This window comes from Marcopretia estuarina LEGE 06307 (assembly GCF_056633115.1).
The window spans coordinates 224354-279709 of record NZ_JBSJOY010000002.1; the positions used below are offsets into that span (position 1 = coordinate 224354).

A 55356-nucleotide genomic window follows, 5' to 3' on the forward strand; every position below is an offset into this window, starting at 1 on the left:
CCGGTGAATTCAAACAACAGGCTGTTCATCGGCCGCCGTTCACGGTGCCAGCGCCGCAGCAGGGCGATGGGAGAGCAGCATGGCGGTGGCCTCGGCCGGCGTGAGCTCTCCCTGCACCGTGCGCTGCAGCACGAAATCAATCGCCCGGCCGGCCGCCATGGTCTGATCCGGGTTGCTGAAGTTCAGCATGTGGGAGTTCTCCAGGCTCGTGGCCAGGGCCGCCAGGCGATGGGAACTCTTGGTGGGAACCAGCACATCGGGGTTCACCGGCAGCGTGCCGGGGGCGGAGAGCATCATCTCCCGCTGGTTCACCTTGTTGAGGCTGAACAACACAAAGGCCTCTGCCAATTTCCGTTGACGGCCCGTGGAATGGCGCCCGAAACTCCACACCCGCAGGGCGGTGATCGGTTTCGCCGGACGGCCCTCCGCCCCCGGCAGCACCGACATGCCCAGGTTCTGGCCCAGCTTGCGGCTGAGCGGCTCCAGCCAGTTGCCGTTGCAGCTGATCCAGTCCCGGTCGCCTCGCTCCAGCTGGCCCACCAGATCGGCGTCGTCTTCCGAGAAGGACACATTGCTCTGCAGGTTGGTGGCGGCCAGCCAGGTCAGCCACTCCTCCAGTTGCCTGCGGTCGTCTGCAGACACCAGCACAGGGGTGGATGTCGTCTTGCTCGGCGGGTGCTCCACCAGTTGCAACAGGGTGTCGTCAGCCTCGAAGCTGCTGGCGGTCCACAGCAGGTCGGCGAGCTGCAGCGGCAGGCCCACCTGCAGACCCTTGGCGCTGAGTTCCAGCAGCTCTGTGAGCGTGGTGGGTGGATCGCTCACGCGGCGGCGATCGAAGCAGGCCACCTGCGGCTTGGCCAGCAGCGGGATGGCCAGGTAGCGGGTGCCGATGCGGAAGTCGTTGCGGAAGCGGGGCGCCAGGCGATTGAACTGCACGGGGTTCAACGCCACTGCTTCGGTGAGCCCCCTCTCGTGCAGCCGCAGCGCCGTGACCACCGGGCTCACCACCAGATCGGGCCCCAGGCCGCGCGACTGGCGAAAGGCCATGGCCTCCACGATCCGATCGGCCGCAAAGTGGTTGACGTGGATGTCGACGTTGGGGTTGAGCTTGCGGAAGCCGTCGATCAGCTCTTGCGACTGGCTGGTGGTGCCGTCGTTCTGGGCGGGGTTGCCGATGGAGCCCCCGGCCTTCTCCACGTAGACGTAGAGCGGCTCACGGCCCAGCAGGTTCGCCATGCTTCCCTGACAGCCGCTCAGCGCCAGTAGCACCGCCACTGCGGCGCCGATCCGCCCCCAGCGCCGCTGGCCAGGTTTCCCTGCAAGCGGCAGGCGCTGCCTCATCGGCCGATTCCCGTGAGCGTTTCGCTCACCTCCCACAGCTGCCGCCGCTGGGCAGCATCAAGGGCCGCCGGCGCGATCCGCACCTGGGTGGGCCAGCCGCGCATGCCGCCCCATTGATTCGGTCCGTAGTGCTCACCGCCCTTGGCGCCGGGGGCCGTGGCGGCATGCAACTGGGGCAGGGCGCCCATGGCGGCGCTCTGGAACAGCGGATCCATCAGCCGGTAGCTGAGCGCTTCCAGCTTCGAGCCGTTGGCGGCCACCGAGGCGGGCTGCAGGTTGGTGCGCGCCAGGCCGGGATGGGCGGCCAGTGAGGCCACGCCGCTGCCGTCGGCGGCCAGACGCTCCTGCAGTTCGAGCGCGAACATCACATTGGCCAGCTTGCTCTGGCTGTAGGCCGCCCAGCGGTCGTAGCGCTGCTCCGCCGCCAGGTCGTCGAAAGCGATGCGGCCGAAATACTGCGCGCCGGAGGTGACCGTCACCACCCGCGCGTCGCTGCGGCCCCGCATCAGCGGCAGCAGCAGCAGGGTGAGGGCGAAGTGGCCCAGGTGGTTGGTGCCGAACTGCAGCTCGAAGCCATCGCGGGTGAGCGTGCGCGGCGGCGCCATCACGCCGGCGTTGTTGAGCAGCAGATCCAGCCGGCCGTACTGGTCGGCCAGCCAGTGGCTGGCGCGGCGGATGCTCTGCAGATCAGCCAGATCCAGCTCCAGCACCTCCAGCCCGCCGCCGCCCCGCACGCTGGCGATCAGCTCGCTGCGGGCCGCCTCGCCCTTCCGCCGGCTGCGGCAGGCCAGCACCACGGTGGCGCCATGGGCCGCCAACGCCCGGGCCGATTCCAGCCCCAGGCCACTGTTGGCTCCGGTGATCAAAGCGATCCGACCGCTCTGGTCGGGGATGGCGTCAGCGGTCCAGGGCATGGGGGGAGCTGCTGGGCGGCGGGCATTCACGCGTTCCACTGTGTCGCCTGGAGCTCCAGCACGGTGGGCGCCACCCACAGCGCGCCACTCTGCCGGTGGGCGGCATTGATCTCGGCGGCCACCAGCGCCTCCTCCTCGGTGCTCCAGCGGCCCTGGCGGATCAGCTCCTGCCCGTAGATGACCACGAAGCGCTCCAGCCAGCGCGCCACCGCATCGCCTGGCCGCCCCACCAGGGCCAGCGGTTGCAAGGCGTCGATCTGAAAGCCGCGCGCCGCCAGCAGTGCCGGCAGCCGCCGGTTCACATCCGGATCACCGCCGGCCGCCTCGAAGCTGGCGTAGGCGGCCTCGGCGAAACGGGCCACGGCCGCTCCGTTCGGGTACAGCCCGAAGCTGCGCCAGTGCACGTATTCATGCAGTACCACCCGTCCGCCAGCGGCCATGCAGCGGGACAGCCCGTCCAGCAGCGGCTCCAGCGTGGGCAGGAACATCGCCACCCAGCGGCACCAGGCCAGCTGGAAGCCCTCCGCCGGCAGTGGATCACAGCTGAGGTTGTGGGCGTGCAGCTCAAGTTGCGGCAGCCCGGCGGCCTGGGCCGCGGCGCGGGCCACCTCCAGATACGTGGGGCTCAGCTCCAGGCCGAGCACCCGCCCGCCGGGCCCCACCAGCCGCGCCAGCTCCAGGCTGGAGAAGCCTGGCCCGGCGCCCAGATCCAGCACCGCCTGACCCGGCTGCAGCCCGGCGCGCTGCCAGGCGGCACGGGCGGAAGGCAGCCACAGCGTGTGCTGCAGCCGCAACCGCTCGATCTCCGCGTCGGAGCTGCCGAGCACGTAGCGGTCGGGGGCCATCGCCGCGGCTCAGTCCTCCGGGAACAGCAGGCTGGCCAGTTCGTCGGGGTCCACGTCGTAGACGCGGGCGAGGCTGGTTTCGATCGCGGAGGTCACCTCGCCGGAGAGAAAGCGCATGGCGTTGAGGGCGTCCTCGGCGATGTCGTCGGTGAGCAGGGTTTCTTCGCCGCCCAGCTTTTCGTCGTTGATCACCGCCATCACCCAGCTCTGGTAGGCGTACACGAGGTCGGAGAACTCAAGCTCCGGGTCATTGAGATCCAGGGCCATGGAGGTGTCGGGCGCAGTCGTGAGCAGTTTGGCCCCCGGCGGTGACGCCTCGCCCGATTCGCTGGTCGGCGTCGCGACCCGGCTCAGTAGCCGGAGGAGCCCGGCGGCGGTGCGCTGGCCGGCTGGCGCCGCAGGTGAGCCGCCACCGCGACCGGCTGGTTCTGGGCATAGCCCACCGGCAGCCACAGGTCGCCAGCGGCGGCGGCGTAGTGGATTTCCCAGTGGTAGAGGCCGATCAGGGCGCGGGGGTCCTCCTGGATCAACGACGCGTAGGCCAGCACGGCGCGGCCGTAGTTGTCGCTGTTGTTGTAGCCCCACAGGCCCTTGCGGATGTCCTTGAGGCCACCGCGTCGCACCAGGTAGCGGGCGGCGGCCTGGATGGCGTCGTGGGGATCGCGGATGTTGCCCTTGCCCACACCGGGCTGGGCCCAGGTGGTGGGCAGGAACTGCATCGGCCCCTGGGCGTTCGCCACCGACACACCATCGATGCGCCCCATGCCGCTCTCCACCAGGTTCACGGCCGCCAGCACCTCCCAGTCGATGCCGGTGGCCTGCTCGGCCTGCTTGTAGGAGCGCACCAGCTGCTCCAGCGGCGGTGGCGGCAGGATGCGCCAGCTGGGCAGGCTGGTGGGCCGCCGGTCGCTGCGGTGCATGGCCAGGAAGGAGCGCCGCGCCAGCAGGTGCCGGTCGTAGACACTGAGCCAGCGGGGCGGCAGCGAACGGCGCACCTCGGCGGCGAGCGGTTGCCGGTGCGCCAGCACCCGGTAGATCACCTGCTGCTGATGGCCGAGGGCCGGCAGCGCCTCTGCGGGGGTGGCTTCGGCGCGCAGGGCCTCCTCCACCGCCGCAAGCAGCGCGGCCAGCTGCCGCGGATCCGCCGGCACCAATGGGTAGTGGCGCCCGTCGGCGTGGGTGGGCAGGGCCGGATCGGTGGGCAGCTGCGGCAGGCGCGGCCCCACCGCCAGGCTGTCTGCCGCTGCGGGGTCCGGCGGGGTGGCTGGCGTGCTGGCCGGTTCGGTGCCGGCGGCGCGCGAGGCCTCCAGGGCAGGGCGCAGCAGCAGGCCGCCGCCCAGCAGCGCCGCCGCGACGCCCATGCCAATCAGCAGCTGAGGCGGGGAAAGCCTGGGCACGGCGGGGCAGCGGCAGGGTTTTCGGCGCCAACGCTAGGGGTGAACGCCACCGGCTCGTACGGGGCGCAGCACCAGCAGGGCGGTGAGCAGCAGGGCGCCGCCGCCCGCGAGGAACACCGCCGTGAGCGACACATCCAGCAGCAGGCCCGCCAAGGCCTGGGAGAGCGGATCGAAGGCCACCCCGGCCACCATCGCCAGCGCCATCACGCGGCCCTGCAGCGCTGCCGGGGTTTCCCGCTGCAGCCACACCGTGGCCATCACGCCCACCAGGCCCCCGCCCACCCCCATCGCCGCCAGCACGGCAGCGGCCACCCAGGCGTCGCCGGCGGCGGCCAGCCCCAGCAGGCCCAGCCCCAGGGCGGCGGAGAGCCAGCCCAGCGCCGACGAGGGCTGATCCAGCCGGAAGCGGTCGAGCCGGCCGGCCAGCGCCACCCCCACCAGGGCACCCACGCCGTAGGCGGCCTGCAGCGCGCCGAAGGTGGCGGCTCCTCCCCCGTAACGCAGGCTCACCAGCTCCACCACGCCGATCACCACCGGGCCGAGCACGGCCAGGTTGATCATCGCGATCAGCCCCAGACCGGTGCGGATCGCCCCGTGGCGCCAGGCGAACACACAGCCTTCGCGCAGTCCCCGCAGCAGCCCGCCCGCGCCGTCCCGGTGCCAGAGGGCCGGTCGGGGTCGCAGCTGGACGAAGCAGCAGGCGGCCAGCAGCAGCACGCCGGCATCGAGGGCGAGCGCGGCTGTGGCGCCGCCGATGGCCAGCGCCACCCCCGCCAGGGCCGGACCCACCACATTGCTGATCTGCTCGCTGCCCTGCAGCCAGGCATGCGCCCGGTTCAGCAGCCGTGGCTGCACCAGCTGGGGCAGCAGGGCCATCGCGGCGGGGTAGACGCAGGCCTCGGCGGCGCCGAACAGGGCCGCCAGCGTCATCACCGGCGCCAGTGCCAGTGCCCCGTGGGCGGCCAGCAGGGTGAGCACGGCGGTGCAGAGCACCAGCACCGCGCTGGCCCGCACCGCCAGGGCACGGGGCGGATGGTGATCGCTGAGGGCACCCCCCACCAGCATCAGCAGCCCCCGCGGCAGCGCTGCCGCCATCAGCACCAGCGCCACGGCGCTGCCCGAGCCGGTGCGCTGCAGCATCAGCCAGGTGATGGCCACGAACCAGAACTGCACGCCGCAGAACAGCACCGTCTGGCCCAGCCAGAGCCAGCGGAAACGCTGATGCCGCAGCAGGAGGGAGGTCATGGCTGCCCGGCCCCCAGCGGCAGGGGGGCGGTGGTGCTGCCGGCGCTGGGCGGCGCGGCGGCGGCCCACTCCTGCACGGGCGTGAGGTTCAGCTCCTGGCGCCACTGCTGCAGGGGCTTCGCCCAGCCCTCCTCCCAGCGCTGGGCGAACAGGGGCCGGGCCTGCTGGCCCATCTGCAGCCCGGTGTGGATGGCCAGCACCAGTGCCGGCAGCTGTTCGGGGTCGAACAGCGTGATCGACTGCAGCGCCTGGGCCGTGAGCATGGCGCCCAGGGGATAGGGGAACTGGCCGAGGTGAAAGGCCTGCAGGCCGATCTCGCCAAGCAGCGAGGTGTCGAAGCCGGTGAGCACATGCCAGAGGTCGTGGGTCTGGCTGAGCCGCACCTCCACGTAGGTCGCCTCGCTGCCGGCCTCCATGCCGGCGTGCAGGTCGGGGTCGTAGCCGAGCCGGGTGAGGCTGGCGGCGTACGCATGGCCGAGGGAGCCCACCGGCAGGGCCGCCAGCCGATCGAGGTCATGCGGACCCGGCACCCAGCGGGCGTCGATGAGGGCGGCGCAGCCGGGATCGTGGCGCAGGTGCTGCGCCGCCAGTGCGTAGGAGGGGGTGTCGAGCAGCCCGTCGGTGAGCACGCCCACCAGCTCCAGGCTGGTGTCACCGCCGCTCATCGCGAGCATGGTGCCGAGGATGCGGAAGAGCGGGTCGGGGGCGACCGGGGCCGGGACGGCGGGGCCGTCCGCGAGTGTTGCGGGGCTGGTGGCGCCCGTGTCCGGGGCAGCAGCGGCGTGAGCGGTGGACTGCCAGAGGGTGGTGGCCATGGAAGGGCGAGCGGAGGGTCAGTGCGGGCAGTGAGCTCTGAACATGAGGAGTGCTCACATCAGTGAAAATATGAGTGTCCCTCGCCTTTGTCAAGGAGAATGCGAGGATTGCTCGTCTTGCCTGCCTGCGCCTGTGCCCCAGCTCGCGCCTCTGCCTGAGCCCTCTTCTGCATCCCTGTCTGAGTTCCCGCTCGTGCCCCTCTTTGTGCCGGCCTGCTCCTGGCTGCGGCCATGACGCAGCGCTCCACCCCCGCGCCGGTCTCCACCACCGGCCTGCGCCGCCAGCCCCGCCAGGCCCGCAGCCAGGAGCGGGTGCGGCGGATCCTGGAGGCGGCCGAGGCCTTGTTCGTGGCCGAGGGCGTGGCCAGCACCACCACCAACGCGATCGCGGCGCATGCCGGCGTGCCGATCGGCTCCCTCTATCAGTTTTTCCCCGACAAGGCGGCGATCCTGCGCAGCCTGGCCCGCAGCTACGGCGAGCAGCTGCACAGGGAGCTGGCCGCCTTTGAGGAGAGCAAAGCCTCTGCGCTGCCGCTCGACGCCTACATCGAAGCGATGGTGTCGCTCACCGATCGCTTCTTCACCAGCCACCCCGGCTATCAGGCGATCTTCAATGAGGCGCAGAGCGCCACCGCCGATCTGCTGGCGATCGAGGAGGAGGCTGATGTGCGCCTGGTGGCGGATTGGTCGGCGGCCCTGATCGCCCGCGTGGGCGCTGAAGGCTGCCTGCTCAGTGACGACGACGCCCGCACGATGGCCTACGTGCTGGTGAAGACGGTGGGCAATCTGCTGTGGCTGTCGCTGGCGAAGGCGCCCCCCTTCCGCGCCCAGTTGCTGCAGGAAACGGTGCAGTTGGCGGTGGCTTACCTGCGCCGCCGCATGACCACCGGCCGCGGCCCAGGTGAGGCGGCCTCAGGCTGAACCCGCAGCGGCGGGTTGCGCGCCGGTGGGCCCCATGTCGCCAGGCAGCGCCTGCACCTGGAGTTCCAGGTAGCCGGTGGCGGCATCGTGAAGGCGGCGCAGCTGCCAGCCTTCGGGGCGGACCGTCAGGATTTCGGCTGTGGTGCGCACGCGGCTGCCGTAGCAGAGGTGGCCGCCGATCACCTGCCCCTGGCCATCGGCCACGGCGATGTGCAGATGGGCGCCTTCTGCGGTGATCGACCCTGAGAGCGACAGGATTTCGAACGCCCCTTCGAGCTGGGTTTCCGCTTCAGCGGCGGCGAAGCGGAGCCTGGGATGCCAGAGGCTGCCGATGCCGGAAACAACGAATGAACCGCTGCCTGGTGCCGTGGCTGTGGCTTCCAGGGCATGGCGAAGATCCTCACCGGGAGGCAGCCGCAGCGGCAGGTAGGACACGGTTGATTGGGGGATGGGTCGGATTCAGCCTGGTTTTCCATCGTTGTAGGAAACGGTGCAATCTCTGCCTTGTCGTTTGGCCAGGTAAAGAAGATCATCGGCTCGCTTGAGAATCTCCTCAAGGCTGATCTCGGCAGAGGGCACCATGGAAACCAGGCCGATGCTCGCTGAATAGCGAATGGAGGATTGTTCATAGGCCACCAGAGACTCCCGGATCGCCTGATGCAGCCGCTCTGAGAGTGCGAGCGCAGCCTCCTCTGAGGTATTGGGAAGAAAGATGATGAATTCTTCGCCGCCGATGCGGCCGAGATAGTCGCTCTTGCGCAGAACCGCTTTCACCGTGATGGCAAAGCTCTTGAGCACTTCATCGCCGCCAGCATGGCCGTGGGTGTCGTTGATGTCCTTGAAACGATCGAGATCCAACGCAAGCAAGGAAACATGGCGCTGCTCGCGCTCGGCCAGGTGCATCACTTGCTGGATCTGATCAAAGATGGCCTGCCGCGTCAGCAATCCCGTCAGCTGGTCGAAGGTGGCCATCGCGCGCATTTCCTTCTCGAGGCTATCGATCTGCATCACCAGGTCCACCAGCGGCCAGGTAGCCAGCGGCGCGACCATCGCAGGAATGGCGATGGCAGTGGCAACGGCGATCCGCGGGGCCTCACATTGCTCGAAGAAGCAGAGAGTTGAGGTGAGCGCTACGGAGCAAACAACCGAAAAGGTGGTGACGATCAGCACCGTGGGAAAGGTGCCGAGGCTCTGGATCAGCTGCCTCATGGACACCTTCATGCCCCAACGCCCGTGGCGGAAGAAGGCCCAGCCTTTTGCTGTGTGGGGCCATGCCATTGCGTGCCCGGGAGGCCGCTCACGCAACGTGTGACTTGGAAAGGGCCAACGACGTTGGCGTGGACAGGGCCACTTGCGGGAAAATCAACGGCACGTATAGGTCTCCCCTTTTGCATCCGTTGAAAAACGATGGGGGAAACGCAAGAGTCAGTGCGCTGCATTTTGTATTGGCTGTCACTGTTTTCGCGCTCGGAGGGCGGTGGCTCCATTCGCCACCTCCAGCTAGCTCGCCGCCATCGTAAGACTCTGCTCTCCATCATCGAGTGGATGAACCTGAGGCCACAGCCATGACAAGTCCGTATGGAAAGCAATACCTTCATTTAAGGATAGCAATTGCGGGCGTCAATCAACGGGAGCGCGTTTACATCTGTACAAGACAGCACCACTGCTGTTCCCTCTGGTGCTCGGTGGCCACCCGCAGGCGCACCGCTGCTCCCAGCCCAGGCCTCCGGCACGGGTTGACGCGTTTCTTCCCTGTGGTCATGGTGAAGGCATCGCCCCTGTTGCCGTGACACTGCTGCCATGACATTGCTCTCATTCACGGCCCGCCGGGTGAAAACGGCCCTGCTGGCACCCTTGGCCGTGTCTGCCCTGCTCGCCGCCAGCTCCTCCGCCTCCCTGGCCCAGTGGCGCGTGCCGATCGAGGAGGTGCGGGCCATCAACTTCGCCCGCACCTATGCGGTGGAACTCAACGGCGGCCTGCAGGCCTACCGGCCGGCGCCGTGCATGTTCGTCACCGCCTCCACCGACAACCCCTGCCTGGTGAAGCGCAGCCCCGATGGCTTCCTGTTCCGCTTCCTCGGCGGCCCCCCCGCCTGGGTGGAACGCCAGCAGCCCGCCACCCTCGAAACCGAGGTGCTGATCTCGCCGGACGGCCGCAACCTGGTGAAGCTGATCTTCAACGGCCCGCCCCGCTGAGCTGACCACCGGCGCCTGCACCGGCCCGCTGAGGCGGCGCCTGCAGGCCCATAGCCTTGGCGGGCAGCTGAGGCTTCGGTGCATCCATGGACCTGACCCTTTACCAGGCATCCGTGCCGCCGCTGCGGCGCGCCCTCTCCAACCTGGTCCACCTGCTGGAGAAGGCCCTGGCCCATGCCCGGGTGCAGGGGTTCGACTCCGCCGTGCTGCTCACCAGCCGTCTCTACCCCGACATGTTCCCCCTGGCGCGCCAGGTGCAGATCGCCAGCGACGTGGCCCGCCGCGGCGTGGCCCGGCTGGCCGGCCTGGAGGCGCCGCCGATGGCGGACAATGAGGAGAGCCTGGAGGCGCTGATCGAACGCCTGCGGGAATCGATCGCCTATCTCGACGGCTTCAGCGCCGAGCAGATCGATGGGGGCGAAGAGCGCCCGATCACCGTGCCGATCGGCAAGGGTGAAACGATCACGATGGCGGGCTGGCCGTTCCTTTCAGCCTTTGTTCTGCCCAACGTCTACTTCCACACCACCACCACGTACGCGATCCTGCGCCACAACGGCGTGGTGATCGGCAAGCGCGATTTCCTCGGGGCCCCCTGAGCGCCGGCCGCCCCCTTCCATCCTTCCGCCATGACGAGCACCTCGCCCACCATCGTCAGCACCCACTTCGGCCAGCAGCCCTGGTGGGTGGAGCAGTGGATGGAACTGATCAACTCCTACCGCTACAAGAAACGGCTGGAGCGTGCCTGGGCCTACGCCCGCTCCGGCAACGTGCTGTCGATCCTGTTTGAGGGGAAGCGGGTGAAGGCCCTGGTGCAGGGCACCGAAGCCGAGCCCTACAAGGTGAAGCTCTGGCTCGACACCCTCTCCGATGAAGACTGGGGCTATGTGCTGGAGGCGCTCGGCCAGAAGGCGCGCTGGTCGGCGCAGCTGCTGGCTGGGGTGATGCCGCAGGACATCGAGCGGGCCTTCGCCGCCAGCGGCAAGCGGCTGTTCCCCTTCAAGCTGCAGGAGGTGCGCTGCGACTGCAGCTGTCCCGACAAGGCCGCCCCCTGCAAACACGTCAGCGCCGTCTACTACCTGATGGGGGATCGCTTCAGCGAAGACCCCTTCGTGCTGTTCCAGATGCGCGGCCGCAGCCGCAGCCAGCTGCTTGCCGACCTGGCCACTCAACGCCGCCGGCAGCTGGCGGCGGCCGCCACGGAAGCGGCGCCTGCTGCCGCCCCCCATCCGGTCCACCCGGCCGTGCTCGAGCCCACGCGCTGGTGGAGCTACACCGCCGCCCTCGACCCCGACCTGGTGGTGATCACCCCGGCGATGGAGGGGGACATGGGCCTCGATGAGGCCGGTGAACTGCCGCTGGCCGCCGAGCCCCGCTTCCCCGACTCCAACCGCCTGTTCACCGAGCGGCTGCGCAGCCAGGGCATCGCCATCGGCCAGCAGGCCATGGCCCGCGCCATGAGTGCCGGGGCCGGCGATGGCGCCAGCAGCGGTGCCTGAGGCCGAGCGGCCTGCAGAGGCCCCCTGGCTGACGCCGGCGTGCCAGGCCCGCGCCGCCCTGCTGCTCGCTTCCCATCAGCTGGCCTTCGGTCGTCCGCTGCTGGCGCTGGTGGCCGGCCCCACCCAGCTGGCGGCGGCCGGTGATGCACGCCATCAGGCGCAGGAACTGTTCGCTGCCCCCCTGGTGGTGCTCGCCCACGACGATGGCCTGGCTGGTGGCACCACGGCGCCGGCCGATCCCCGCCTGATCTATGCCAATGCCGCCGCGTTGCGGCTGTGGCGCCGGCCCTGGGCGGCGATGGTGGGTCTGCCGTCGCGGCTCACTGCCGAACCGTCCGAGCGTGAGGGGCGGGAGCGGTTGCTGGCGCTGGCGCGGCACCGCCAGGCGATCAGCGGCTACCGCGGCGTGCGCATCGACAGCCGCGGCCGCCGCTTCGTGATCGATGGCGCCCGCCTCTGGACCCTGCGGGATGCCGATGGCCGCGACCACGGCCAGGCGGCGGCCTTCAGCCACTGGTGGTGGCTCTGAGCAGCGCTGTTGGCGCCTTGATCGGTTCTCACCACCGCGCGGTGGGGCCCACCGAATCAGGGGAGGAGCGCCGTACCAAATGGGCCGGTTCTTTCGTCTCACCGTTTCATTCGAGTTGGCGAAAGTAGCTGCACGGGCGAAGCGATTCCCCGTTCTTCACCATCACAGGTGCCTGCGAATCGCAGAACCTGAATGCCATCACCTCAGCCAACCTGTGGAGGACATCCCCATGCTGACCCTGCGCCAATCCCCCTTTGATCTGTTCGAGCGGCTGGAGCAGCAAGTGCTTCAGGCTGAGCGCGTGCCTGCCGCCGAAGTGCACGAGAACGATCAGGCTTACACCATCGTTCTTGAGCTGCCCGGTGTCGACAAAGGCTCGATCGATGTCAAAGCCACCGACCGCACCCTGCTGGTCAGCGCCGAACGCCGCAGCGATCGCCACCCCCCCGCGCGGGCTCAGGCCGATGCCAACAGCCCTGCCTCGGACACGGCGGCCGCCCCTGCAGCAGCGACGCCCCCAGCCGCCAAGGCGTCCGCCCGCCTGGCTCCGCTGCACAGCGAGTTCCGCTACGGCACCTGGAGCCGCAGCTTCACCTTCCCCGGCGGCCTGCAACGGGAAGGCCTCGAAGCCCACTACCGCGATGGTCTGCTCTCGATCACCGCGCCGAAGGCCCAGACGGTCACCACGGTGAACGTCAAGGTGGAAGGCTGATCCCGCCCCTGCTGATGCCGCATTGTGTCCCCGCGCCCCGGCCAAGGCCGGGGCTTTTTCATGGCGGCGCCGTGACCAATCGGGCCCCGAGCTGTTCACTCCGTGTCGTCGTGGGCGAAGCGGCTGTAGAGGAAATCGAGCGCCTGATTGCGCAGGTCGTAATAGAGAGGATCCTCCATGATTTCCTCACGGTTGCGGGGCCTTGGAAAGTTGATCTCCATGATTTCGCCAATCTTGGCGGCCGGGCCGTTGGTCATCATCACGAGGCGATCGGCGAGGAACAGGGCTTCGTCGATGTCGTGGGTGATCATCAGCACCGTGCACTTCTGGGTGTTCCAGATCGTGAGCAGCTCCTCCTGCAACTCTTCTTTGGTGATGGCATCGAGAGCCCCGAACGGTTCATCGAGAATCAGCACTTCCGGCCGGATCGACAGGGCGCGCGCGATTGCCACCCGCTGCTTCATGCCGCCCGAGAGCTGGGTGATCTTCTTCTCGGCCGCCTCGCTGAGCCCCACCATGGCCAGGTGCTCGCGGGTGATCTCGCGCTTCTCGCGCTCCGGCAGTTCCGGCTTCACCGACTCCACCGCCAGGTAGACATTGTCATAGGCCGTCATCCAGGGCAGCAAGGCATAACCCTGGAACACCACCATCCGATCCGGGCCAGGTCTGGTGATCGTGTTGCCGTGCAGCACCACGCGGCCATCACTGGGGGTGGCGAAGCCCGACACCATGTTGAGCAGGGTGGACTTGCCGCAACCGGAGTGGCCGATCACGCACATGAACTCGCCCTGATTGATGCTCAGGTCGATGCCATCGAGCACCGGGTAGGGCCCCTTGGCGGTGGGGTACACCTTGCTGACATTCTCGAAGCGCAGGAAGGCTTCAGCTGGTGGGCTGGCAACCCCCGGCAGGGGCGGCTGGATCAGGGTGGACATGAGAAATCTCGCGAAGGACGGTGTGACGAGTGATCAACGGGAGCCAAGGGGAACTGGCTTTGAATGAGAACCGGCAGTGAATGGGAACCGCAGCCAATGACCTGCGGAAGGCCATACCTCAGCTCTGGAGATGGCGCCACAGCTGAGCTGGAGCCCGACCTCAGCTGCGCCGCGGCGGCGCGAGAGGGATTTCGGCGATACTGAAATCGCGCTTGATCGTCTGAGCGTTGAGGTAGCCGATCGGGTCGTCGGCGTTGAAGGGCTGGCCGTCGAACAGCCCGATGTCATGCCGCTGGTAGCTGATCGCTTCGAGGCCCAGCTCGCGGGCGGCGGTGCTGAACACCCCCACCTGGCAGACCCGCTCGAGGATCTCCACCCAGTTGCGCGGCAGCGGGATGTCCCCCCAACGGGCCATCTGGGTCATCATCCAGAGGTGCTCGGTGCGGCTCGGCCGGTTCACCCCTTCCCCGGAGAACAGGTGGTGCGGCGTGGCCTCCTGGCACTCGGGCCCTGAGCGATCGACCCCCTCGCTGGCTTCACTGAAGCGGATCAGCTCCGGCTTGATGCCCAGGTAGCGGCGATCACTCAGCAGCTCGCTGAGCTCACTCCAGTGGGCCGGATCGGCGCAGTACTGGCAGGCCTCCAGCAGCGCCTTGACAAGAGCGATGTGGGTGTTCGGATAGGCCGTAGCCCAGTCTTCGCGAACTCCCAGCACCTTGCCGGGATGGCCGGGCCAGATCGCCAGGTCGCCCGCCACCTGGAAGCCGTGGCCGCCCTGGATCGCCCGGTCCAGCCAGGGAGCCCCCACGCAGTAGCCATCGAGGCTGCCGTCCTTGAGGTCGGCCAGCATCTGGGCCGGCGGCAGGGCCTGCAGGTGCACGTCCTTGTCGGGGTCGATGCCGTTGGCCGCCAACCAGTAGCGCAGCAGCAGGTTGTGCATCGAGGCGGGATGCACGATCCCCAGGGTGTGGGGTTCGCGTTCGTGGCTCTTGAGGTAGGCGCGATAGTCCTCCACCGTCTGCACCCCCTGCTCCGCCAGACGGCTGGCCAGGGTGATGCCGTTGCCGTTGCGGCTGAGGGTGAGGGAGGTCACGATCGGAAGCGGCGATCCGCCATGGCCCCCGGCTGTCATCCAGGTGGGCATGCCGGCGGGCATCAGCGAGGCATCGAGCGTGCCGTCCACCAAACCATCCACGATGCCGCGCCAGCTGGTTTCACGAATCAGGCTCACCTCGTCGAGGCCGTGCTTGGTGAACAGGCCATGGGCCTCGGCCACCGCCAGGGGCGCACTGGCCGCCAGGGGCAGAAAGCCCAGATCCAGGTTCACCTTCTCGAGGCCGTGGCGGGCCACCACCTGGTGAGGCCGGGCACGCCACTGCTTCACCCGCTTCTGGCGGTTGAGGAAGTAGATGATCTCGGACCGCAGCCCGTAGTAGCTGGGGTGGTGCACCACTTCCAGCCGTGCCCGGGGCCGGGGGATGTCCACCTCGAGGATGCCGCCGATGTTGGAGCCAGGGCCGTTGGTGAGCATCACGATGCGGTCGGAGAGCAGCACCGCCTCGTCCACGTCGTGGGTGACCATCACCGCCGTGAGCGCGTGCTCGTTGCAGATCTGCATCAGCTTCTCCTGCAGATTGCCCCGCGTGAGTGCATCGAGGGCGCCGAAGGGTTCATCCAGCAGCAGCAGTTTGGGGCGGATCGCCAGGGCGCGGGCAATCGATACCCGCTGGCGCATGCCGCCGGAGAGTTGCTGGGGAAACTTGTCGACTGCAGGGCCCAGCCCCACCATTTCGATGTGCACTTGCACCACGGCGTCGCGTTCGGCCCTGGGTAGATCACCCATCACCTCATCGACAGCCAGAGCAATGTTCTGCCGCACTGTGAGCCAGGGGAGCAACGAATAGTTCTGGAACACCACCATCTTGTCGGGGCCGGGGCGCTTCACCGCCTCCCCCTCCAGCAGCACTACGCCTTCGCTGGGCAGATCCAGGCCGGCGATCATGTTGAGCAGGGTGGATTTGCCGCAGCCGGAGTGGCCGATCAGCGAGATGAATTCCCCCTTGCGGATCTCCAGGTCGATGCCCTGCAGAGCCAGGTAGGTGCCCCCGCCTTTGAGGGCGAAGCTCTTGTCGATGGTGCGCACATCCACCAGGGAGGGCGCCGCTTGGGTGGTCATGGTTGGGGTCTCCTGAGGAAGGGCCAGAACAGAGGGAGCCACGAAGGGCGGATTCGATGCAGCCGAACAGGGCGGATTCGATGAATCCCAGCAGGGCTGAATTGATGCAGCCGCAAAGGGCTGACGAGGGGGTGGAGCGAAGAGCTGAGTGGAGAGTTGAACGCCTGATGGTTGAGCAGCAGAGTGAGCGACTGATCGGCGTTCACTGGCCGGCCGAAATACGGGTCTGCAGCCAGGCCATCAGTCGATCGAGAACCAGGCCGATCGCGCCGATCCAGATCACGCCGAGCACGATCTCGCCCACGTAGTTCTGTTGGTAGGCATCCCAGATGAAGAAGCCGATGCCCACGGTGCCGGGCATCACGATCTCGGCGGCGATGATTGCCAGCCAGGCCAGGCCGATCGAGATGCGCAGGCCGGTGAAGATGTAGGGGAGAGCCGAAGGAATCAGCACCTTGGTGAAGAAGCGCCGGCTGGACATCTGCAGCACCAGGGCCACGTTGCGGTAGTCCTGCGGGATCTGGCGCACCCCTTCGGCGGTGTTGATCAGGATCGGCCACACCGCCGTGATGAAGATCACGAAGATGGCGGCCGGTTGGTTCTTCTGAAACAGCACCAGGGCGATCGGCACCCAGGCCAGCGGTGCCACCATGCGCAGAAACTGGAACAGGGGATCGAAGGCGCGGTTGATGCCGGGCTTCAGGCCGATCGTGATGCCCACGCCGATGCCGATGATGGCCGCCAGGGTGTAACCCTGGGCCACCCGGCCGAGGCTGGCCAAGGTCTGCCAGAACAGGCCTTTGTCGAGGCCACCGCGGTCGTAGAAGGGATAGAGGATCAGGTTGCGGGTGCGTTCCTCGGTGAACAGGCTGGTGGGAGCCGGCAAAGCGATCAGGCCGGTCATTGAGAGGATCTGCCACACCAGCAGGAAACTGCCGACGCCCAGAAAGGGGGGCAGCCAGTTGCCGGTGCTGCGTAGCAGCTTGCTGAAGGGGCTGGCGCCAGTCCGCTGTCGATTGGGAGTGATCGAAACCATGAATCTTCTCGGGAAGTGAGGTGGTGAAAAGGCGTCGTGCAGCGGGAGAGGTAAAGGGCAGCAGGGAGAGCTGTGCGCCAGCTGACCCAGGCGTTTGCCTCTTGCATAGGGGCGCACGGGCCCTGTGCAGAGGGGTGGAGGTCGAAGAGCTGATGCCTCCGGCCTCCACCCCTGGTGGATCAATGGTGAGGGAGGCCTACTTCTTGATCTTCAGGCTGTCGAGATAGGCCTGTGGATTCTCCGGGTCGTAGATGGTCCCGTCGAAGAAGGTTTCCTTGCCGCGGCTGGAGCTGGTGGGGATCTCGGCGGCGGGCAGGCCCAGCTCTGTGGCGGCCTGGCGCCAGAGGTCTTCGCGAACAACCTTGTCGTTGATCGCCTTGGCCTGATCCACCGTATCGACCACGCCGGGATAGAACTTCCAGCGCATCGATTCGAGCAGGAACCAGAGGGTGAGGCTCTTGTAGGGATAGGAGATCACACCGCGATCACTGGCCCAGTAGAGCGGCCCTAGCGCCGGATCGTTTACCGGTTTCATGTCGGCCCCAAGTTTGTACTGGCCCATGAGCGCCTCCTCCAGCACCGGCGCGGGAATGTTGTACCACTTGCGGGAGCTCAGGATCGTGGCCACCTCGGCGCGGTTCTCGGGCTTGTCCATCCATTGCTGGGCCTCGATCAACCCTTTGATCAGAGCAATGGTGGCCTTGGGATGTTTATCCACCCAGTCGGCGCGAACGGCCAGGTACTCCTCAGGGTGGGTTTTCCAGATCTGGGCCATGTTTGCAGCCAGATAGCCCTTGCCATCGGTCACGATCCGCGATGGCCAGGGATCGCCGGTAGAGAAGGCCTCCATGGTGCCGTTGGTCATCCCCTGCAGGGTTTCGGTGGTCGGCACGGTCAGCAGTTCCACCTCGGTGTCGGGGTTGACGCCACCGGCGGCCAGCCAGTAACGGATCCAGATCTCCTGGTTGGCTTTCGGGAAAGTATACGAGGCGCGGAATTTGCGGCCTTCCTTCTTTGCGAAGTCCTGGAAGAAGGATCCCGATTGCCTGAGGTCATAGGTGAGCTTCGCGTCCTTGACGCTGTTGGAGGCTGCAATGCTGTTCCCCTGGCTCATCAACATCGCCAGCACATACATCGGTACCTTCTTGCCACCGGTGATCGCGCCTTCGCTGATCATCTGGGGCATGGGCATTTGCCACTGACCGCCATCGATACCGCCTCCAGCGGAACCGAGCACCGCGTTGTCGCGGGCTGAAGACCAGCTGGCCTGCTTGGTGAGGTTCACATCAAGGCCATGCTTGGCGAAGTAACCCTTCTCAACGGCCACCACCAGAGGCGCGGCCTCAAGGATGGGGATGAAGCCCAGGTTGATGGTTTTGGTCTCAAGCCCCTTGTCGGCGACGGCAGTTGCCGGTGCGCTGGCGGTGCCGCCGGGCTCCGTTGGGTTGCCCATGCAGCCGGCGAGCAGGGCGCTGCCCAGCACGGCACTGCCCATCAGGGCGAGAAAACGGCGTCGTCTCGTCATCGGAATTTGGATAGGGAGAAAGGGTTTAACGGCTGGACGTCAGGTCCAGAAATGAAAGGTTTGATCGAGGCCACGTTCACCAAAGAAACCGGTGATGCGGTGAACGGCGAATGGCCGAATGGGCGGCCCTAGGGATGGGGCATGGGTCACCGTTGCGGCGGTCGAGAGAAGTTAATGCCTAGCTGAATCGGCTGGGTGCTTTGGTGCTGAAGGATTGCCAATCGCACCGATTAGCCTGGCCTATGCATCGAAATCTGGTCGATGGAGCAAAGGTTGCCTGGCCCAGTCTTTGGCTGGGTCTTTGCTCAACGTTCCTCTTCCCAGGAGACCCGCCCCTTCCAGGTTGCATCAACGCAATGGTGCGATTCCAGTGGCCCCTTCGCCTGGGCCAACGCGTGCCATGTCCCGATGCAAAGTCACTCCGCCCTGCACGATCGTGTTGCCCATCGCGGTGTGCCGGCATCAACGCGCCTTCCCCTGCTCTTTCCCCACGACCTGCCCACAACTCCCACGCCATTCGCTCACTGCTCCTCCGGGAGTGCAGGCACACGCGCAGACGCGTCTGCAGCTGCCGCTGTCAGTACAGCGTCCGATGGGGATGTGGCAGCAGCAGGTCAACCTCTCCTTGCGTCCCGATCATTCCTGCGGCCTTGTAGTGGCTCAGGGCTTTGGTGATGCTCACACGCGTCGTGCCGCAGATCTCGGCCAGCACGCGATGCGTCAGGTTCATCTCCTGCAGCGACAGCAGGGTTCCCCTGCTGTTCACTATGCCGAAACGCTCGCCGATCCAGCGCAGTAGATGCAGAAGCCGAGCGTCGACCGGACGCAACCGACCGATTCTCAGCAGGGTGGTCATCTGGGCGATCTGGCTGTGGAGCGAGGCTGTCAATTCCTCCGGCGAAGGTGTCACCTCCACCAGCAGGGCTCTCGTCAGGCAGGCCCTTTCGGTGGGCTGCCACTCGGGCCTCGGGGGTGGCAAAAGGTCGCCAGGGCCCGCTAATCCGATAGTGACCACCTCTCCCTCCGGCGACCAGGTGTTGGTGCGAACGTACCCATCATTTACTCTCCAGCAGTGCACCGAAGGCACCAGGCTCCTGGATTCCAGAGTGAGCTTGAGCGTCCGTATGGGTGGCTGGATCGTCATGGTGGGTGGCCGGCAGAGGCAAGGAGAGAGTGAAACCATTCGTGCAAGCCCGCTGCATCAACCCGACGCGCAAGCCCGCCGCATAGGCCCGACGTGCCAGTCCGACTGGCAGGGATGACGCACAAGCGGCACATGTTCACCTGGTTGATGGCAGCCCAGCTGTGGCCGTGCGTTACCCACACGGTTCCTCCCGTGGAGGACTCCGCCATCTGCTTCTCAGGCTGGCTGACTGCCAGAGAAGCTGAAACGTCCGGCCCGGCTTGCTGCTCTGAGACGATCAGCTCAGGGCCTTGGTGCGTGGGCGTGGACCGCAGGATCAGGAGAGAGCAACCATCGAAACAGGTCCAATCGTCTCCGTAGCTGTAGCGGCAGGGGCGGTTGAATCGAGGCTGGCTGGAGCAGGGTCAGCGCCCCGGTGTGCGTGATGAAGGGTGAGGCGATCTGCTGGAGACCGGGAAAGACTAGGGATCGTGTTCAGGTTTGGGCGGTGCCGAACCACAGGATTCGAAATGCAGGCGATCAGTGCGGTTGATGAAAGCCGCACGGGCCATCCCTACACCTGCGTCTGGCGTGCCCCTGGCCGCTTTCGCTGCAGCGGCGTAGTTTGCCCGTGCTGTTGGTTGCAGGAGCGTGAGAGCGGTCACGGGCGCCACTTCAGCCATTGCCACCTGGAGCGCGTGCGGGCGACGGGTCAGCCTGGCCACCATCCATGGCAAGGAACGGGTGATGGCCCGGCCGCTGCGCCGGGCCCTCGGCGTGGAGCTGGTGCTCGCCGACGCCTTTGACACCGACAGCCTCGGCACCTTCTGCGGCGAACGGCCCCGCCCGGCGGATGCTGCCACCACCTGTCGCCTCAAAGCGGAAGCGGGCATGGCGGCCACCGGGCTCGACCTCGGCCTGGCCAGCGAAGGCAGCTTCGGGCCCCATCCTGCGCTCCCTTTCCTTCCCCTGGCCACCGAGTGGATGACCTGGGTGGACCGCCGCCACGACCTGGTGATCACCGAGCGGCTGAGCGGCTGCCGCACGAACTTCGACCATTGCACCGCGGCCCCCGGCACCTCGCTTGAGGCCTGGCTGACCCGCATCGGCTTCCCGCGCCATGCCGTGATCGTGCGTCCCCATCAGCCCGATGCGGAGCCGTTTCTGCGCAAGGGGGTCGGCAGCGCCGCGGAGCTGACGCAGGCGATCGAGCAGGCCAGCGCCGCGTCCGCCGATGGCCTGGCGCTGGTGGAAACGGACATGCGGGCCCACTGCAACCCCACCCGCATGGCCTCGATCCGCGCCCTCACCTTCCGGCTGGTGCGGCGCATTGCCACCCCCTGCCCCGCCTGTGGGGCACCCGGCTGGGGGCCGGTGGAGTCCCTGCCGGGACTGCCCTGCGGCTGGTGCGGCAGTCCCACCTCGCTGCTGCGGGCGGAGCGTTTCGGCTGTGTTCGCTGCGAGGCCAGCGAGGAGCATCCGCGCCGGGATGGGCTGTTGCAGGCCGATCCGCAGCACTGCCCTTACTGCAACCCCTGAGGGCGGGGCCCGCCCGGCGTTGATCGTCCTGGCCTGTGGCGGGCATTAGGAGCTCCAATCGAACACACGACCTGCTTCCCCGCCGCTGTTCTTAGGTTGAGCGCCACCGACCCGTTCTCTCCCGAGGCACCAGGCATGACACCCGTCGCCACGGCCGCTGCGCCCCCCGCCCCGCCCCGCCTTTCGTTGCAGTGCGAGCCGATCGGGCCCGACACCACCACGCTCCGCTCGCTCGACTGGGACCGCAGCCGCTTCGACATCGAGTTCGGCCTTCGCAACGGCACCACCTACAACGCCTTTCTGGTGCGGGGGGAACGCACCGCCCTGATCGACACCAGCCACGCCAAGTTCGAGGACACCTGGCTGCCGCTGCTGGAGCAGCAGATCGATCCAGCCGCGATCGATTTCCTGATCGTGTCCCACACCGAACCCGACCACTCCGGCCTGATCGGCGCCCTGCTCGACCGCAACCCGGAGATCGAGATCGTGGCCTCCAAGGTGGCGATCGCCTACCTGGCCGACCAGGTGCACCGCCCCTTCCGCAGCCGCGCGGTGAAAAGCGGGGAGGAGCTCGATCTGGGCACGAACCCCGAGAGCGGTGTGGCGCACCGCTTCGAATTCCTCAGTGCCCCCAACCTGCACTGGCCCGACACGATCTTTTCGTTCGATCACGGCACCCGCATCCTCTACACCTGCGATGCCTTCGGCCTTCATTACTGCGGCAACGACGTCTTCGATAGCGATCCCGGCGCTATCGCTCCCGACTTCCGCTTCTATTACGACTGCCTGATGGGCCCCAACGCCCGCAGCGTGCTGCAGGCGCTCAAGCGCATGGACGCTCTGCCCGAGATCGCCATGATCGCCACCGGCCACGGGCCACTGCTGCGTGAGCACCTGCGCCTCTGGATCGGCGACTACCGCGACTGGAGCAGCCAGCGCAGCGCCGGCGAAACCTATGCGGCGGTCTGTTATGTGAGCCAGTACGGCTTCTGTGACCGGCTCAGCCAGGCGATCGCCCGCGGCATCGGCAAGGCGGAGGCCCAGGTGCAGCTGGTGGATCTGCGCGCCTCCGATCCTCAGGAATTGGCCGCCCTGGTGGGGGAGGCCAGTGCTGTGGTGGTGCCCACCTGGCCCGCCAACCCCGATGGGGATCTGCAGCAATCGATCGGCACGCTGCTGGCGGCGCTCAAGCCCAAGCAGTGGGTGGCCTGCTACGACGCCTTCGGCGGCAATGATCAACCGATCGACAGCGTGGCCAGCCAGCTGCGTGGCCTGGGCCAGAAGGAGGCCTTTGCGCCGCTGCGCATCCGCCAGGCCCCCGATGGCAACGATTACCAGCGGTGCGAAGAGGCCGGCACCGACCTGGGCCAGCTGCTCACCAAGGCGAAAACGATCGCTGCCATGAAGGCGATCGACGCCGATGTGGACAAGGCGCTGGGGCGGCTCAGCGGTGGGCTTTACATCGTGACCGCCCGCCAGGAGGAACGCAGCAGCGCCATGGTGGCCAGCTGGGTGAGCCAGGCCAGCTTCGATCCACCGGGCCTCTCGATCGCCGTGGCCAAAGATCGCGCCATCGAGGCGCTGATGCAGGTGGACGACCGCTTCGTTCTCAACATCCTGCGCGAAGACAACTACCAGTCCCTGCTGCGCCATTTCCTCAAGCGCTTCCCCCCCGGCGCCGACCGCTTCGCCGGGGTGCCCACCCTTGAGGGCGCTGCCGCCGGTGGTCCGGTGCTGAGCGATGCCCTCGCCTTCCTGGGCTGCCGGGTGGTGCAGCGTATGGAAACCCCCGACCACTGGATCATCTACGCCGCAGTGGAGGAGGGCACGGTGTCCGACACCGAAGCCGCCACGGCCGTGCATCACCGCAAGGTGGGGAACCATTACTGATGGCTGATCTCGTTCTTGATCCCACCATTCCGGCCGCGGAGGTGATCGACCGCAGCGTCATCGCCATTCCGCTGGAAGACGGCCTGACCTGCCTGCGCTGCCTCAGCCCCAAGCGGCTGCGCTTCGAGGTGGAGTACGGCCTGGAGCGCGGCACCAGCGCCAATGCCTTCCTGTTTGCCGGTGGCCTCAACAGTGCCCAGCGGGAGATCCCGCCGGTGCTGGTGCACCCCCCGGGCGCTTCCTTCACTGCGCCGTTCCTGGCCCAGCTGGCCGCCCTGGTGCCGGCGCAGGCACCGCTCAAGGTGGTGGTCGGTCACGTCAACCCCAACCGGGTGGCGCTGCTGCGCGAGCTGGCGGCCGCCTGGCCCGCCCTGATGCTGGTGGCCTCCAATACCGGCGCCCGGCTGGTGGAGGAGCTGTGGCAGCAGCGCCGGCCTCCTGCTCCGGGCAGCGAGGCGGAAGAGCCGCCACTGCCTGCCCTGCCGCCGATCGATGTGGTGAAGCACGAGGTGAGCCGCGATCTGGCTGGCGGCTTCCGCCTCACCCTGCTGCCCGCCCCCACGCCCCGCTGGCCCGGAGCCCTGATCGCCTTCGAGGAGCGCACTGGCCTGCTGATGAGCGGCAAGTTCTTCGCCGCCCACCTCTGCAGCGAGGCCTATGCGGAAGCCAACCGCGACAGCACCGAGGAAGACCGACGCCACTTCTACGACTGCCTGATGGCGCCGATGGCCCGCCAGGTGGAAACGGTGGTCGACCGGCTCGATGAGCTGGAGATCCGCACCATCGCGCCCGGCCATGGCCCGGCGATCACCGAAAGCTGGCGCAGCCTGCTGGCCGATTACCGGCGCTGGGGCGAGAACCTCGAGAAAACCCGCCTGTCGGTGGCGCTGCTCTATGCCAGCGCCTACGGCAACACCGCCGCCCTCGCCGATGCCATCGCCCAGGGCGTGGCGCGCACGGGCGTGCGGGTGGAGAGCATCAACTGCGAGTTCGCCCCCCCCGACCAGCTGCTCGAAGCGATCCGCAGCTGCGATGCGGTGCTGATCGGCTCCCCCACCCTGGGCGGCCACGCCCCCACGCCGATCGTTTCGGCGCTCGGCACCCTGCTGGCTGAAGGCGATCGCGCCCGGCCTGTGGGGGTGTTCGGCAGCTTCGGCTGGAGCGGTGAAGCCATTGATCTTCTGGAAACCAAGCTGCGGGATGGCGGCTTCCGCTTCGCCTTCGAGCCGATCCGGGTGAAGTTCAGCCCCGATCCCCCCACGCTCAAGCGCATGGAGGAAACGGGCACGGCCCTGGGGCGGCAGCTGCTCAACCAGCAGAAGCGTCAACGGCGCGTGGTGGCCGGTGGCCTCAGCGAAAGCCGCAGCAACCCGGCGGTGCTGGCCCTTGGGCGCGTGGTGGGCTCGCTCTGCGTGCTCACCTGCGTGAAGGGAGAAGGGGCGGCGGCCCTGAGCGGCGGCATGGTGGCCAGCTGGGTGAGCCAGGCCAGCTTCACGCCCCCCGGCTTCACGGTGGCGGTGGCCCGGGATCGCGCCGTGGAGAGCCTGCTGCACGTGGGCGACCGCTTCGTGCTCAACGTGCTGGCTGAAGGCCGCGAGACCGGCCCGATGAAGCGCTTCCTTCAGCCCTACCCCCCCGGCGCCGACCGGCTGGCGGGTCTGGAACTGGAGCACAGTCCGGCGGGTCAGCCCGTGCTGCCCGACGCACTGGCCTGGCTGGAGGCCAGCGTGAGCCAGCGGATGGAATGCGGCGATCACTGGCTGGTGTACGCCCAGGTGAGCCATGGCGGACTGCTGGACGGCAGCGGCGTCACCGCCGTGCACCAGCGCCGTAGCGGCGCCACCTACTGAGCCACTGACTGAGGCAGCGGCACGTTCGGCAGGGGCGAACGTGCCTCGCGGAAACAGGGCGCCTCGAACAGCCGGCGCTGGCTCAGGCTTTGCACCCGAGGGGGAACGCCCGGCTTGGAGTAGCGCAGCACGAAGATCTGGTCGAACTCCATCGCACCGATGGCGGGCATCGTCGCCCAGCCCAGCCCCCGGGCCAGTTCCGGCATGTGGCGGTGCTCCCAGAACAGCACCACGTTGCCGCCCTTGTAGGCCGGCTGGCTGAGGATCTCCTGCCCATCCATGAAGGAATCCTCCAGTGACGACTGGGCAATCGAAATGTTGATGCCGGTGGCCACCCCCAGCGGCACGGCGCTCTGGTAGCTGCGGGCGTTCTTGCTGGATTCGGGGTTGAGGAAGAAGGTGCGGATGTGGGTCGGAGCCCCGAAGCAGGCGGGAAGGAGCCGGCCCAGGTTGATCGAGCGCAGGAAGCCGCGGGCCGAGAGGTTGTAGTTGCCATCGCCGGAGGCCACCTTGTCGCCGTGGCGCAGCAGGATCACCTGCCGGGGCAGCGCCCCCACAGGCGCGGCACCAAGGACGACGGCGGCCACAGCAACAGCGGCGGCCGCAGTGGCGCGGAGCCGCGGTCCGATGGTGGCCGCGGCACGGCGGCGGTGTGAACCTGGGAAGGCCATGGGCTGTGGGCTGTGAGCTGTGGGCGGTGGGTCCGGCCGGAACAGACGTCTGCGGGCGCAGGGTCCCATGGTGGCAGTGCAGCAGGCTCGACCCGCGAGGGTGGCCGTTCCACCACAGCCTCCGAAGCGGCCTCATCCCAGCCTCCCCACAGGCCCGGGGCACCGCGCTGCGCCACCGTCGCCCTGCAACGGCCCACCTCCCATCCCACTGCACGCCGTCTCCATGGACATCGCCAAACCCGGCACCCTCGCCAACCTCGAAGCGGCCTTCGGCGGCGAGAGCATGGCCAACCGCAAGTACCTTTTCTTCGCTGATGTGGCCAAGCAGCTCGGCAACAGCGAGCTGGCCCGCCTCTTCCGCGACACCGCCGCCCAGGAAACCGAGCACGCCTTCGCGCACTTCCGCCTGCTCCACCCCGAGCTGGTGGTGGCCGATCCCGCCGCGCTCTCAGAAGAAGCCAGACAAGAGGTGCTGAGCCGCTGCCTGGAGCTGGCGATCGAGGGTGAAACCTACGAGTACACCACCATGTATCCGGAGTTCGCCGCCCAGGCCCGCGCCGATCGCGATGACGGTGCCGTGGCCGAATTCACCGAGCAGATCGCCGAATCCGAGCAGCATGCCGGCCTCTTCCGTCAGGCGGCCAGCAACTTCGGCCGGCTCACCCCGATCGAGCACCACCACGCCGACCGCTACAGCGTGGCCCTCGAAGCCCTTCAGGGCCAGGGCGCGGCCGGAGAAAGCGAGCCCGTGGCCGGCCTGTGGATCTGCAAGGTGTGTTCGGTGATCTACGACCCGGCCCTGGGCGATCCGGACTCAGGCATCGTCGCCGGCACGCCGTTCGAGGCCATCCCCGACAGCTGGGTCTGCCCGCTCTGCGGCACCCGCAAGGCCAATTTCATCCCCTACCGGGAGCCGGTGCTGCTGCCGGCCTGAGCCGCCGCAACCGCTGGAGCGCGCCGCCGCGTCCATCACGACTCCGGTGGCGCCGCCCCCCAGGCGTGCAGGCTCTCCAGCACGGGAATCAGCGACCGGCCGCGCGGGGTGAGGCGGTATTCCACCCGCGGCGGCACCTCGGCAAACACCTCGCGCTCCACCACCCCTGCGGCCTCCAGATCCCGCAGCTGGCTGGTGAGCACCTTGTGGCTCACGCCCACCAGGGCCCGCTGCAAGCCGGAAAACCGCTGCGTGCCCTCCGCCAGCTCCCGCAGCACGTGCACCTTCCAGCGCCCCCGCATGACGCTCAGCGCCAGCTCGGCAGGGCAAAGGGTGTGGTCGTGGGCGTCCAGGAATCCATCCGCTTGCTCCATGCGCTTGCACCATCCACTGGCACCAGGGTTACTGACAGGTGAGTGACGCACATGGCGGTGCGTTCTTGTCAGGCAGGCCCCAAGCGATCCACTCTGATTCAAGGGGGAGAGCTGCCGCCCGCTTGATGGGCTGATCCCCATCGCTTCCGCCTGGCCGACCGGTGACCTTGCACACCTGCCAAGCCAGTGGAGCGGGGCCATCCTGTGGCGGCAGCCCGTCCCGGTCATCCGTCGTTTCCGCCATGACCATCGACCTGTTCACGCCCCTGGCCGTAGGGCCCCTGGAGCTGCCCAACCGGGTGCTGATGGCCCCGCTCACCCGATCCCGCGCTGAAGAGGGTCACATCCCCGGCCCGCTGATGGCGGAGTACTACGGCCAGCGGGCCTCCGCCGGGTTGATCATTGCCGAGGCCACCATGGCGATGGAGGGCCACTCCGCCTTCATCCGCGAACCCGGCATCCATTCGGCGGCCCAGGTGGAGGGCTGGACACGCACCACCGAGGCGGTGCACGCCCGCGGCGGCCGGATCGTGCTGCAGATCTGGCACGGCGGCCGGGCCTGCCATCCCCTGCTCAACAACGGCCTTCAGCCGGTGGCCCCCAGCGCCATCGCCATCAGCGGCGACCAGATCCACACCCCCCAGGGCAAGGTGGATTACGTGGTGCCGCGCGCCCTGGCCGACGACGAGCTGCCGGCGATCGTGGCGGGCTTCCGCTTGGCGGCCCGCCACGCCATCGCTGCCGGTTTCGACGGCGTGGAGGTGCACGGCGCCAATGGCTATCTCCTCGATGAATTCCTGCGCGATGGCAGCAACCAGCGCAGCGGCCCCTATGGCGGCCCGATCGAGAACCGGGCGCGGCTGCTGCTGGAGGTGATCGAGGCGGTACGCGCCGAAACGGAGCTGGTGGGGCTGCGCCTCTCGCCGCTCAACAGCTACAACGCCATGCGCGACAGCGATCCCGTGGCGCTCGCCAGCTGGCTGGCCGATCACCTCAACGGCACCGGCCTCGCCTACCTCCACCTGATGCGCGGCGACTTCCTCCAGCAGCAGCTTGGCGATGTGCTCACGCCGGTGCGCGAGCGCTTCCAGGGGGTTGCTGATCGCCAACATGGGCTACACCGCCGCCGAAGCCAACGCCGCCATCGCCGCCGGCGCCATCGATGCGGTGGCCTTCGGCACGGCCTTCCTGGCCAACCCGGATCTGCCGGAGCGGCTGCGCAGCGGCGCACCGCTCAACACGCCGGACCCTGCCACCTTCTACAGCCCCGGCCCCGCCGGCTACACCGACTACCCCTTCCTGAGCGCCGCTGCCTGATCAACGCTGGCGCAGGCCCCCAGCCTGTGCTGCTCGAGACCCAGTGCCACCCGTTGCCTGCGCCAGGCCCGACCCATCCCCTCCTCACCCACCATCCACTCCCGGGAGCCTCGCCATGACCACCACCAACGCCCAGCGTTCTGCCGCTACCCCGGTGTTCCGCCCCGGCACGGAGCGCTTCCACAGCCAGCTCGACTGGCTGGACAGCTGGCACAGCTTTTCCTTCTCCAGCCACTTCGATCCGGCCTGGATGGGATTCGGTCCGCTGCGGGTGATCAACGACGACACGATCGCCGCCGGCCGCGGCTTCGGCATGCATCCCCACAACGACATGGAGATCGTCACGGTGATGGTGGAAGGGGAACTCACCCACCGCGATTCGATGGGCAACGGTGAGGTGTTGCGCGCTGGTGAAGTGCAGCGCATGAGCGCCGGCACCGGTGTGGTGCACAGCGAAATCAACAAAGGGGCGACCCCCTGCCGGTTGCTGCAGATCTGGATCGAACCTTCCAGCACCGGCATCCCGCCCGCCTATGAGCAGAAGCCCTTCGCCGTCGGAGAGGGCTGGACCCTGCTGCTGGACCCCGAGCGGCGGGACGGCGCCATGGCGGTGCACCGACCGGTGCGGCTCTGGCGCGCCCGGCCGGCGGCCGGCACCCGCCTGGAGCTGCCGGCGGCGGCCGGCCACCGGCTCTGGATGCAGCTGATCGACGGCAGCCTCACGCTGGAAGGCGGCCGCCGGCTGGAGCGCGGCGATGGCCTGGGCTTCGAGGTCCCAGGCTCCGCCAGTGGCACTGGCACTCCTCCGGCCAGCACCCCCACCAGCGCCCTCCCCGCCGCCGCCCATGCGGTGCCGCGTGAGCTGGTGACCGGTGAAGCCGGCGCCGACCTGCTGCTGTTTGAGCTGGCCTGAGTTGGGGCGGGTTGGTGCTGGCTGGTCTGGATCCAGGTCGACCTGGGTGTGTCCTAGGCGTCGTTAATTCCTTGCCGAAAGGAAGCGAAAGATGCTGCCGAATGCGAATGAGTTCGCTCAAATGGGGGTGTTCCCGTTACCGCGTTCGGTGATGGCCACAGCCCGCTCTCGCTCTGACGCCAGCCTGCCCACCATTCTTCCGTCTGCCGATGGCAACGGCCGGAGTTGGGTGGTGCGCTACCGCGGTTTCGTGCTCATGCCTCAGCCTGATCTCACCTGGCTGGTTCGCCCGGAGCGCAGCCCCATGGACGTGCTGCCGTTCCGGGCTCCCGCCAGTTCACTGGCGGATGTGAAGGCCTTGGTGGATTGGCGCCTCGGCAAGGCCGCCTGAGACCTTGGCTCAGGCCGCCTGCGGCGGTGTGGGCCCCCCGGCCTGGAAGGGAAGCACCAGGGTGACCCAGGTGTCCGGACGTGCCGGACGGTGCCGGCGGGGTTGACGCACGCCGAAGGGAACACGCACCACGTTGGTGCCCTCCACACGGATTGTTTCGCCGCGGGCGGAGGAATGGGCCAGGGATCCGGGAATCGGCGGCAGTTCGGGGGCGCGCGTCAACGGAGCGGGTTTGTCAGCACGGATCGACAGCTCAGAGAGCGTCGGAGGATTGAAGGGAGGGCCGTCGTTGCCGTTCATTGGGTGGGTCGAGACGTTTGCCGTGGCCTTGGGGGCTGCTGATCCTGTGACTTGTCGCCCGAGCTTGCCTCGTGGGGTGGGATCCAGCAACCGGGAATTCTTTAAACAATCAGTTGATTGTAGCAGTGGCACACATGCCCGTCTGAAACTCCAGTCACTGCCTGATCAGCTCCCTATCGTGATGGCGTTGATCGTGGGGGGCGTCTGAACGGCTAGGCGTGCCGGCTCAGCGCCGATAGAGAGGCGAGGCCCCAGGCCTGCTTGGAGCCGCCCGGCCTGATCGGCACGGCATGGCGGGCGCTCAGATCGCCAGCGCCACCCGCTGCGGCGTGACGGCCACGCTGCTGCTGGCCAGCTCCTCCACCGAGGGGCAGGTGCACACCAGGTTGCGATCGCCATAGGCGTTGTCGATGCGGGCCACCGCCGGCCAGAACTTGTTCTGCCGCTGGCTGTCGCCAGCCGGGAAGGCCGCCTCGCTGCGGCTGTAAGGGCGATCCCAGAGGTCGGCGGTGACGGCCGCCAGGGTGTGCGGCGCCCGCTTCAAGGGGTTGTTCTGCGCATCGGCCTGCCCCGCCTCGATCGCAGCCGCCTCGGCGCGGATTGCCACCATGGCGTCGCAGAAGCGGTCGATCTCCGCCAGGGACTCGCTTTCGGTGGGCTCCACCATCACCGTGCCCGCTACCGGCCAGCTCACCGTGGGGGCATGGAAGCCGTAATCCATCAGCCGCTTGGCCAGGTCGTCGACCTCGAGGCCGGCGCTGCGTTTCAGCGGCCGCAGATCCAGGATGCATTCGTGGGCCACACGGCCGCCGCTGCCGCGGAACAGCACCGGGTAGTGGGGCTGGAGCCGCTCGGCGATCACGTTGGCGGAGAGCAGCGCCACCGCGCTGGCCTGCCTCAGGCCGGCGCCACCCATCATGCGGATGTACATCCAGCTGATCGGCAGGATGCCGGCGCTGCCCCAGGGGGCGGCTGACACTGGCCCGATCGCCGCCTGGCCGCCCACGGCCCCCAGCGGGTGTCCCGGCAGGAACGGCACCAGATGGCTGGCGACGGCAATCGGCCCGACCCCCGGCCCGCCACCGCCGTGGGGGATGCAGAAGGTTTTGTGCAGGTTCAGGTGGCACACGTCGGCGCCGTAGTGGCCGGGTTTGGCCAGGCCCACCTGGGCGTTGAGGTTGGCGCCATCGAGGTACACCTGGCCGCCGTGGCGGTGGACCACCTCGCAGAGCCGGCGGATGCCGGTTTCGAACACTCCGTGGGTGGAGGGATAGGTGACCATCACGGCCGCGAGAGCATCGGCGTGCTGGGTGGCTTTCGCCTCCAGGTCATCGAGATCGATGTTGCCGTTGGCATCGCAGGCCACCGGCACCACCTGCAACCCGGCCATCACGGCGCTGGCCGGGTTGGTGCCGTGGGCACTGGTGGGAATCAGGCAGACGTTGCGGTGCGCCTCGCCGCGGCTGTGGTGCCAGGCCCGGATCACCAGCAGCCCCGCATATTCCCCCTGGGAGCCGGCGTTGGGTTGCAGCGACACCCCGGCAAAGCCGGTGATCACCGCCAGCCAGGCCTCCAGATCGGCCACCAGCCGCTGGTAGCCGGCCTGCTGGGCGGCGGGGGCGAAGGGATGCAGTTCGGCGAAGGCGGGCCAGCTCACCGGCGCCAGTTCGGCGGCGGCATTGAGCTTCATCGTGCAGCTGCCGAGCGGGATCATGCCGTGCACCAGCGAGAGATCCTTCGCCACCAGGCGCTGGATGTAGCGCAGCAGTTCCGACTCGCTGTGGTGCCGCTGGAAGACCTCCTGCTGCAGCCAGGGCTCATGGCGCAGGGGCAGCCCCGCCAGCAGGGTGGCGTCGTCGGGCAGGGCGGCGAGCAGGGCGGCAGCGGTGGGCAGGGGGCCAGCGTTGTGCTCCGCCCTGTCAGGGCTTTCTAGGCGGCCTGTGCCATCCGGGCCGACAGCGGCGGCGAAGAGGGCGAGCAGGCGATCGAGCTCGACGCTGTCGGTGCGCTCATCCAGGCTGATCGCCACACCGGTGAGCGCCCCGCCCGGTGCGGTGAGCGGCCGCAGATTGAAGCCGGCGGCATCCGCCCGCTCCAGCAGCTCGCCGGCCCCGGGCAGGGTGAGGCTGAGCGTGTCGAAGGCGGCGCCGGGCTGCACCGCCAGCCCGAGGCCAGCGAGGCCCGCAGTCAGGGCGGCCCGCTGACGCAGCACCCGCCGGGCTATCGCCGTGAGCCCGCCGGGGCCGTGATGCACCGCATAGAAGCTGGCCATCACCGCCAGCAACACCTGGGCGGTGCAGATGTTGCTGGTGGCCTTGTCGCGGCGGATGTGCTGCTCGCGGGTCTGCAGGGCCAGGCGCAGGGCTGGGCGGCCTTCCGCATCCAGCGAGCGACCCACCAGCCGGCCGGGAATCTGGCGCTTGTGCGCGTCGGTGGTGGCGAAGAAGGCGGCATGGGGCCCGCCGCCGCCGAGCGGCACGCCGAAGCGCTGGGTGCTGCCCACGGCGATGTCGGCGCCGAGGGCACCCACCGGCTCCAGCAGCACCTGGGCCAGCGGATCCACCGCCGCCGTCACCATCGCCCCGACCGCATGGGCGGCGGCGATCGCCGCGCGCGGATCCCAGAGGCGGCCGCTGGCGCCGGGCAGTTGCAGCAGCAGCCCGAACACCGTGGGGTCGAGGGGAGAGGCCGCATTTCCAGCGGCGAGCGTGGCGGGATCCACCAGCTCCACCACGAGGCCGAGCGGTTCGGCCCGGGTCTGCAGCACGGCCAGGGTCTGGGGGAACACGTCCTGATCCACCAGGAAGCGGCGGGCTTCAGGCCGCCGACAGGCGCCGAAGCTGAGCGCCATCGCTTCGGCCGCGGCGGTGCCTTCATCCAGCAGCGAGGCGTTGGCGATCGGCAGGCCGGTGAGTTCGCTGATCAGGGTCTGGAAGTTGAGCAGCGCCTCCAGGCGGCCCTGGGCGATCTCAGCCTGGTAAGGGGTGTAGGCCGTGTACCAGCAGGGGTTTTCCAGCACGTGGCGCTGGATCAGTGCCGGCGTCACGGTGCCGTAGTAGCCGAGGCCGATCAGGCTGCGGCGCACCTGGTTGGTGGCGGCGATGGCGCGCAGCTCGCCCAGCGCCTGGGCTTCGTCCACCCCCAGCGGCAGGTCGGCCGCTGCGGCGCTCGCCTCAATGAGGATGTCGGCCGGCACCACCTCGGCCACGAACGCCTCGAGATCGCTGGCGCCCAGCCGATCAAGCATCGCCTGCAGCTCCTGGGGCGATGGCCCGAGATGCCGCTCCAGGAAAGGAGAGGAGCCGTCGGGGTCAGCGAAGGGTGCGGTCACGGCGCGACGCCCGGCATCAGGGGCGGATCTTAGGGAAAGCTGACGAGACGACGTTCCAACACAGCGCCCGCCCCTTTGGCGAACCCCGTCCGTTCTGCGAGGCCTGCCGGCCTCAGTTCCGCTCTGGGGCCGACGGATCTGCTGCGCCTGCGTCGCTCAGCTGCCTTCCACCTTCAGGCGGTAAGTGGCGGCATCCATGAGATCAGCGAATTCGGCGGCGTCGCTGGGCCGCACCAGCAGCAGCCAGCCTTCGCCGTGGGGATCGTTCTGCAGTTCTTCCGGGCTGGTCAGCACCGCTTCGTTGCGCAGCTCCACCGTGCCGCTGATCGGCGCGTACATCTCCTCCACCGCCTTCACCGATTCCACCGAGCCGAAACTGGAGCCTCGCTCCAGCTGGCTGCCCACCTCCGGCAGCTCCACGAACACGATGTCGCCCAGCTGATCGACGGCGAAGGCGCTCACGCCGATGCGCATCAGCTCCCCATCCGGCCGGGCGTATTCATGGCTGTCCGCATAGCGGCAGTCGTCGGGGAACTGGAGCGCCATCGAAGGCGGAAGCAAAGACGAGGCCAGTCTGACCGGCCTTGGCGCTGCGGGCTCAGCTCAGCCGCTGCGGATTCAGGGCCGTGAGCGCCCGCTCCAGGGCCAGCTCCACGTGGGCGCGGTGGGTGCCTCCCTGGGCGAACAGCACGTAGGGCTCGCGCAGGGGGGCGTCGGCGGAGAACTCACTGGTGCTGCCGTCGATGAAGCTGCCGCCGGCCATCACCAGCTCACTGGCGTATCCCGGCATGGGCGCCGGCACCGGGTCGAGGTAAGCGCCCACCGGCGAACAGGCCTGAAAGGCGCGGCACACCTGGATCAACGGCTCCGGCGCCCCGAAGCGCACGGCCTGGATCACGTCACTGCGGGGGGCCCCCACCAGCGGCTGTACGGCATAGCCGAGTGCGCTGAACACGGAGGCCACCAGCTCGGCGCCGATCAGGGCCTCTGCCACCATCTGAGGCGCCAGGAACAATCCCTGGAACAGCAGCCGATAGAGATCGAAGCCGGTGCCCCCCTCGCTGCCGATGCCCGGCGCCGTCAGCCGGCAGCAGGCCCGCTCCACCCATTCGGCGCCGCCGGCCACGTAGCCGCCGGTGGGGGCAATCGTGCCGCCGGCGTTCTTGATCAGCGAGCCGGCGATCAGGTCGGCGCCCACGGCCGGGGGCTCCAGCCCCTCCACGAATTCGCCATAGCAGTTGTCGACGAAGCAGAGGCAACCGGGCTGCAGCTGCTTCACGCGCTCCACCAGGCGGCCGATCGTGGCCACCTGCAGCGAGGGCCGCCAGCTGTAGCCACAACTGCGCTGGATCAGCACCAGCCGGGTGGGGGGTGTGAGGGCGGCGGCGAGGCCGTCCTCCTCCACCGTGCCATCGGCCCGCAGGGCGAGCTCGTCGTAGTGGATGCCGAACTCGGCCAGCGACCCCTGGCCGCTGCCGCGCAGGCCGATTACTTCTTCCAATGTGTCGTAAGGGCGGCCGGTGATCGAGAGCAGGCGGTCGCCCGGCCGCAGCACGCCGAACAGGGCTGCGGCGATGGCGTGGGTGCCGCTGACGAACTGCAGCCGCACCGCCGCCGCCTCCGCCCCCAGCACCCGGGCGAACACCCGGTCCAGCACCTCCCGGCCCAGGTCGCCGTGGCCGTAGCCGCTCACCGAGGCGAAGTGATGGGGGCCGAGACGTTCGGCGGCGAAGGCGGCCAGCACCCTCTCCAGTCCGGGCTTCACCGCGGCGGTGTGCCGGGCCGCCAGCGGCGCGATCCGCGCAGCGGCGGCTGCCACCTGCTCGCAGGCCCAGGCCGAGGCGGTTCCTTTCTCGTCCTGCCCGTCCATCCCCGCCACCCAAGCCGGTGGCCATGCTGCCTGCCGGCCTCACCCTCGCCGCTAGATTTCCTGCTGATGTGTTGGCTACAAACGGCCTTCATCACCAGGTTCTGGTGAGCCACTCTCTCCTTCGGGAGCTTCCAGCAGCGGGTTCTGCCCGCTGAGGGCGAACGGGTGAACTCCAGCCTGCGTCACTTTCGCGAGAGTTCATTTGGTCGCCGCTTCAGATGCCCCTTCGACCGCTACCCCGGCGGATCCGCGGGCCCCGTTCAAGCCCCTGCGCAGCCATGGGGGCCACGCTTCCGATCGCCAGGAAGCCCTCATCCGCGCCGGTGTGACGGCCCGACGCCCCCCTCTGCCAAAGGGCCAGCGGACGTACAAGTTCGGCACCACGGCGTTCATGCTCGCCATCCACGTCGGGGCGGTGTTCGCCCTGCTGCCCCGCTTCTGGAGCTGGCAGAGCGTGGTGGCGCTGGCGGTTCTCTACTGGGTCACGGTGCTGGGGGTCACGCTCGGCCTGCACCGCCTGCTGGCCCACCGCAGCTTCGTCGCCCCCCGCTGGGTGGAGCGCACCCTGGTGCTGATGGGCACTCTGGCCTGCCAGAGCGGCCCGATCGAATGGGTGGGGCTGCACCGCCACCACCACAAGTTCTCTGACCAGGCCAACGACCACCACGACGCCGGCCGCGGCCTCTGGTGGAGTCACAGCGACTGGATGCTGCATGAGATCCCTGCCGTGCAGCACGTGGAGAGGTTCACGGGCGACCTGCAGCGCGACCCCTTCTACCGCTGGCTGGATCGCTGGTTCCTGCTGCTGCAGATCCCCCTGGGCGCGGCCCTGTGGTGGTACGGCGAGCGGGCCAATGTGCACGGCGGCGGCCTGGGCATGGTGCTCTGGGCCATCCCCCTGAGGCTGGTGATCGTGTATCACGTCACCTGGCTGGTGAACAGCGCCACCCACGCCTTCGGCTACCGCAACTTCGACAGCCCCGATCTGTCGCGCAACTGCTGGTGGGTGGCGATCCTCTCCTTCGGCGAGGGCTGGCACAACAACCACCATGCCCACCCGGCCAGCGCCCGCCACGGCCTGCGCTGGTTCGAGTTCGACATCACCTGGCAGCACATCAAGCTGCTGCGTTCCCTGGGCCTGGCCAAGCGCATCCGTGAGGCCCGCTACGTGCCCGGTGCGGCCTACGCCCCCAACTCCTGACGGATGGCGGCCCCCAGTTCGCTGCTGGTCGCACCGGCCACAGTGCTGTCAGCCAGCTGAGCAGCCTTGCGTCGCAGCACGGTCAGGAACTGAGCCGTGCTCAGTTCCTGGTCGCCGGCAGCACCCAGGCCAGCCAGGGTGCTTTTCAGGTCCAGCAGCTCGCTTTCCAGCTCTGCGGCTTCAAAATCCCGCTGACCGGCCATCACCGCCGCGAAGCGCTCGCGCCGCTGCGCCTTCTCCGGCGGGTATGCCCCCAGGACGGCCTCGCGGCACAGGCGCCAGGGCCTGCCGGCGGTGAGCAGCTCCGCCAAGGCGAAGCTGAGGGCCGGGGCTTCGGCCGAGGCGATGCGCAGGTCGAAAGCGGCCGGCGGCTGACGCTGGCCCACGAAAATCTCCAGAAATCCCCCGGGCCCGAGGGGCCGTCCGTCGTCGTCGTTGAGCAGCGGCACACTGCCGGTCCCCAGCGCTTCGAGCAGTTCCGGGTGGCCGGTCAGGGCGCTGCGGCTGTCGGCGCTGCCGGACGCGGCGATCCATTGGTTGATGCGCCCCAAGGCGAGAAACACCTCCGGTCCCGGGGAGGCCAGCTTGCGGTTGCGCAGCATCGACACCTGGGAACTGTGGAGGCGGCCGAGATCAAGCACCTCGGCTAAACCGGGAAGGATGCGGTGGGACCAGCCGTTGCGCTCATGCCAGGCCCTGATCAGATGCGCAAAGGCTTCGCGGCCTGATCCGATTTCTTCCTGATATCCCACTCAATCCGAATCCGAACTGCTACTATTCTAAAAGACCGATCAGGAACCAGCCCCTATGACTGTCACGCCCCAGCGCCGTGCCCCATGGGCGGCCGTCTCAGAACGGAGGGCCAAGGCCGTAGCCGCCAAGCCCGCCGGCGTTGCCAGCCTTGTGCCGGCAGCCCTCTCCCTGCCTCGGGCTCAGGCGCTGCATCGCCCCCGCCGCGGTGAACCCATCCCCTCCTCGCCACCGGGTCGTCGCTGGGGCACGATCGGCTTCATGATCGTGATCCACCTGCTGGCCGTGCTGGCCCTGCTGCCCCAGTTCTGGAGCGTGCCGGCCGTCACCTCCATGCTGGTGCTCTATTGGGTCACCGGCTGCCTGGGCGTCACGCTCGGCTACCACCGCCTGCTGGCCCACCGGGCCCTGCGGGTGCCCCATTGGCTGGAGCGCTTCTTCGCCACCTGCGGCGCGCTCAGCTGCCAGCACGGTCCGATCGACTGGGCCGGCCTGCACCGCCACCACCACAAGTTCTCCGACACCGACGCCGACCACCACAACAGCCACAAGGGCTTCTGGTGGAGCCACATGGGCTGGATGATGGAAGAGATCCCGGCGATGGCCGCCGTGCCCCGGCTCACCGGTGATCTGGCCCGCGACCCCTACTACCGCTGGCTGAACACCAACTTCCTGCTGCTGCAGGTGCCCTTGGGCCTGCTGCTGTTCTGGATCGGCACGGTCACCGGTGCCGGCGGCTGGGCCCTGGTTCTGTGGGGCATCCCGCTGCGCCTGGTGGTGCTCTACCACTGCACCTGGCTGGTGAACAGCGCCACCCACTGCTGGGGCAGCATCGCCCACGTCAGCGGCGACAAGTCACGCAACAACCCCTGGGTGGCGGCGCTCACCTTCGGTGAGGGCTGGCACAACAACCACCACGCCTTCCCCCACTCGGCCCGCCACGGTTTCGGTCCCCGTCAGTTCGACCTCACCTGGCAGCACATCCGGCTGCTGAAGGCCCTGGGCCTGGCCACCCAGGTGCGCCTGCCGAAGGCCGCGGCAGCCCTCTGACTTAAGCTGTCGGATTGCCTGAGCGGCACGCCACCCCGGCGGTGGCCCCCGCTCATCGATCCGCCCAGCGGCACTCCCTGTTTCCCTAACCCGATCCCATGGCCAAGCGTGTATCCGTTGTCCTCAGCGAGGACATTCTCAGCCTCGGCAAGGACGGTGAGCTGGTGGAAGTGGCGCCCGGCTACGCCCGCAACTTCCTGCTCCCCCAGGGCAAAGCCGTTCCCGTCACCCCGGCGGTGCTGCGCCAGGTGGAGCACCGCCGCGCCAAGGAGGCCGAGCGCCAGGCCGTGCTGCTGCAGGAGGCGGAAGCCTTCCGCACGGCTCTGAACACCATCGGCCGCTTCACGGTCAAGAAGCAGACCGGCGGTGACGACGTCCTCTTCGGCACCGTCACCAACGGCGATGTGGCCGAGGCCATCGAAGCGGCCACCAAGAAAGAGGTCGACCGCCGCCATATCGAGGTGCCCGAGATCCACCGCACCGGCTCCTACAAGGTGCAGATCAAGCTCCACCACGACGTGGTGGCCGAGATCAACCTGGAAGTGGTCAGCCACTGAGCGCCAGGCGGCCTCGCCGCCCGCTCTTTCCATGTCCCGCCGCCAGGCCCTTGAGGGTTCTGGCGGTTTTTTTGTGGGCTCGCGCGGCGGCTGCAACGGCCCCGCCGCCGCCCGCACGGGGCACCAACGCACACCGGAGCGTCGGCCGGGAACCCTTAGCCTGCCGCCATGGTGAGCGTCCCTTTTCCAGCTGCGGACGGCCCCGGTGCCGTGCCCACGACCGCGCCAGGCGGGGCGGCGGGCGGTGCCGGGCCGTTCCGGCGGCGCGGGCGCGAGCAGGACGAAGCCCGCTTCGAGGCCCTGCCCGACCAGCTGCCTCCCCAGAACCTGGAGGCGGAGGAGGCGGTGTTGGGCGGCATCCTGCTCGACCCCGACGCCATGGGCCGCATCGCCGACGTGCTGCGTCCGGAGGCCTTCTATCTCACAGCCCACCGGGAGGTGTACCGCACCGCCCTGATGCTGCACAGCCAGGGCAAGCCCACCGACCTCACCGCCATGGCCGCCTGGTTGGCCGATACGGGCCAGCTGGAGAAGGTGGGCGGCACCAACCGGCTGGTGGAGCTGGTGGAGCGCACGCTCAGCACCGCCTCGATCGACCAGGTCGCCCGCCTGGTGATGGACAAATACCTGCGCCGTCAGCTGATCCGCTCCGGCAACGAGGTGATCCGGCTGGGTTTCGACCAGTCGAAGCCGATGGAGCAGGTGCTCGATGAGGCGGAGCAGCAGATCTTCGCGATCAGCCAGGAGAAACCGTCGGTGGGGCTCACCCCCACCGCCGAAATCCTCACCAGCACCTTCAACGAGATCGAAAGCCGCTCCGTCGGCACGTCGATGGCTGGCATCGCGGTCAACTTCTACGACCTCGACGCCATCACCCAGGGCCTGCAGCGCAGCGATCTGATCATCGTGGCGGGTCGGCCGGCGATGGGCAAAACCTCGATCGTGCTCAACATCGCCAAGAACGTGGCCCAGCTCCACCAGCTGCCGGTGTGCGTGTTTTCGCTGGAGATGAGCAAGGAGCAGCTCACCTACCGGCTGCTTTCGATGGAGGTGGGGATCGAGAGCGGCCGGCTGCGCACCGGGCGCCTGCAGCAGGAGGAATGGCCGCTGCTGGGCCAGGGCATCAACACCCTGGGCCAGCTGCCCCTGTTCATCGACGACAAGCCGAATGCGGGCGTGCTGGAGATGCGCTCGCTCTGCCGGCGGCTGATGGCCGAGCAGGGCAAGGAGCTGGGCCTGATCGTGATCGATTATCTGCAGCTGATGGAGGGCTCCACCCCCGACAACCGCGTGCAGGAGCTGTCGCGCATCACCCGGGGCCTCAAGGGCATGGCCCGCGAGCTGAACGTGCCGGTGATCGCCCTTTCCCAGCTCAGCCGCGGCGTGGAGAGCCGCACCAACAAGCGGCCGATGCTGAGCGATCTGCGTGAATCGGGCTCGATCGAGCAGGACGCCGACCTGGTGCTGATGATCTACCGCGACGAGTATTACAACCCGGACACGGCCGATCGCGGCATCACCGAAGTGATCGTCACCAAGCACCGCAACGGCCCGGTGGGCACGGTGAAGCTGCTGTTCGAGCCGCAGTTCACCCGCTTCCGCAATCTGGCGAGCCCATCCGGCGGCTGAGCAGCTGCGCCGGCAGGCTGAGGGCGATCAACCCGGCGGCGATCAGGCTGTTGGTGCTGTCGCCGATGGCGGCGCTGATCAGAAAGGCCAGCGAGCCCAGCCACACCACCGCCGCGCTGAGCGGGTAGCCCCAGGCCCGCACCGGGCGCTCCAGGTCCGGTTCACGCCAGCGCAGCAGAAACAGCGACGTGATGCCGGTGAAATAGAGCAGCACATAGAAAAAGACGGACACACCCAGCAGCAGCTGGAAATCGCCGCAGAGGATCAGGGTCGCCGTCACGGCGGTGGTGAGCAGCAGGGCCGCATCGGGGGTGCCGCCCGCATTCACCCGCGCGAAGACGGGCAGGAGCAGGCCATCGCGGCTGAGGCCGAACAGGATGCGCGGCGCACACATGATCACCGTGTTCACCAGCCCGATCGAGGACAGCAGCGCCAGGGCGGTGATCAGCTGGGCGCTGAACGGCCCGAACAGGCGGGCGGCAGCGTCGGCCAGCGGCAGGGTGGAGGCGGCCATCGCCTCCAGCGGCAGCACCTTGAGCAGGGCCACGTTCACCAGCAGGTAAACCCCCGTGACGGCGACCACGCCGCCGATCAGGGAGCGGGGCAGGTCGGTGGCCGGCGCGGTGAACTCCTCAGCGAAGTAGATCGGGCTCTGCCAGCCGTCGTAGGTGGTGATCACGGCCTGAAGCGCGAACACCCCGGCGGCGGCCAGGGCCAGCGGGGTGCCGCTCGGGGCCATCAGCGGCGTGCTCGTGCTGGCGGCGGGCGGGGCCACCAGCAGGCAGGCGCCGATCAAGGCCAGAAAGGCGACGGCCTTGAGCAGGCTGAGGATCTGCTGGCTGAGGCTGCCCGCCCTCAGGCCCAGCCGTTGCAGCAGGGCGAAGCCCACCAGGGTGAACAGGGCCACCGCTTTGCCGCCGGGGGGCAGAGCCGGCACCAGGCCGCGGGCGAACTCCCCGATCGTGATCGCCACCCAGGCCAGGCCGGCGCAATGGCCGAGCCAGTCGATCCAGCCCACGGCAAAGCCGGCGCGATCGCCGAGGGCGCGGCGGGCGTAGATCGTCCAGCCACCGGCACGGGGCAGGGCCGCTCCCAGTTCCGCCACGGCGAAGGCACCGCAGAGGGCATAGAGCCCACCCACCAGCCAGGCCAGCAGGATCAGCGGAGCGCTGCCCAGCTGGGCCGCCACCAGCCCCGGGGTGCGCAGGATGCCGGCACCCATCGAGCCGCCCACCGCCCCAGCCAGCCCGAAGCCCAGCCCGAGGATGTGCAGCAAGCCGCCGGCGGCGGCGGGCGGCGCGGGCGCCTGGGGCTTGGGTTCCATCTCAGGCCCCACGGCGGCTCCGAAGCGTAGGGCCGGAAAGCGGCTGTCATGGCCCTCCCGCAGGGGTGAGGGGGCGGCCGAGGCCGACGGTGCCAGCTTTGCTGCGGATGCCTTCAGGCCAGGATGAAATCCGCTGGCGTCGCACCGAACACCTTGACGGTTTCGGTGGTCATGCCATCGGAGATGGCGAAGATCCCCCCGATCCGCCCCACGACGGACAGCGGGCCGCTGCCCACGACCGTCAGCCGGTCACCCTCCGAACGGTTGTAATCCACGATGTAGTCACCGTTGATTTCGCCGAAGCGCAGCAAGAAGGTGTCAGCCCCCTGCCCGCCGCGCATCGTGTCAGCGTCGACACCGCCGTCAATCAGGTCGTCCCCGCTGCCACCGGCCAGCCTGTCTCTCCCCGTGCCGCCCCGCAGTCGGTCAGCGCCCGATCCGCCGCTCAGCCGATCATTCCCTGCGCCCCCATCGGCCACGTCGTTGCCGGCGTCGCCGGTAATCAAATCGTTTGCGCCATTACCGAAAAGGAAATCCTGGCGGTGGTTGCCGAAGATCAGGTCCCTACCAATGCCACCAGACAGCCCATCGCCCTCCCTCCGCGCTTGTCCAACACCAAAGACAGACTTGGCGAGCAGAAAATCCGCCTGGGTGAGCTTGGGGGAATCGAGGCCGCCTATGACGATTTCGATGTCTTGCCCATTGGCTCCGCGTGCGAAAGCGCCGGGGCCGATGATGTCAAGATCGGACGCCGTCGTGCCGAGTGGGCGGAGGTCGATTTTGTCCCCGCTTCCACCCTGGCCGTCGAAGTCGGTGATGAAGACGGACCCTCTGCCCGCCGCGGCGGGGGCGGCGCCGGTGATCTGGAACACGTCGGTTCCACCATTGCCGGTGAAGGTGAAGATGTCTCCACCGTCATTGACATTGGAGAGATAGCCGCCAAGCGTGTCGTTCTTCGCCGATCCGATCAGGCCAACGAAGTTCGTGGCGGCGAACTGCAAGGAGAAGAAGGGGAGGGTGCTGGTGCCGATGGCATCGCCCTCGGCGTCGCCGCCGCTGCTGATCGCGCCATCTTCGAAGATCTGCACGCTCACCCCGTCTTCGGATCCCTGGTAGCTGAGGGTGACGCCGCCCACCGCCTCAGCGAGGAGAAAGTCGGCGCCATTGCCACCCTCGATCACGGAGCCGGAGGCGGCACGGATCCAGTCGTTGAGCGGGCCGCCGATGGCGTTCTCGATGCTGGTGAGGATGTAGCTGTTCGTCACCGCGTTTTGGCCAGTGCCCGGGAAGGGTGCCGGCCCGACCGGGGCAGAGAGGTCGAAATCGTCAGACAAAGGCCGTTCGGCGGCGTAGCCGAGTACGAGATCGACCTCAAGTTGCATGGGTGATGGAAACCCAGATTCATCCTTGATGTAGAAGACGGAGAAGGTGTCACTGCCCGTGCCCCCGTCGAAGCTTCCGGCTGTGGTACCGCCAATGAGCAGGTCATCGCCGTCACCACCCGCGATGTTCTCGGGTTGGGCGCCGCCGCCCTTGGGCGCGCTTGTGAAGCTCCAGATGACGTCGTCGCCGTCGCCGCCGTCGAGCGTGTCTTTCCCCGTGGTGCCGTAGATCAGATCGGCACCACCGAATCCATAGATATAGGCCGGCTGTCCAACTCCAGACAGGTTGGCTGTGGTGAGCTGCGACGGGTCGAGGATTATTTCATTGCCCGAGAGCACGTCGTTGTAATTCGTCCCGGCGAGGACCCCATTGCTCGAGAGCCTGGTCATCACCAGTCCGCCGATCGCACCGTACATGCCCACCAACGATCCACTGGGCAGCTGTGCTTGTACCGGCTGGAATCCGCCGTTGGGCAGTTCGCTGAGAAGTCCTTTCGTGTTGGAGGAGGGGTTGTTGGTGGAGAGGTTGCTGAAGGTGACGTCGCCACTGGTTGAGACCAGGAAGGATGACTGGGTCAAGTTGAAAATGTTCTTGAGCACCTGCTCCGTGTTGCCACTCACCGCGAGGTTCATGTCGGCGATGAAGTCGGCACTCAACTGGAGATAGGCATAGGAGACGCCGCCGGCTGAAAACACCAATGTTGGTGCCCCGGGGACCAAGCCAGGAGCCTGGAGGTTTGTTTCGACGCTGACGCTGAGACTCTCGAAGACCTCTTGTTGCAGCGGGAGTTGCAGCACATCCTCGCGCGGGTCGAAGTCGGTGACAATCATCACGTCCTGATTCGCAGGCGTTGAGCTCGCGAACAGGTCCCCGAGAAGACTGACAAAAAGGCTGATCAGCGGGCCCACCTCAGGTACAACGACACTGATGGAGGCGGCCAGGAAGCCGGTCTCGATGCCTGCCGCTTGTGTGGTGGGGCTGGGGGGGGTGGATGCGGTTTTGATGCCAGTCTGGAAGGCACCCCTCAGGCTCGCATTGGCAACGTCGAGGCCCAATCTCAAAAAGAAGTTGGACCAGAACGCGGAACTGGAACTCTCTTGGTTATAACTCAGCAGGAAGACGTCGGCGCCGTTGCCGCCGGTCAACACATCCTGGAAGCCGGCTGCGCGGGGTCCACCATAAAGGAAGTCGCTGCCATCACCTCCCAGGAGGGTATCGGATCCATCACCGCCGAACAGTTGATCGTTGCCGCCATCGCCTGATAAAAGGTCGTTGCCGGCATAGCCGTTGAGGATGTCGTTGCCGTCGCGGCTGGTGTCGTAGGGGGCAAGGTCGATGAGTAACGGGCCGAACCCCGGGTTGTTGAGGAAACTGTTTGTCGTGTCGCCGAACAGGATGTCTTCGTCAAACCCGCCATTGATGGTGTCGTTTCCGGAGCCGCCATAGACAACGGTGGCGCCAGTAAGTTCGGGGTCGGTTTCTGTGGAAGGATTGAACTGATCGTCGCCGTTGCCGCCGAAGAACACCACGGGCCGCGATGCAGAACTCCCGCCTATGGCGTTATTCGTAGCAAAGTTGACAAAGGTGTCGTCGCCCTCGCGGGCCTCAAAGGTCCCGGCATTGTTGGTCCAGATGGTGTCGGAAGCGGTGCCGGTGTCATCCCCGATTCGGAAAACGAAGTACTCTGTGTAGGGCCAGGGATTGAAGCCATTATTGCTGGTCCTGATATCGACGTTGTATCCCCCTGGCTGGTTCGCGAAGTAATTCAGATAGTCCAGGCCGTCAACTGGATCTGGATTGACGATCGCGCGCTTCCAGCCTTCGTCGTTTCGCGTGGCTTGGGTGACGTTAGTTGTCATGAATGCTTGCGCTTGGCCGCATGAAGGAATTTACTTGGGAGTGATTTTATCCGAGTGTTGGTACCTCAAAAAGGCTGAAGCTCCGGCCTGCACAGCCCTATGGGGTTCGAACGGTTGCTCCAGCCTCAGAAGGATGGCCGACCGCCGAGCACGACCCCGCCCTGGCGGTGGAGCTGCGCTGTGTTGCAGCCGACCACCGCTGGGGCCTCGTGGACAAGTGCATCGTTCATGCTCACCTCCACCATGAACAGGGCAACGTCCACACGGCGCGTGATGGTGCTCTCGAGGATGGTGTCGCCGACGTGTCGGCTCCAAACGGGGAGGCCTTCGCCTTCTCCCTCCTCAAGGTCGCTCCCTCCTTGCACGACAGTCCAGCGCTGACAGTCCAGCGCTGCAGGCCTCCCCTCCCTTCAACTCGGTAACGGTCATGACAACGCTGCCGCTGTGCTGGGGGGAGCATTCGCGAGCGGAAGAAGCTTCTAGGGTTCCGGTCTGCGTCTGTTCGCATCAGCGAGCCGGCATGGGCGTCTGGTCCGAGAGAGGCTCACCGGGGTCACCCGGTTGCACGGAGGGATAAAAGCCCGGGAGACCGCACCCCCCACCTCCGTGTTCCGCCATGACAGCAACCCCAGGGCCTGAAGAGGCCTTTGACCGCCGCAGCTCCAGCACAGGCGCCGGCCAGCAGGGCGCCGAGGCGCTCGAGAAGGAAGCCCGTCTGCCGCTCACCGGTTGGCAGCAGGAGGTGGACCAGGGGCTGCGCTATGGCCTCGAAGCGGCCGAGAGCATCGTTGACCGGCGCATCTCCACCTTCTCGCGCGGTGAGCTGCCCCACTACGCGGGCATCAACACCTTCATGAAGGCGCCCTACATCGAAGACGTGAACCGCGTCGGTGACTTCGATGTGGCGATCGTGGGCATCCCGCACGATTGCGGCACCACCTACCGCCCCGGCACCCGCTTCGGCCCCCAGGGCATCCGCCGCATCTCCGCGCTTTACACCCCCTACAACTACGAAATGGGGGTGGATCTGCGCGAATCGATCAGCCTCTGCGATGCGGGCGACATCTTCACGATTCCCGCCAACAACGAGAAGAGCTTCGACCAGATCTCCAAGGGGGTGGCGCATGTGTTCGCCAGCGGCGCCTTCCCGATTCTGCTCGGCGGTGATCACTCGATCGGCTTCCCCACCGTGCGGGGCGTCTGCCGCCACCTCGGCGACAAGAAGGTGGGCATCATCCACTTCGACCGCCATGTGGACACCCAGGAGATCGACCTGGATGAACGCATGCACACCTGCCCCTGGTTCCATGCCACCAACATGGCCAACGCGCCGGCCGAGAACCTGGTGCAGCTGGGCATCGGCGGCTGGCAGGTGCCGCGCGAAGGGGTGAAGGTGTGCCGCGAGCGGGGCACCAACGTGCTCACCGTCACGGACATCTGCGACATGGGCCTGCAGGCCGCCGCGAAGTATGCGATCGAGCGTGCCACCGATGGCACCGACTGCGTCTACATCTCCTTCGACATCGACTGCATCGACGCCGGTTTCGTGCCCGGCACCGGCTGGCCGGAACCGGGCGGCCTGCTGCCACGGGAAGCCCTCAAGCTGCTGGAGCTGATCGTGCGCAACGTGCCGGTGTGCGGCCTTGAGGTGGTGGAAGTTTCCCCCCCTTACGACATCAGCGACATGACGTCCCTGATGGCCACGCGCGTGATCTGCGATGTGATGGCCCACCTGGTGGTGAGCGGTCAGCTGCCGCGCAAGCAGAAGCCAGCCTGGCTGCATGAGGCCTGCAACATGAACGTCGACCAGAAATGGAGGTGAGCCATGCATGAAGTGGACATGACCCGCTGCCTGCTGCTTTCGCTCGAAGAGTGGAAGCAGGAGCACCATCCCCACGTTCCCTGCGTGCAGGTGGTGCATCTGCAGGTGGGCACGTTCACCTGCGTGGAACCCGCCGCGCTGATGTTCACCTACGGGGCTGCGGTGCAGGGCAGCTGGCTGGATGGTTCGGAGCTGCGCATCGAATCGGTGCCGCTGCGGGCGCGCTGTGTGGCCTGCGGCAGCGACTACAGCCCCGACCCTGCCCAGGCCTACCAATCCCCGTGCTGCCACCACCCGATGGAGGAGATCCTCTCGGGCCGTGAGCTGAGGATTCGCAGCATCGATTACACCTCCCCCGCTGTACCCGCAGACCGGGCTTCCATCCTTTCCGCCTGAACGCCATGCACATGCCCCTGGAAGACACACTCGGACGCAACCTGTTGGCGGCCAATCAACACCGTGCCGACCACAACCGCGAGCATTTCGATGCCTGGAAGCTGCTCTGCCTGAATGTGATGAGCAGCCCCGGCGCCGGCAAGACCTCCCTGCTGGAGCGCACGATCACGGCCCTTTCCCCCGAGCTGGCGATGGCGGTGCTGGAGGGCGACATGACCACCCAGCTGGATGCCGACCGGCTGGCAGCGGTGGGGGTGCCGGTGGTGCCGATCACCACCGGCCGGGCCTGCCATCTCGATGCGGCGATGGTGAGCGGCGGCCTCACCCTGCTGCAGCAGCGGCTCGATCCTGCGGCGCTGGATCTGCTGTGGGTGGAGAACGTGGGCAATCTGGTGTGCCCGGCGGAATTCGAGGTGGGTGAACACCTCAAGGTGGCGCTTCTGAGTGTCACCGAAGGCGATGACAAGCCGCTCAAGTATCCGGTGATGTTCCGCGAGGCCGATTGTGTGTTGATTACCAAGATTGATCTGCTGCCGTATGTGCCGGTGGATGTGAGCCGCATCGAGGAGCATGTGCGGGCGGTGAATCCCCGCGCCCAGGTGTTCCGCGTGTCGGCAGGCACGGGCCAGGGCATGGGCGAGTGGCACCGCTGGCTGCTGGCCACGGTGCGTGAGCACGCCGCCAGCCAGCCGCCGGCCCTGGTGAACGCCTGATGGAGCTGGCCAGCCCATCGGCACCGCTGCCGGCGACGCCATCGGCGCCCCAGCCGACGACCGCAGGCGTGGGGGAAGACGTGCAGGTGGATCTGCTCAGCCGCGGCGTGACGTATGCGCTGGCCAGCTTCGTGGACATCCACGGCAACGGCAAGGCGAAGGCGGTGCCGCTCGATCACTTCGCCTCGATGCTGTCGGGTTCGGAGCTGTTCACTGGGGCGGCGCTTGATGGCGTGCCGCAGGATGTCAGCGACGACGAAGTGGCGGCCATCCCCGATCTGGCCAGCGCCACAGTGTTGCCCTGGCGCCGTGATGTGGTGTGGCTGGCCAGCAGCCTGCAGCTCAACGGCGCCCCGTTCGAGGCCTGCAGCCGCCAGATCCTGACGCGGGTGTGGCAGCAGGCGGCGGCGCTGGGCTACCGCTTCAACCTCGGCATCGAAACCGAATTCTTCGTGCTGCGCCGCCAGGACGATGGAACCCTGGTGCCGGCCAGCGGCCGCGACACGCTCGATAAACCCTGCTACGACCTGGGCGGCCTGCTCGACAACCTCGACTGGCTCGATGAGCTGGTGCAGAGCATGAATGGCCTGGGCTGGGGCGTGTATTCCTTCGATCACGAAGACGGCAACGGCCAGTTCGAGATCGATTTCGCCTATGCCGAGGCGCTCACCATGGCCGACCGGCTCACCTTCTTCAAGCTGATGGCGAAGGAGATCTGCCGCCGCCATGGGCTGATCGCCAGCTTCATGCCCAAGCCGTTCGCGCACCGCACCGGCAGCGGCGCCCACTTCAACATGTCGCTGGCCGATGTGCAGAGCGGCGCCAATCTGTTCGATCCCGGCAGTGGCGAACCGGGTGCGATCACCCCGCTGGCGGAGCAGTTCATCGCCGGGGTGCTGCGCCATGCCGCTGCGATCTGCGCCGTGATCGCCCCCACGGTGAACAGCTACAAGCGGCTGGTGGCACAGGGAAGCATGAGCGGCTTCACCTGGGCGCCGGTGTTCATCTGCCACGGCAACAACAACCGCACCAACATGCTGCGCATTCCTTCCGCTGGCGGGCGGGTGGAGTGCCGCGCCGCCGACAGCTCCTGCAACCCCTACCTGGGTGCGGCGCTGATCCTGGCGGCAGGTCTGGAGGGCATCCGCGAGCAGCTGGTGCCGCCCCCCGCCAACCGGGTGAATGCCTACCGGCTGAGCGCGGCGGAGCGGGCCGAGCGCGGGTTGCACACGCTGCCGCGCCACCTGGGCGAAGCGGTCGAGGCGTTTGCCGCCGATCCGCTCTGCCGTGAGGTGTTCGGGCCCGCAATGTTTGATGCCTTCGTGTCACTGAAGCGGGCGGAATGGGAGGCCTATCACGGCGCGATTTCGGCCTGGGAGCTGGAGCACTACCTGGAGTTCTTCTGACATGCCAGCCCGCGCCAGCCCCAGCACCTGCCGCCTCCTCTAGCCCCCCCCGGCTCCGGCTCCATTCCCCCCCACACCCGTTTCTTCATGACCGCACCTTCCCGCTTCCGCTTCCCGCGCCTCAGGCTGCGGCGCACCACCAGCCTGCTGCTCACGGCCCTGCTGGGCGGTGGCCTGCTGGTGGGCTGCCAGCAGCCGCCGGCGGAAACCTCGGCATCGCCGGTGCGCATCGGTTACAGCGCCTGGCCGGGCTGGATCCCCTGGAAGGTGACCGAAGAAAAGGGCTTGTTTGAAGCGGCGGGCGTGCCGGTGACCCTGCAGTGGTTCGACGGCTATCTCGATTCGATCAACGCCCTCAATGCCGGCCAGCTGGATTGCAACAGCCAGACCTTGGGTGACACGATCAGCTCGATCGCCGGCGGCGCCGCCCTCACGGTGGTGCTCACCAACGACAACTCCACCGGCAACGACCAGATCATCGCCGCCGAAGGCATCAAGAGCGTGGCCGATCTGAAGGGCAAGAAAGTGGCGGCGGAAGAAGGCACCGTCGATCACTATCTGTTGCTGCTGGGCCTGAAGAAGGCGGGCCTGAGTGCCTCCGACATCACCTTCGTGCCGCTGGAAACCGGCGCCGCCGCCGCTGCGTTCGTGGCCGGCCAGGTGGATGCGGTGGGTGTGTTCGCGCCCTTCACCACCCAGGCGCTGAAGCGTCCGGGCAGCACCACCTTGTTCTCGTCGAAGGATTTCCCCGGCTCGATCAGCGACCACCTGGTGTGCCGCACCGAATTTGTGGAGAAGAACCCTGAGCAGCTGCAGAAGGTGGTGAACGCCTGGTTCGCCACGCTGGCGGAGATCAAGGCCAACCCGGCCCCGAGCCTGGCGATCCTGGCCGCCCGTGCTGGCGTGAGCGAGGCGGAGTACACCGAGTACGACGCCGGCACCACGATCTTCACGCTGGAGCAGAACCGCCAGGCGATGAAGCCGGGCGAGACGATGGATTCGCTGCCGTTCGCCGCCGCCCAGATCAGCACCTTCCTGCAGGAGGTGGGTCTGGCCAAGACCCCGCCGGATCTCAGCAAGCTGTTTGATCCGCGCTTCGTGGATGCGGCGCAGTGAAGTTGAGCGCGGGCCTGCGGCGACGCCTCGACCATCCGTGGGTGCTGGGTGTGCTCGGCATCCTCACGGTGCTGGTGGTGTGGCAGCTGATTGCGGTGAGTGGCAGCGTCGACAAGCTGTTTCTGCCCAGCCCGGCGGCGGTGTTGGCGGCGGGCTCCGCCCAGGCGGAGGCGGGCATCCTGCTGGCCGATGCGATCGCCAGCATCGGCCGGGTGCTGGGCGGCTATGCGCTTTCGATGCTGGTGTCGTTGCCGCTGGGGATCGCGATGGGCAGCAACCGGATCATCTGCCGGCTGCTGGAGCCGTTGATCGGCCTGATCCGCTACATGCCCGCGCCGGCCTTCATCCCGCTGCTGATCATCTATTTCGGCCTGGGGGAGCTGCCCAAGGTGCTGCTGATCTTCATCGGCACCTTGTTCTTCAACACCTTGATGATCATGGATGCGGTGAAGTTCGTGCCGGCCGAACTGCTGGAATCGGCCCTCACCATGGGTGGGCGCCGCTTCCAGATCCTCACCCGCGTGGTGACCCCCTTCATCGCTCCCCAGGTGCTGGATGCGTACCGCATCAACATGGCCGCCGCCTGGAACCTGGTGATCGTGGCGGAGCTGGTGGCCGCCAACGAGGGGCTGGGCAAGCGCATCAGCCTGGCCCAGCGCTTCCTGCGCACCGATGAGATCTTCGCGTACCTGATCGTGATCGGGTTGATCGGTCTGGTGATCGATCTGCTGTTCCGACTCGTGTTGCGCCGCACCTGCCGCTGGGCCATCTGACATGCATCTTTCGCTCACATCGGTGTGCAAATCCTTCGGGCAGGGCCGTGCTGCCAAGCAGGTGCTCGACACGATCAGCTTCGACATCAAGTCGGGGGAATTCGTGGCGCTGGTGGGCAGCTCCGGATCGGGCAAGAGCACGGTGATGCGCCTGATCGCCGGGCTCGATCGGCCCACCAGCGGCACGATCCTGATGGACGGCCGTCCGATCACCGGCCCCGGCCACGACCGCGGCATGGTGTTCCAGAAATACAGCCTCTATCCGTGGATGACGGCGGCCGACAACGTGGCCTTCGGCATGAAACTGCAGGGGCGGCCGGCAAGGGAGGTGCGTGAGCGCACCGGCTATTTCCTGGAAGTGGTGGGCCTGCAGGATGCGACAGGGCGTCTGCCACGGGAGCTGTCCGGCGGGATGCAGCAACGGGTGGCGATCGCCCGTGCCCTGGCGGCCGATCCGAAGGTGATGCTCCTCGATGAACCGTTCGGCGCCCTCGACCTGCAGATCCGCGAATCGATGCAGGAGTTTCTCTATCAGCTGTGGAACCGCACCGGGCTCACCGCCCTGCTGATCACCCACGACCTGGAGGAGGCGCTGCTGATGGCCCAGCGGGTGCACATCATGGCGCCGCATCCGGGCCGGATCGTGCGCACGGTGGAAGCCGAGCTCGACCGCAGCGATCTGGGCGCGCTGCGGGTGGACCGCCGTTTTCTGGAGGTGCGCGAAGACCTGGCCCGCTGTCTGCGGGGGTTGAGTCAGGAGGCGGTGACGCCGCTGCCGCCGGTGTGATCGCTGCCGCCATGCAGCAAGGCGGGCTGGATGCCGAGATAGACGGCCTCGCGGTAGAGCGCCTGCTTGGCGCTCACGTTGCCGGTGTGCATGGCGGCCCGGTAGCGGCGCTGCAGCGACACGAGCATGGCGTGGTGGTGAGGATCGCGAAGGGTGCGGGGCATGGCCGGGCCGGGCGGATTGAACGCCCAGTGTCTGTTCATTGTGAACAGATTCTATGGCTGTGACGGGCGTTCTGGTGGGGGTCAGCCGCGTTTGCGGGCCACGTGAAAGGCGGAGTGGCCGGTGAGCTCCACGCTGCCGCCGGCCTCGGTGTCGATGAGGCGGCGCAGCTCGGCGAAGAGGGCCTCACGGGGGCCGGGCTCCAGGCGCAGGTAGGGGGAGTAGGTGCTGAGCAGGGCCAGGTAGTGCTCCGCCGTGTAGCGCAGTTGCACCTGCACGCGCCCGCCCTGCGGGGTGGTGAACAGGGCGGGATCCACCAGCTGCCGCACCAGCGCCTCAAGGACCGCCTGCTGCTCGGCGTCGCTCTCGCGGCGGTGCAGGTGGGGGGCGAAGCGGGCATAGCTGGCGGCGAAGCGTTCGTGCAGGGCGAGCGAGGGTTGCAGCTCCTTGTTCCAGAGCAGGATCAGGGCGCCTGCGGGCTTGAGCGCCCGGGCGGCGGTGCGCGAGCCGAGGCCGGCGGGGATCCAGTGAAAGGAGCTGGCGGCGAGCACGGCGTCGAAGGCCTGCTCCTGCACCGGCCACTGCTCGCAGGCCAGCGGCTCGATGCGCACGCGCCCGAAGCCGGCGCAACGCTCGCGCGCCAGCGCCACGAAGGCTGGGTTGGGTTCCAGGGCGGTGATGGCGCAGCCGAGCCGCGCGAAAGCCACGGTGGCGGTGCCCGGCCCGCAGCCCAGCTCCAACAGCTCTGAACCATCGCCCACCCCGGCCAGGGCCGCCACCTGCTCAATCACCGCCGCCGGATAGCCGGGTCGCACAGCGTCGTAGGCGGCTGCAGCCGGCACATACCAGTCGGCCCGCTGCTGCAGCGGCAGGGCAGCGGTGCTGCTCACGATCCGCTGCTGCTCGTTGCCGGCGGGAGCTTCAGGCTCTGCACCCGGAATGGCCTCCGCCGCCGGCTTCCAGCGCTCCAGCGCCGCCTGCAGCGCGCCCGCCAGTGCGGCGGCTTCGCGGGCACCGGCGAGGCCCTGCAGCTGGACGGGTGGACGGCGCTCGCTCCAGAGCAGCACCTGGGGCTCGGGCTGGTGCAGCGTCAAAGCGGCCACCACCACGCGGGTGGGCAGGTGAACGGCGGCATGGCCGGTGCGCCACACGCCCACGCGTTCGGCATCGATGCGCAGCTCCTGCCGGCTCCAATGGCGGTAGCTGCCGAAGCCGGCAGCACCGAGCGCCGCCACCACCAGCAGCGCCTGGATCACGCTCCCGTCGGGCAGGGCGAGCGAGAGCAGGCCGGGCAGAGAGAGATCGAGCACGAGCGTGGTGGGGGCGGTGAGGCCCAGCCGCGGACCCAGCATCCAGATCAGAAAGCCGCCGTACTTCACCATCACGGTGTTGAGCACGGCGAGAAACAGCAGGTAGCCGCCCTGGTGCACAAACGCCCGCCACCACTGCGAGGCGCTCACGGTGCTGCGGTCGCGGAAGATCCGGGTGGCGCCGTCTTCCTCCACCACCGCCCACACGCTCGCCGGCGGCCCCGCTTCCTCCAGGCCGTCCGCCCCGTCGGTGTCCGCCAACCGCAGCGGCAACGCCAGCTTGCGGGCGAGGGCAAAGGCGCGCTGCCAGGCGAGCGCGAGTGTGGGCTGACGGTCGAGCAGCAGCTCGCGGGCAGGATCCTGCACCGCCAGCAGCACATCCCAGCCCTGCGGACGGGCTTCGCCGAGCGGCAGGGCGAGCGGGGCGGCGCGGATCAGCACGGCGGACAGGGCGTGGTGCTGCAGCTCCAGCTGCTCGTGGCTGCCGGCGGATTCACACCGCCAGGACAGCCGATCCCCCCAGCGCTCCAGCAGGATCCGGCAGTCCGGCCGCCAGGAATGGCCGAGCTGGTTGGCGAGCAGCTCCAGGGGCAGCAGGAACAGCAGCAGGCCGATCACATACGGAACGACCCCTTCCAGGGTGGCCCAGAGGCAGAAGGCGGAGAACAGCAGAAAGGCGAGCAGGTTGCCGAGCTGGCTGTCGAGCGGCTGGTTGGCGATCAGCTCCTGCCACAGCAGGCCTTCGAGCGTGCGGCCGAGCAGGTGAACGTAGCGGCGCAGCACCAGCAGGGGAAACAGCAGCAGGCCGAGGCCATTGCGTTCGAGGCGGCGAATCGTGGCGCGCCACTGCATGAACGAACCGGCCGGCGGAAGGGCTGCGCGCTCCATTGTGAAGCCGACGGTTTCTAGGGTTGGCGCCCTTTGCACCTGGTGGGGTCTGCCCATGGCTGCCACGCGCCGCCTGCTGCTCACCGGCGGCAACTCCGGCATCGGCTTCGAGGCGGCGGTGCGGCTGTGCCAGGCCGGCCATTCGCTCACGCTGCTGTGCCGCGATGCAGCAACGGCCGAAACAGCCCAGCGGCAGCTGGCTGAACGTGCCGGTGGTGGCACGGCGCCGGCGGTGGCCGTGTGCGACCTGGGCGATCTGGAGAGCGTGCGCGCCTGCGGGCAGGTGCTGCTGGCGCAGGGGCAGCCGATCGACACGTTGGTGCTGAATGCGGGCCTGCAATACGCCGGCGCCAAGACACCACGCCTGACGCCCCAGGGCCATGAACTCACCGTGGCGGTGAACCACCTGGGCCATTTCCTGCTGGCCCAGCAGCTCACGCCGTTGCTGCTGGCGGGGCAGACGCCGCGCCTGGTGGTCACGGCGTCGGAAGTGCACGACCCGCTCACCGCCGGCGGCAAGGTGGGCTCACCGGCGGGGCTGGGCGATCTGGCCGGCCTGCAGGCGGGGCAGCCGGTGCTGATGGTGGATGGCAGCAGCTTCGATGCCGACAAGGCCTACAAGGACAGCAAGCTCTGCAATGTGCTGTTCGCCCGTGAGTTCGCGCTCCGCATGGAGGAGGCCGGCACGCCGCTGCCGGTGCTCAGCTGGAGCCCGGGCCTGGTGATCCCGCCCACCAGCGAGGGCGGCTTCTGGCGCTACAGCCGCCAGAGCAACGAACTGGGCCAACGCCTGTTCGCCTTCGCGGCCCGCTCCGTGCTGCGCCTCACCGAAAGCGTGGAAACCGCCGGCGCCCTGCTGGCCGCCCTCTGCTGCGACCCCGCCTACGCCGCCAACGGCTTCACCTTCCACCGCAACCGCGTGGTCGGCCCAGGCCGGCGCGTGTTCGAAGCGAGCGCCACCAGCGTTGAAGGGCAGGACCTGGAGCTGGCGCGGAGGTTGTGGGTGGCGAGTGAGGGGGTGGTGGGGTGAAGGCGCCGGTGGGTTGGGGAACAGGCGTGACGAAAGGCTCAGCTGCTGCATAGCCCGTTGCTTGGTGTGCCTTGTCTCGAGCACCCACACCAGCTGTCCATCGGCCCTCTGACCTGCGACGTACACGCTCCAGAAGCACCTCGGGAAGCCAGCCCGAATCTCATGCAGTCGATGACTGACTTGCCAGAAGGGCGGCGCCTTGTTTATTCAAAAGATGATGAACTCCGGCTCGCTCACCTGGATCTGTCGCTGAGCGAGATCGGTTCACACCAGCGTGCATCTCGCCTTGGCGGTGCTTGTACGGCAAATTGACGGCCGCATTGCAAAGAATGTCATCAATGAGATGTAAAAACTTTCGTTCCCCTATTCTATGCAAACCCTTTCTCCTGTATCTGTTCCATGGCTTCAGCCAAGGGATCAGCGGAAGAGCCCACCTTGGCGCTCAACTCATACATCCAAGCAGAGATTACGCGGTTAGCGGCCAGTGAGAATATCGACAAGTCCCTACTAGAGGGCTTTGCTCGGTTTGTTGTGGCTACTCACAAGAAGAAGGAGCCCAAGCCACCGAAGACAGCAAAGCCAGCCAAGCCAAAGCCACTCACCATGGCTCAGCT

52 protein-coding genes and 1 riboswitch (2 of these 53 only partly in view) are annotated in these 55356 nt (G+C 67.8%); of the genes, 26 read left to right on the plus strand and 26 right to left on the minus strand.

The window, feature by feature from the left end:
• From ACWJI3_RS05390 to ACWJI3_RS05425, 8 genes are all read right to left on the minus strand, one after another.
• Nucleotides 1-29, minus strand: partial view of a mechanosensitive ion channel family protein gene (locus ACWJI3_RS05390; RefSeq protein ID WP_480203116.1) — the start only. It extends 1192 nt beyond the left edge of the window; 29 of the gene's 1221 nt are visible here — the first part of the coding sequence; its start codon is at nt 27-29; the stop codon falls past the left edge of the window.
• Between the two features lie 10 nt (nt 30-39).
• Nucleotides 40-1236 carry an extracellular solute-binding protein gene (locus tag ACWJI3_RS05395; RefSeq protein WP_480203117.1) on the minus strand — a complete coding sequence of 399 codons (1197 nt, stop codon included), beginning with the start codon at nt 1234-1236 and terminating at the stop codon, nt 40-42.
• 101 nt (nt 1237-1337) lie between these two features.
• Nucleotides 1338-2255, minus strand: a complete 918-nt coding sequence (locus ACWJI3_RS05400) for an oxidoreductase (RefSeq protein WP_480203118.1) — start codon at nt 2253-2255, stop codon at nt 1338-1340.
• A gap of 26 nt (nt 2256-2281) precedes the next feature.
• Complete coding sequence (locus ACWJI3_RS05405) at nt 2282-3100, minus strand: methyltransferase domain-containing protein (protein ID WP_480203119.1); 819 nt, start codon at nt 3098-3100, stop codon at nt 2282-2284.
• A 9-nt stretch (nt 3101-3109) separates the two neighbouring features.
• Nucleotides 3110-3367, minus strand: a complete 258-nt coding sequence (locus ACWJI3_RS05410) for a hypothetical protein (RefSeq protein WP_255100386.1) — start codon at nt 3365-3367, stop codon at nt 3110-3112.
• Between the two features lie 83 nt (nt 3368-3450).
• On the minus strand, nt 3451-4461 hold the full coding sequence (locus tag ACWJI3_RS05415; RefSeq protein ID WP_480203366.1) for a lytic transglycosylase domain-containing protein: 1011 nt from the start codon (nt 4459-4461) through the stop codon (nt 3451-3453).
• Nucleotides 4462-4530: 69 nt separating this feature from the next.
• Nucleotides 4531-5742, minus strand: a complete 1212-nt coding sequence (locus ACWJI3_RS05420) for an MFS transporter (protein WP_480203120.1) — start codon at nt 5740-5742, stop codon at nt 4531-4533.
• A complete protein-coding gene (locus ACWJI3_RS05425; protein WP_480203121.1) occupies nt 5739-6557 on the minus strand; it encodes a Coq4 family protein in 819 nt (272 codons plus the stop codon). Before ACWJI3_RS05425 ends, ACWJI3_RS05420 begins: the two co-directional genes overlap by 4 nt.
• A gap of 231 nt (nt 6558-6788) precedes the next feature.
• On the opposite strand from ACWJI3_RS05425, the gene ACWJI3_RS05430 reads away from it, so the two are divergent.
• A complete protein-coding gene (locus ACWJI3_RS05430; RefSeq protein ID WP_480203122.1) occupies nt 6789-7478 on the plus strand; it encodes a TetR/AcrR family transcriptional regulator in 690 nt (229 codons plus the stop codon).
• On the opposite strand, the gene ACWJI3_RS05435 is transcribed toward ACWJI3_RS05430, so the two are convergent.
• Nucleotides 7470-7913 (minus strand): PPC domain-containing DNA-binding protein, encoded by a 444-nt coding sequence (locus tag ACWJI3_RS05435; protein WP_094511322.1) that lies wholly within the window; start codon nt 7911-7913, stop codon nt 7470-7472. The two genes, ACWJI3_RS05430 and ACWJI3_RS05435, sit on opposite strands and share 9 nt — an antisense overlap.
• 24 nt (nt 7914-7937) lie before the next feature.
• A complete protein-coding gene (locus ACWJI3_RS05440) occupies nt 7938-8687 on the minus strand; it encodes a GGDEF domain-containing protein (RefSeq protein WP_158217442.1) in 750 nt (249 codons plus the stop codon).
• A gap of 591 nt (nt 8688-9278) precedes the next feature.
• On the opposite strand from ACWJI3_RS05440, the gene ACWJI3_RS05445 reads away from it, so the two are divergent.
• From ACWJI3_RS05445 to ACWJI3_RS05465, 5 genes are all read left to right on the plus strand, one after another.
• Complete coding sequence (locus ACWJI3_RS05445) at nt 9279-9674, plus strand: hypothetical protein (RefSeq protein ID WP_480203123.1); 396 nt, start codon at nt 9279-9281, stop codon at nt 9672-9674.
• Between the two features lie 86 nt (nt 9675-9760).
• Nucleotides 9761-10270, plus strand: coding sequence for a DUF1993 domain-containing protein (locus tag ACWJI3_RS05450; protein WP_480203124.1), 510 nt, complete (start codon nt 9761-9763; stop codon nt 10268-10270).
• A gap of 30 nt (nt 10271-10300) precedes the next feature.
• Nucleotides 10301-11170 (plus strand): SWIM zinc finger family protein, encoded by an 870-nt coding sequence (locus ACWJI3_RS05455; protein ID WP_480203125.1) that lies wholly within the window; start codon nt 10301-10303, stop codon nt 11168-11170.
• Nucleotides 11148-11699: an MEKHLA domain-containing protein gene (locus tag ACWJI3_RS05460; protein WP_480203126.1), complete on the plus strand. Its 552-nt coding sequence runs from the start codon at nt 11148-11150 to the stop codon at nt 11697-11699. Before ACWJI3_RS05455 ends, ACWJI3_RS05460 begins: the two co-directional genes overlap by 23 nt.
• Before the next feature lie 229 nt (nt 11700-11928).
• Entirely contained in the window at nt 11929-12411 is a 483-nt protein-coding gene (locus tag ACWJI3_RS05465; RefSeq protein ID WP_480203127.1) for an Hsp20/alpha crystallin family protein, read from the plus strand.
• Between the two features lie 95 nt (nt 12412-12506).
• On the opposite strand, the gene ACWJI3_RS05470 is transcribed toward ACWJI3_RS05465, so the two are convergent.
• From ACWJI3_RS05470 to ACWJI3_RS05490, 5 genes are all read right to left on the minus strand, one after another.
• The gene (locus ACWJI3_RS05470) at nt 12507-13346 is read right to left on the minus strand and encodes a nitrate ABC transporter ATP-binding protein (RefSeq protein ID WP_255100374.1); all 840 of its coding nucleotides are present in this window, start codon (nt 13344-13346) and stop codon (nt 12507-12509) included.
• Between the two features lie 160 nt (nt 13347-13506).
• The gene (locus ACWJI3_RS05475; RefSeq protein WP_480203128.1) at nt 13507-15522 is read right to left on the minus strand and encodes an ABC transporter ATP-binding/substrate-binding protein; all 2016 of its coding nucleotides are present in this window, start codon (nt 15520-15522) and stop codon (nt 13507-13509) included.
• 202 nt (nt 15523-15724) lie between these two features.
• On the minus strand, nt 15725-16558 hold the full coding sequence (gene ntrB / locus ACWJI3_RS05480; protein WP_480203129.1) for a nitrate ABC transporter permease: 834 nt from the start codon (nt 16556-16558) through the stop codon (nt 15725-15727).
• A gap of 196 nt (nt 16559-16754) precedes the next feature.
• Entirely contained in the window at nt 16755-18083 is a 1329-nt protein-coding gene (locus tag ACWJI3_RS05485) for a CmpA/NrtA family ABC transporter substrate-binding protein (RefSeq protein WP_480203130.1), read from the minus strand.
• Between the two features lie 577 nt (nt 18084-18660).
• Nucleotides 18661-18939: a helix-turn-helix domain-containing protein gene (locus ACWJI3_RS05490; protein WP_480203131.1), complete on the minus strand. Its 279-nt coding sequence runs from the start codon at nt 18937-18939 to the stop codon at nt 18661-18663.
• Between the two features lie 918 nt (nt 18940-19857).
• Between ACWJI3_RS05490 and ACWJI3_RS05495 the strand changes: the two genes are divergently transcribed.
• The 3 genes from ACWJI3_RS05495 (at nt 19858) to ACWJI3_RS05505 (ending at nt 24485) form a co-directional block, all read left to right on the plus strand.
• Nucleotides 19858-20745: a DUF6671 family protein gene (locus tag ACWJI3_RS05495; RefSeq protein WP_480203132.1), complete on the plus strand. Its 888-nt coding sequence runs from the start codon at nt 19858-19860 to the stop codon at nt 20743-20745.
• A gap of 135 nt (nt 20746-20880) precedes the next feature.
• On the plus strand, nt 20881-22635 hold the full coding sequence (locus ACWJI3_RS05500; protein ID WP_094511346.1) for a diflavin flavoprotein: 1755 nt from the start codon (nt 20881-20883) through the stop codon (nt 22633-22635).
• Nucleotides 22635-24485 (plus strand): diflavin flavoprotein, encoded by a 1851-nt coding sequence (locus ACWJI3_RS05505; protein WP_480203133.1) that lies wholly within the window; start codon nt 22635-22637, stop codon nt 24483-24485. Before ACWJI3_RS05500 ends, ACWJI3_RS05505 begins: the two co-directional genes overlap by 1 nt.
• Here the strand turns inward: ACWJI3_RS05505 and ACWJI3_RS05510 are convergent.
• Nucleotides 24479-25156, minus strand: a complete 678-nt coding sequence (locus ACWJI3_RS05510; RefSeq protein ID WP_094511350.1) for a histidine phosphatase family protein — start codon at nt 25154-25156, stop codon at nt 24479-24481. The genes ACWJI3_RS05505 and ACWJI3_RS05510 overlap by 7 nt on opposite strands.
• Before the next feature lie 223 nt (nt 25157-25379).
• Between ACWJI3_RS05510 and ACWJI3_RS05515 the strand changes: the two genes are divergently transcribed.
• On the plus strand, nt 25380-26090 hold the full coding sequence (locus tag ACWJI3_RS05515; protein ID WP_255100366.1) for a rubrerythrin family protein: 711 nt from the start codon (nt 25380-25382) through the stop codon (nt 26088-26090).
• Between the two features lie 35 nt (nt 26091-26125).
• Here ACWJI3_RS05515 and ACWJI3_RS05520 read toward each other — a convergent pair whose 3' ends face one another.
• Complete coding sequence (locus tag ACWJI3_RS05520; protein WP_480203134.1) at nt 26126-26464, minus strand: winged helix-turn-helix transcriptional regulator; 339 nt, start codon at nt 26462-26464, stop codon at nt 26126-26128.
• Nucleotides 26465-26706: 242 nt separating this feature from the next.
• On the opposite strand from ACWJI3_RS05520, the gene ACWJI3_RS05525 reads away from it, so the two are divergent.
• The 3 genes from ACWJI3_RS05525 (at nt 26707) to ACWJI3_RS05535 (ending at nt 29085) form a co-directional block, all read left to right on the plus strand.
• On the plus strand, nt 26707-27900 hold the full coding sequence (locus ACWJI3_RS05525) for an alkene reductase (RefSeq protein WP_480203135.1): 1194 nt from the start codon (nt 26707-26709) through the stop codon (nt 27898-27900).
• The gene (locus ACWJI3_RS05530; protein ID WP_094511358.1) at nt 27897-28694 is read left to right on the plus strand and encodes a pirin family protein; all 798 of its coding nucleotides are present in this window, start codon (nt 27897-27899) and stop codon (nt 28692-28694) included. The genes ACWJI3_RS05525 and ACWJI3_RS05530 overlap by 4 nt, the downstream gene beginning before the upstream one ends.
• 151 nt (nt 28695-28845) lie before the next feature.
• Entirely contained in the window at nt 28846-29085 is a 240-nt protein-coding gene (locus ACWJI3_RS05535) for a hypothetical protein (RefSeq protein ID WP_255100362.1), read from the plus strand.
• A 9-nt stretch (nt 29086-29094) separates the two neighbouring features.
• On the opposite strand, the gene ACWJI3_RS05540 is transcribed toward ACWJI3_RS05535, so the two are convergent.
• The 4 genes from ACWJI3_RS05540 to ACWJI3_RS05555 all read right to left on the minus strand — a co-directional run bounded on the left by ACWJI3_RS05540 (nt 29095) and on the right by ACWJI3_RS05555 (nt 34586).
• Nucleotides 29095-29307 carry a hypothetical protein gene (locus tag ACWJI3_RS05540; protein ID WP_233132877.1) on the minus strand — a complete coding sequence of 71 codons (213 nt, stop codon included), beginning with the start codon at nt 29305-29307 and terminating at the stop codon, nt 29095-29097.
• Between the two features lie 379 nt (nt 29308-29686).
• Nucleotides 29687-32632, minus strand: a complete 2946-nt coding sequence (gene gcvP / locus ACWJI3_RS05545; RefSeq protein WP_480203367.1) for an aminomethyl-transferring glycine dehydrogenase — start codon at nt 32630-32632, stop codon at nt 29687-29689.
• A 240-nt stretch (nt 32633-32872) separates the two neighbouring features.
• Nucleotides 32873-33262, minus strand: a complete 390-nt coding sequence (gene gcvH / locus ACWJI3_RS05550; protein ID WP_094511364.1) for a glycine cleavage system protein GcvH — start codon at nt 33260-33262, stop codon at nt 32873-32875.
• A gap of 52 nt (nt 33263-33314) precedes the next feature.
• A complete protein-coding gene (locus ACWJI3_RS05555; RefSeq protein ID WP_094511367.1) occupies nt 33315-34586 on the minus strand; it encodes a methionine gamma-lyase family protein in 1272 nt (423 codons plus the stop codon).
• Between the two features lie 313 nt (nt 34587-34899).
• On the opposite strand from ACWJI3_RS05555, the gene ACWJI3_RS05560 reads away from it, so the two are divergent.
• The gene (locus tag ACWJI3_RS05560; protein WP_233132887.1) at nt 34900-35787 is read left to right on the plus strand and encodes an acyl-CoA desaturase; all 888 of its coding nucleotides are present in this window, start codon (nt 34900-34902) and stop codon (nt 35785-35787) included.
• Here the strand turns inward: ACWJI3_RS05560 and ACWJI3_RS05565 are convergent.
• Nucleotides 35769-36539 carry a hypothetical protein gene (locus ACWJI3_RS05565; protein WP_255100359.1) on the minus strand — a complete coding sequence of 257 codons (771 nt, stop codon included), beginning with the start codon at nt 36537-36539 and terminating at the stop codon, nt 35769-35771. The genes ACWJI3_RS05560 and ACWJI3_RS05565 overlap by 19 nt on opposite strands.
• Nucleotides 36540-36594: 55 nt before the next feature.
• On the opposite strand from ACWJI3_RS05565, the gene ACWJI3_RS05570 reads away from it, so the two are divergent.
• From ACWJI3_RS05570 to dnaB, 3 genes are all read left to right on the plus strand, one after another.
• Nucleotides 36595-37587 (plus strand): acyl-CoA desaturase, encoded by a 993-nt coding sequence (locus ACWJI3_RS05570; protein ID WP_480203136.1) that lies wholly within the window; start codon nt 36595-36597, stop codon nt 37585-37587.
• A gap of 98 nt (nt 37588-37685) precedes the next feature.
• On the plus strand, nt 37686-38144 hold the full coding sequence (gene rplI / locus ACWJI3_RS05575) for a 50S ribosomal protein L9 (protein ID WP_094511377.1): 459 nt from the start codon (nt 37686-37688) through the stop codon (nt 38142-38144).
• A 168-nt stretch (nt 38145-38312) separates the two neighbouring features.
• Nucleotides 38313-39773, plus strand: coding sequence for a replicative DNA helicase (gene dnaB, locus ACWJI3_RS05580; protein ID WP_094511379.1), 1461 nt, complete (start codon nt 38313-38315; stop codon nt 39771-39773).
• On the opposite strand, the gene ACWJI3_RS05585 is transcribed toward dnaB, so the two are convergent.
• Both ACWJI3_RS05585 and ACWJI3_RS05590 read right to left on the minus strand, forming a co-directional pair.
• Nucleotides 39733-41097 carry an APC family permease gene (locus ACWJI3_RS05585; protein WP_480203137.1) on the minus strand — a complete coding sequence of 455 codons (1365 nt, stop codon included), beginning with the start codon at nt 41095-41097 and terminating at the stop codon, nt 39733-39735. The genes dnaB and ACWJI3_RS05585 overlap by 41 nt on opposite strands.
• Before the next feature lie 113 nt (nt 41098-41210).
• Nucleotides 41211-44339 carry a calcium-binding protein gene (locus ACWJI3_RS05590; protein ID WP_480203138.1) on the minus strand — a complete coding sequence of 1043 codons (3129 nt, stop codon included), beginning with the start codon at nt 44337-44339 and terminating at the stop codon, nt 41211-41213.
• A gap of 468 nt (nt 44340-44807) precedes the next feature.
• Nucleotides 44808-44929: riboswitch (guanidine-I (ykkC/yxkD leader) on the plus strand.
• A gap of 26 nt (nt 44930-44955) precedes the next feature.
• Between ACWJI3_RS05590 and speB the strand changes: the two genes are divergently transcribed.
• The 7 genes from speB (at nt 44956) to ACWJI3_RS05625 (ending at nt 51352) form a co-directional block, all read left to right on the plus strand.
• Nucleotides 44956-46161 (plus strand): agmatinase, encoded by a 1206-nt coding sequence (speB, locus tag ACWJI3_RS05595; RefSeq protein ID WP_480203139.1) that lies wholly within the window; start codon nt 44956-44958, stop codon nt 46159-46161.
• A 3-nt stretch (nt 46162-46164) separates the two neighbouring features.
• Nucleotides 46165-46557, plus strand: coding sequence for a hydrogenase maturation nickel metallochaperone HypA/HybF (locus ACWJI3_RS05600; RefSeq protein WP_480203140.1), 393 nt, complete (start codon nt 46165-46167; stop codon nt 46555-46557).
• Between the two features lie 5 nt (nt 46558-46562).
• The gene (gene hypB / locus ACWJI3_RS05605; protein WP_255100357.1) at nt 46563-47270 is read left to right on the plus strand and encodes a hydrogenase nickel incorporation protein HypB; all 708 of its coding nucleotides are present in this window, start codon (nt 46563-46565) and stop codon (nt 47268-47270) included.
• Entirely contained in the window at nt 47270-48676 is a 1407-nt protein-coding gene (gene glnT, locus ACWJI3_RS05610; protein ID WP_480203141.1) for a type III glutamate--ammonia ligase, read from the plus strand. The genes hypB and glnT overlap by 1 nt, the downstream gene beginning before the upstream one ends.
• 87 nt (nt 48677-48763) lie before the next feature.
• Entirely contained in the window at nt 48764-49792 is a 1029-nt protein-coding gene (locus ACWJI3_RS05615; protein WP_094511394.1) for an ABC transporter substrate-binding protein, read from the plus strand.
• A gap of 2 nt (nt 49793-49794) precedes the next feature.
• The gene (locus ACWJI3_RS05620; protein WP_480203142.1) at nt 49795-50565 is read left to right on the plus strand and encodes an ABC transporter permease; all 771 of its coding nucleotides are present in this window, start codon (nt 49795-49797) and stop codon (nt 50563-50565) included.
• A 1-nt stretch (nt 50566) separates the two neighbouring features.
• Nucleotides 50567-51352 carry an ABC transporter ATP-binding protein gene (locus tag ACWJI3_RS05625; RefSeq protein ID WP_480203143.1) on the plus strand — a complete coding sequence of 262 codons (786 nt, stop codon included), beginning with the start codon at nt 50567-50569 and terminating at the stop codon, nt 51350-51352.
• Here ACWJI3_RS05625 and ACWJI3_RS05630 read toward each other — a convergent pair.
• Together ACWJI3_RS05630 and ACWJI3_RS05635 are read right to left on the minus strand one after the other, a co-directional pair.
• Complete coding sequence (locus ACWJI3_RS05630) at nt 51319-51516, minus strand: hypothetical protein (RefSeq protein WP_094511406.1); 198 nt, start codon at nt 51514-51516, stop codon at nt 51319-51321. The two genes, ACWJI3_RS05625 and ACWJI3_RS05630, sit on opposite strands and share 34 nt — an antisense overlap.
• Nucleotides 51517-51597: 81 nt before the next feature.
• A complete protein-coding gene (locus ACWJI3_RS05635) occupies nt 51598-53676 on the minus strand; it encodes a class I SAM-dependent methyltransferase (RefSeq protein ID WP_480203144.1) in 2079 nt (692 codons plus the stop codon).
• Nucleotides 53677-53767: 91 nt separating this feature from the next.
• Between ACWJI3_RS05635 and ACWJI3_RS05640 the strand changes: the two genes are divergently transcribed.
• The gene (locus ACWJI3_RS05640; RefSeq protein WP_480203145.1) at nt 53768-54742 is read left to right on the plus strand and encodes an SDR family NAD(P)-dependent oxidoreductase; all 975 of its coding nucleotides are present in this window, start codon (nt 53768-53770) and stop codon (nt 54740-54742) included.
• A 399-nt stretch (nt 54743-55141) separates the two neighbouring features.
• On the plus strand, nt 55142-55356 hold the start of the coding sequence (locus tag ACWJI3_RS05645; protein ID WP_480203146.1) for a J domain-containing protein. Its footprint extends 382 nt past the window's final position; 215 of the gene's 597 nt are visible here — the first part of the coding sequence; the start codon lies at nt 55142-55144; the stop codon falls past the right edge of the window.

Excerpts from the sequence above, each read along its gene's own strand:
- ACWJI3_RS05395 (WP_480203117.1), bottom strand. The coding sequence starts at position 1,236 with ATGGCGAACCTGCTGGGCCGTGAGCCGCTCTACGTCTACGTGGAGAAG.
- ACWJI3_RS05400 (WP_480203118.1), bottom strand. The coding sequence starts at position 2,255 with ATGCCCTGGACCGCTGACGCCATCCCCGACCAGAGCGGTCGGATCGCT.
- ACWJI3_RS05405 (WP_480203119.1), bottom strand. The coding sequence starts at position 3,100 with ATGGCCCCCGACCGCTACGTGCTCGGCAGCTCCGACGCGGAGATCGAG.
- ACWJI3_RS05410 (WP_255100386.1), bottom strand. The coding sequence starts at position 3,367 with ATGGCCCTGGATCTCAATGACCCGGAGCTTGAGTTCTCCGACCTCGTG.
- ACWJI3_RS05415 (WP_480203366.1), bottom strand. The coding sequence starts at position 4,461 with ATGGGCGTCGCGGCGGCGCTGCTGGGCGGCGGCCTGCTGCTGCGCCCT.
- ACWJI3_RS05420 (WP_480203120.1), bottom strand. The coding sequence starts at position 5,742 with ATGACCTCCCTCCTGCTGCGGCATCAGCGTTTCCGCTGGCTCTGGCTG.
- ACWJI3_RS05425 (WP_480203121.1), bottom strand. The coding sequence starts at position 6,557 with ATGGCCACCACCCTCTGGCAGTCCACCGCTCACGCCGCTGCTGCCCCG.
- ACWJI3_RS05430 (WP_480203122.1), top strand. The coding sequence starts at position 6,789 with ATGACGCAGCGCTCCACCCCCGCGCCGGTCTCCACCACCGGCCTGCGC.
- ACWJI3_RS05440 (WP_158217442.1), bottom strand. The coding sequence starts at position 8,687 with ATGAGGCAGCTGATCCAGAGCCTCGGCACCTTTCCCACGGTGCTGATC.
- ACWJI3_RS05445 (WP_480203123.1), top strand. The coding sequence starts at position 9,279 with ATGACATTGCTCTCATTCACGGCCCGCCGGGTGAAAACGGCCCTGCTG.
- ACWJI3_RS05450 (WP_480203124.1), top strand. The coding sequence starts at position 9,761 with ATGGACCTGACCCTTTACCAGGCATCCGTGCCGCCGCTGCGGCGCGCC.
- ACWJI3_RS05455 (WP_480203125.1), top strand. The coding sequence starts at position 10,301 with ATGACGAGCACCTCGCCCACCATCGTCAGCACCCACTTCGGCCAGCAG.
- ACWJI3_RS05460 (WP_480203126.1), top strand. The coding sequence starts at position 11,148 with ATGGCGCCAGCAGCGGTGCCTGAGGCCGAGCGGCCTGCAGAGGCCCCC.
- ACWJI3_RS05465 (WP_480203127.1), top strand. The coding sequence starts at position 11,929 with ATGCTGACCCTGCGCCAATCCCCCTTTGATCTGTTCGAGCGGCTGGAG.
- ACWJI3_RS05470 (WP_255100374.1), bottom strand. The coding sequence starts at position 13,346 with ATGTCCACCCTGATCCAGCCGCCCCTGCCGGGGGTTGCCAGCCCACCA.
- ACWJI3_RS05475 (WP_480203128.1), bottom strand. The coding sequence starts at position 15,522 with ATGACCACCCAAGCGGCGCCCTCCCTGGTGGATGTGCGCACCATCGAC.
- ntrB (WP_480203129.1), bottom strand. The coding sequence starts at position 16,558 with ATGGTTTCGATCACTCCCAATCGACAGCGGACTGGCGCCAGCCCCTTC.
- ACWJI3_RS05485 (WP_480203130.1), bottom strand. The coding sequence starts at position 18,083 with ATGACGAGACGACGCCGTTTTCTCGCCCTGATGGGCAGTGCCGTGCTG.
- ACWJI3_RS05490 (WP_480203131.1), bottom strand. The coding sequence starts at position 18,939 with ATGACCACCCTGCTGAGAATCGGTCGGTTGCGTCCGGTCGACGCTCGG.
- ACWJI3_RS05500 (WP_094511346.1), top strand. The coding sequence starts at position 20,881 with ATGACACCCGTCGCCACGGCCGCTGCGCCCCCCGCCCCGCCCCGCCTT.
- ACWJI3_RS05505 (WP_480203133.1), top strand. The coding sequence starts at position 22,635 with ATGGCTGATCTCGTTCTTGATCCCACCATTCCGGCCGCGGAGGTGATC.
- ACWJI3_RS05510 (WP_094511350.1), bottom strand. The coding sequence starts at position 25,156 with ATGGCCTTCCCAGGTTCACACCGCCGCCGTGCCGCGGCCACCATCGGA.
- ACWJI3_RS05515 (WP_255100366.1), top strand. The coding sequence starts at position 25,380 with ATGGACATCGCCAAACCCGGCACCCTCGCCAACCTCGAAGCGGCCTTC.
- ACWJI3_RS05520 (WP_480203134.1), bottom strand. The coding sequence starts at position 26,464 with ATGGAGCAAGCGGATGGATTCCTGGACGCCCACGACCACACCCTTTGC.
- ACWJI3_RS05525 (WP_480203135.1), top strand. The coding sequence starts at position 26,707 with ATGACCATCGACCTGTTCACGCCCCTGGCCGTAGGGCCCCTGGAGCTG.
- ACWJI3_RS05530 (WP_094511358.1), top strand. The coding sequence starts at position 27,897 with ATGACCACCACCAACGCCCAGCGTTCTGCCGCTACCCCGGTGTTCCGC.
- ACWJI3_RS05535 (WP_255100362.1), top strand. The coding sequence starts at position 28,846 with ATGGCCACAGCCCGCTCTCGCTCTGACGCCAGCCTGCCCACCATTCTT.
- gcvP (WP_480203367.1), bottom strand. The coding sequence starts at position 32,632 with ATGCTTGATCGGCTGGGCGCCAGCGATCTCGAGGCGTTCGTGGCCGAG.
- gcvH (WP_094511364.1), bottom strand. The coding sequence starts at position 33,262 with ATGGCGCTCCAGTTCCCCGACGACTGCCGCTATGCGGACAGCCATGAA.
- ACWJI3_RS05555 (WP_094511367.1), bottom strand. The coding sequence starts at position 34,586 with ATGGACGGGCAGGACGAGAAAGGAACCGCCTCGGCCTGGGCCTGCGAG.
- ACWJI3_RS05570 (WP_480203136.1), top strand. The coding sequence starts at position 36,595 with ATGACTGTCACGCCCCAGCGCCGTGCCCCATGGGCGGCCGTCTCAGAA.
- rplI (WP_094511377.1), top strand. The coding sequence starts at position 37,686 with ATGGCCAAGCGTGTATCCGTTGTCCTCAGCGAGGACATTCTCAGCCTC.
- dnaB (WP_094511379.1), top strand. The coding sequence starts at position 38,313 with ATGGTGAGCGTCCCTTTTCCAGCTGCGGACGGCCCCGGTGCCGTGCCC.
- ACWJI3_RS05585 (WP_480203137.1), bottom strand. The coding sequence starts at position 41,097 with ATGGAACCCAAGCCCCAGGCGCCCGCGCCGCCCGCCGCCGCCGGCGGC.
- ACWJI3_RS05590 (WP_480203138.1), bottom strand. The coding sequence starts at position 44,339 with ATGACAACTAACGTCACCCAAGCCACGCGAAACGACGAAGGCTGGAAG.
- speB (WP_480203139.1), top strand. The coding sequence starts at position 44,956 with ATGACAGCAACCCCAGGGCCTGAAGAGGCCTTTGACCGCCGCAGCTCC.
- ACWJI3_RS05600 (WP_480203140.1), top strand. The coding sequence starts at position 46,165 with ATGCATGAAGTGGACATGACCCGCTGCCTGCTGCTTTCGCTCGAAGAG.
- hypB (WP_255100357.1), top strand. The coding sequence starts at position 46,563 with ATGCACATGCCCCTGGAAGACACACTCGGACGCAACCTGTTGGCGGCC.
- glnT (WP_480203141.1), top strand. The coding sequence starts at position 47,270 with ATGGAGCTGGCCAGCCCATCGGCACCGCTGCCGGCGACGCCATCGGCG.
- ACWJI3_RS05615 (WP_094511394.1), top strand. The coding sequence starts at position 48,764 with ATGACCGCACCTTCCCGCTTCCGCTTCCCGCGCCTCAGGCTGCGGCGC.
- ACWJI3_RS05625 (WP_480203143.1), top strand. The coding sequence starts at position 50,567 with ATGCATCTTTCGCTCACATCGGTGTGCAAATCCTTCGGGCAGGGCCGT.
- ACWJI3_RS05630 (WP_094511406.1), bottom strand. The coding sequence starts at position 51,516 with ATGCCCCGCACCCTTCGCGATCCTCACCACCACGCCATGCTCGTGTCG.
- ACWJI3_RS05635 (WP_480203144.1), bottom strand. The coding sequence starts at position 53,676 with ATGCAGTGGCGCGCCACGATTCGCCGCCTCGAACGCAATGGCCTCGGC.
- ACWJI3_RS05640 (WP_480203145.1), top strand. The coding sequence starts at position 53,768 with ATGGCTGCCACGCGCCGCCTGCTGCTCACCGGCGGCAACTCCGGCATC.